The following is a 56,807-nucleotide window of genomic DNA, read 5'->3' on the forward strand; positions in this document are numbered from 1 at the left end:
GACGTACTTCTCGCGGCGGATCTGCGGGTTGCCCAGGCCCGCGGCCTTCAGCAGTTCGGCACAGGCATCGACCATGTCCGGGTTGCCGCACAGATAGGCGATGTCGGTGGCCGGGTCCGGGGTGAAGCCGGCCAGCGCCTGCTGTACGTAGCCGTGCTGCACGTCCGGGTGCGGATCAGCCGGCAGTTCGCGCGACAGGCATGGAACATAGCGGAAGTTCGGGTGTTTTTCGGCGAAGCTGTAGAAATCTTCGCTGTACAGCAGCTCGCCCGGGCTGCGCGCGCCCTGCAGCAGCACGATCTGCACGCCGCGCTCGGCCATGGCCGTTTCCAGCAGCGGCAGCATCGAGCGGTACGGGGTAACGCCAGTACCGGTGGCGATCAGCAGGTAGCGTGCGTTGTGATCACCGGGATTCAGGCAGAACCGGCCATAGGGGCCGGACGCACTGATCTGGCCGCCCTGCTCCAGCGCCTCGAACAGGGCCGTGGCGGCGCCACCGGGGACGAAACTGACCGCGATATCCACCGCCTCGCCCGGGCCCAGCGCGTGGTCGTGGATGGTCGCCAGCGAGTAACTGCGCTTGGTTTCGGTGCCGTCGGCGTAGCTGAAATGGACCTGGATGAACTGGCCGGGCTGGAAATCCAGCGGCTGTCCATCGTCACGCACGAACTGGTAGTGGCCGACGGTCGGGGCCAGCATGCGGCAGCCGACCAGCTTGAGGGGGAATTGAACAGGCACGACTTTTCGGGACAGTGTGTAGCCGGGGCAAGCCCTCGGGGTCTTCTATAATAGCCCCTCCCCGCCCCTCTCCAGCGCCAGCCCATGGGCGCGAAGGCTTCGAGCTTGGCATCCCAGAACGATACGGCGCCCGCCCTGCGCGTGCGCGACCTGCGCAAGACCTATGACAACGGCACCCAGGCCCTGAAGGGGGTTTCCCTGGAAGTGGCCCCGGGCGACTTCTTCGCCCTGCTCGGCCCCAACGGTGCCGGCAAGTCCACCCTGATCGGCATCATCAGCTCCCTGGTCAACCTCAGCGAGGGCCAGGTGGAAGTGTTCGGCAGCGACCTGGTGCGCAACCGCAGCGCCACCATGCGCCTGATCGGGCTGGTGCCGCAGGAAATCAACTTCAACCTGTTCGAAAAGCCCTTCGACATCCTGGTGAACTACGCCGGTTTCTATGGCGTGCCGCGCGAGGAAGCCGAGCAGCGTGCCGAAGAGGAACTGAAGCGGGCGCACCTGTGGGAAAAGGCACAGGTGATGAGCCGTACGCTGTCCGGTGGCATGAAGCGCCGGCTGATGATCGCCCGCGCGATGATGACCCGCCCGCGCCTGCTGATCCTGGACGAGCCGACCGCCGGCGTGGACATCGAGATCCGCCGCGACATGTGGCGCGTGCTGAAGGAGATCAACGCCGCCGGCACCACGATCATCCTCACCACGCACTACCTGGAAGAAGCCGAGTACCTGTGCCGCCACCTGGCGATCATCAACCATGGCCAGATCGTCGAGCAGGGGCCGATGCGCACCCTGCTGGCCAAGCTGGACGTGGAAGGCTTCCTGCTGGACATCGACGGTGACCTGCCGGCGCAGCTGCCGGTGATCGAGGGCGCGACGCTGACCGCGCCGGACCCGCACACGCTGGACATCGACATGCCGCGCGCAATGGACCTCAACCGCGTGTTTGCCACGCTCAACGAGTCCGGTATCAGCGTGCGTTCGATGCGTACCAAGAGCAACCGCCTGGAGGAGCTGTTCGTGCGCCTCACCGGCAACCTGGAGAAGCCTGCATGAGCACCACCGAGCTGACCGACGGCCAGCGCAACCGCGTCGCACTGATGACCATCGTGCGCCGCGAAGTCGCCCGCATCATGCGCATCTGGGGCCAGACCCTGGTGCCGCCGGCGATCACCATGACCCTGTACTTCCTGATCTTCGGCAACCTGATCGGGTCGCGCGTGGGGGACATGGGCGGCTACACCTACATGCAGTTCATCGTGCCGGGCCTGGTGATGATGAGCGTGATCCAGAACAGCTACGGCAACATCAGCTCCTCGTTCTTCGGCGCCAAGTTCGGCCGCCACGTGGAAGAGCTGCTGGTCAGCCCGATGCCGAACTGGGTGATCCTGTGGGGCTACGTGGCCGGCGCGGTGCTGCGCGGGCTGATGGTGGGCGTGATCGTGCTGATCATCGCGATGTTCTTCACCCCGGTGCGCATCCCGCACCCGCTGGTGATGCTGACCACGGTGATCCTGGGTGCGACGATCTTCTCGCTGGCCGGTTTCATCAACGCGGTGTATGCGAAGAAGTTCGATGACGTGGCGATCGTGCCGACCTTCATCCTGACCCCGCTGACCTACCTGGGTGGCGTGTTCTATTCGGTGAAGCTGCTGCCGGGCTGGGCCGAGGCCGCCACGCACGCGAATCCGATCTTCTACATGGTCAATGCATTCCGCTATGGCCTGCTGGGCAGCAGCGATGTGCCGCTGCCGGTGGCCTACGGGCTGATGATCGGATTCGTGGTGGTGCTGACGGCGCTGGCGCTGTGGCTGCTGCGCCGTGGCGTGGGCATGCGCAGCTGAGGGGTGCCTGCAGGGCCTGCGGCCCTGCACCTGCAGTGGTAGTGCCGGCCGCTGGCCGGCAACAGCAACAGCCAAGGCGGAAGCATCACGAGTTGGGCGGGACGGTGTGGGGGTGCAGGACACGCCGTAAACCCGTCCGTGGGGGCTCGATGGCGCCATCCATGGCGCCAACGGTCCTGCACCCCCACACCGCCCCACCCCTGACAGTTTCCGGTCGCTGTTGGTAGGTGTCGACCTTGGTCGACACGGTAGATCCACGCCATGCGTGGATGAAGCGTTCCCTGTAGAGCCAAGCCGATGCTTGGCTATTTTCGTTTCGGATTACGGCTAGGCTGTAGCGATGAAGATCACTTCCATTCCGTTGGACAAGGCCGTGTCGGACGGTCCCATCGATGCGTTCAGCCGAGCGTTGCTGAGCGATTCGCCCATGCTGGATGAGGTGCTGGATTGCCTGGCCTCGCTGCACGTGGCTGATCCCCTTCATCGTTATCTGTGCACGCTCGACGAAGTCGGCCAGTGCCGCTACACCAGCATGCACGCGTCCGACGACGAGCGCATCGCGCTGTACGAGGACGAAGACCCGGCGACGCCGGAAGATGCGTTGGCGGCACGCGAGCGGTTGCTGGCGCACGTCGTCGCGCAGCTTGAGCATTCCACGTATCGGCTGCAGTGGACAGCGCTGGCGGGTACGTTGATGTGCAGCGACGAGGACATCGAGGCGCTGGTCGCTGCCAATGCGACACCTGATCTCATCATCGATGACGCGGTCTGCGTGCAGCAGGTGCCCGTGACCCGTGATGACCTGCTGATCGCCGCCCTGCCCAACGGCTACTTCAGCGCGGACTGGGACATCTTCCAGAACCACGCCCTGATCCGGCATCTGCAGGAGCGCTACGACTACCGTCTGTTCGGACTCGGCGCATCGTGGCTCGGTTTCCAGCGCGACCGCGCACCGTCGCCTGCAGAGGCGGGCGCGTTGGTCGCGGACCTTCAGCGCGTCTACGCTGCCGGAACGCACGACACCTGGTCACGACTGGCTGCAACGCTGGTCTCCCGCACCACCCTGCTGCTGGGCTACACCGAAGACTTCAGCGAACAGCTGCCCTGAGCACCGCTCTACACGAGCGAGCGCAGCGAGCGACCCGCTTCCGCCTTCGCTTCTGATCTGTTTTCCGTGGTGGCCGCACCCGGAACATGTCCGTGGCCGGGCGGGTGGGTTGCGCAGGGGCGTGAGCCGCATGGATGCGGCGACCGAGCTTACATGGATGTACTTGCAGCGTCCCCTGCGCGGCCTACCCGCCCGGCCAACCCCAATGAACAGTGCATTCCGCGAACCACCACGAGGGGCTCCGCCGTTGGCCGCAATCTCCGGCACAATCGCACTCCTGATTCCCCAGAAAACGGTGAACGTGCAATGCGCATCCTGATCCTCGGCGCCGGCGGTACCGGCGGTTACTTCGGCGGTCGCCTGGCTCAGGCTGGCGTGGACGTGACCTTCCTGGTGCGCCCCGCACGCGCCGCTCAGCTGGACCGCGATGGCCTGGTCATCCGCAGCCCGCTCGGCGACGCCAGCTTCCCGGTGCAGCACGTCACCGCTGATACGCTCCCGGCATTGGCCGCGCAGAAGCCGTTCGACCTGGTCATCCTCAGCTGCAAGGCCTACGACCTGGACAGCTCGATCGATGCCATCGCTCCGGCCGTGGGCGCGAACACCACCGTGCTGCCGATCCTCAACGGCCTGCATCACTACAACGCGCTGGACCTGCGCTTCGGCCGCGACGCTGTGCTCGGTGGCCTGTGCTTCATCAGTGCCACCAAGGCCCCCGACGGCGCCGTGCTGCACTTGGGCAAGCCGGCCAAGCTCACCTTCGGCGAGCGCGACGGCGGTGCCATCTCCGAACGCGTGCGTGCCTTCGCCGCCGCCTGCGCGCGGGCCAACCTCGATCACCTGGCCAGCGAGCACATTGGCCAGGAACAGTGGATCAAGTACACGTTCCTGACCGCGCTGGCCGCCGCGACCTGCCTGCTGCGCGCGGATATCGGCAGCATCGTCGCCACCGATGATGGCGAGGCGATCGTGCGTGGCCTGTACGACGAATGCCTGGCCGTGGCCGAAGCTGCCGGTGAGCCGATTCCCGATGCTGCGCAGGACACCGCACGCGGCACCCTCACCCAGGCCGGCTCGGCACTGAAGGCGTCGATGCTGCGGGATCTGGAAGCCGGCCAGCAGGTGGAGGCAGAACAGATCGTCGGCGACATGCTTGCGCGCGCGCGCAAGGCCGACCAGGAAGCTTTGCTGCTGCAGGTCGCCTACAGCAGCCTGCAGGCCTACCAGGCGCTGCGCAGCGCGTGAGCGCCGCGTTGCAGACCAACGCGCTGCCGGCGCGGGTGCTGATCCTCGGCATGGGCTGGAGCGGGTGCGTGCTGGCCACGTATCTGCGGGCGTTGGGCGTACACGTGGCCGGCACGGTGCGCGACCCGGCGTCGGCACCGCACGATGGCCTGCCGCGCCATCAGCTGCGAGCTGACACGCCACCTTCCCCCGCCCTGCTCGATGAGATCGCGCAGGCCGAGGCCGTGCTGTGCAGCGTGCCGCCCGATGCCGAGGGTGACCCGGCACTGCGTCTGCTGCTGCCGGCACTGCAGGAAAGTCCAGCACTTCACTGGGTGGGCTATCTGTCATCCACGTCGGTCTATGCCGATCGGGCCGGCGGCTGGATCAACGCAACCAGCGTGGCCGATGCCACTGAAACGACCGGCATGCAACGCAGACGCGCCGAGGACCAGTGGCGTGCGCTGGCGGAGCAGCGCGGTATCGCCTCGGCGGTATTCCGCCTGCCCGGCCTGTACGGACCGGGGCGCAATGCGCTGTTGCAGCTGGCGCAGGGACGTGCGCGCCACGTAGTGCGTCCAGGGTTGGTGTTCAACCGCCTGCACGTGGATGACCTGGCAACGGTCGTTATCGCATCGATGCAGCGGCCGTGCGTGGATGGGCTGTATCTGCCAGCCGATGACGAGCCGGCACCATCGCAGGAGGTACTGGCCTTCGCCGCGCAGCTGGGCGGCTTTGCGATGCCACCTGCCATGCCCTGGGACGATCCGGCGCTGAGCCAGACGCTGCAGCGCTTCTACGAGAGCAACAAGCGCATCGACAGCACCGGTACGCGCGAGGCGCTAGGCTGGGAGCCGCGGTTTCCGACGTATCGGGAAGGGCTGCGCGGGCTGCTGGAAGCACTCTGACCCGCTTGTAGAGTCGAGCTTGCTCGACTGCCGTGCAGAAGCAGTCGAGCAAGCTCGACTCTACGACGCAGGGTCGCCGCGACGAAGGGAATCAACCCGCGTCGGGCAGGCGGAAGAACGCACGCGTCGCGGCAGTTGCATTCGCGGCGGTCACCGCCACGTCTTCACCACGGTCACGCGCCAGTTTTTCCACGATGTGCGAGAGGAACATCGGTTCGTTGCGGCGGTCCTTCGGCATCGGCTTCAGCGTGCGCGGCAGCAGGTACGGTGCGTCGGTCTCGATCATCAGGCGGTTGGCCGGAATGTTCTTCACCAGCTCACGCAGGTGCGCGCCACGGCGCTCGTCGCACAGCCAGCCGGTGATGCCGATGTACCAGTCCTGGTCCAGGTAGTCGAACAGCTCGTCACGCTCACCGGTGAAGCAATGCACCACCGCCGGGCCGATGCGACCTTCGAAGTTCTTCATCTGTGCCATGAAATCGGCATGCGCGTCGCGCTGGTGCAGGAACAGCGGCTTGCCGTTGTCTGCGGCCAGCTGCAGCTGGCGTTCGAACGCGCGGTGCTGGGCCGGGCGCGGCGAGAAGTCACGGAAGTAGTCCAGTCCGCACTCGCCCACTGCTACCACTTCCGGGTGCGCATGCAACGCGCGCATCTCGGCATCGCATTCCTCGGTGTACTCCACCGCATGATGCGGGTGCACGCCGGCGGTGGCATACAGGAAGCCCGGGTGCTGCTGCGCCAGCTGCAGGGCCAGTGGCGAGTGCTCGCGGCTGGCACCGGTGATGACCATCTGCACCACGCCGGCCTGCCGTGCGCGGTCCAGCACGGCATCGCGGTCACGGTCGAAGGAGTCGTGGGTCAGGTTGGCGCCGATATCGATCAGGTGCATGGTCATCGCGGGGGAAAAGTGCCCGCGCATTGTACCTGCGGCTGCCGTGGCCCTTTATCCTTTGCACATGAACGCCCCGCTCTTCCCGATTTCCCCGCTGTTGCCGCAGATCCAGCAGCACCTGGCCGTGCAGCCACGGCTGGTGCTGGAAGCCCCGCCCGGCGCCGGCAAGACCACCCAGGTACCACTGGCCCTGCTCGAAGCACCATGGCTGCAAGGCCGGAAAATCATCCTGCTGGAGCCGCGCCGGGTCGCCGCACGCAGCGCCGCGCTGTTCATGGCACGACAGCTGGGCGAAGAGGTCGGCGGCACGGTCGGCTACCGCATCCGCTTCGAGAACAAGGTCTCGGCACGCACCCGCATTGAAGTCGTCACCGAAGGCATCCTGACCCGCATGCTGCAGGACGACCCGATGCTGGAAGAATTCGGTGCGATCCTGTTCGACGAATTCCACGAGCGCCATCTCAGCGGTGACCTCGGCCTGGCGCTGGCGCTGGACGTGCAGGCGCAGCTGCGCGATGACCTGCGCCTGGTAGTGATGTCGGCCACGCTGGATGGCGAGCGCCTGGCACGCTTCCTCGATGCGCCGCGGCTGAGCAGCGAGGGCCGCAGCTACCCGGTGGCGGTCAGCCATTTCCCGGCGCGCCGCGATGAGACGCTGGAACTGCAGGTGCGCCGCGCGGTGCAGCAGGCCCTGGCCGATCACCCCGGTGACCTGCTGGTGTTCCTGCCCGGCCAGCGCGAGATCGCGCGGGTGCAGGCTGGCCTGCAGGAATCGCTGGATGCCGGCGTCGAAGTACTGGCCCTGCACGGGGAGCTGCCGGTGGAACAGCAAGCGCGCGTGCTGCAGGCCGCCAGCGATGGCCGCCGCCGCGTGGTGCTGGCCACCAACGTCGCCGAGTCCTCGGTGACCCTGCCCGGCGTGCGCGTGGTGATCGACAGCGGCCAGGCACGCGAACCGCGCTACGACCCCAACAGCGGCTTCACCCGGCTGGACGTGGTGTCCATCGCCCAGGCGTCGGCCGACCAGCGCGCCGGTCGCGCCGGTCGCGTGGCCGAAGGCGTGGCCTGGCGGCTGTGGCCGCAGTCGCAGCGATTGGAGCCGCAGCGCCGCGCCGAGATCGACCAGGTGGAACTGGCCGGACTGGCACTGGAACTGGCCGCTTGGGGCAGCAGCGACCTGCGCTTCCTCGATCCGCCACCGGCCGGCCCGATGGGTGCCGCCCGCGAACTGCTCCAGCGGCTCGGCGCGCTGTCCAGCAGCGGTGCGATCACCGCACTTGGCCGCCGTGTGCTGGCGCTGGGCACGCATCCGCGGATGGCGGCGATGCTGCTGGCCGCGCCCGATGCCCGCGCACAGGCGCTGGCCGCCGATCTGGCCGCCCTGCTGGAGGCGCGCGATCCGTTGCGCCAGGGCGGTGATGCGCTGGCCGCGCGTTGGCGTGCGCTGGCGGCATTCCGCAATGGCCGCGCACCGGGCGACGCCAACCGCAGCGGCCTGGCCGCGATCGATGCCGCCGCCAAGCAGTGGCGTCGCCGCCTGCGCTGCGAGGCCGCACCACCGGCCAGCATCGAAGCGCACGAGCTGGGTGACCTGCTCGCACACGCCTTCCCCGACCGCATCGGTGTCCAGCACCCCAGCGACCCACTGCGCTACCTGCTGGCCAACGGTCGCAGCGCACGCCTGCACGAGCTGAGCGACCTGCGTGGCGAACCGTGGCTGGTGGCCAGCGAGCTTCGCTTTGAGGCACGCGATGCGCTGCTGCTGCGTGCCGCACCGGTGGATGAAGGCCAGCTGCGCAAGGCCTGGCCGGAGCGCTTCGTCACAGAAGACGTGGTGCGCTGGGACAGCGAGCGCCGCGCCCTGGTGGCACTGCGCGAGACCCGTTTCGACCGCATCGTGCTGGACAGCCGCTCGGCCGGCCGGGTTGATCCGCAGCACGCCGCACAGGCGCTGACCGACGCGGTGGCCGAACTCGGCCTGCAGGCGCTGCCGTGGACCGAAGGCCTGCGCCAATGGCAGGCACGGGTGGAATCGCTGCGGCGCTGGATGCCCGAACTCGGCCTGCCCGACTGCAGCGACGACGCCCTGCTGGCCACGCGTGCGCAATGGCTGCAGCCCGCGTTCGCCGGCAAGAGCCGCCTGGATGCGCTGGACGAGTCCAGCTTCGGCGAAGCGCTGAAGTCGCCCCTGGAGTGGTCACAACGGCAGCTCGTCGAACGCCATGCACCCACCCGCATCACCGTGCCCTCCGGGCTCGAGCGGCCGATCACCTACGCGCTGGACAGCGAGAGCGGCGAACCGCTGCCGCCGGTGCTGGCGGTGAAGCTGCAGGAACTGTTCGGCCTGGCTGACACCCCGCGCATCGCCGACGGCCGCGTGCCCCTGACCCTGCACCTGCTCTCGCCCGGTGGCCGCCCACTGCAGGTCACCCAGGACCTACGCAACTTCTGGGAAAACACCTACGCTGAAGTGAAAAAGGAAATGAAGGGCCGTTACCCGCGCCATCCGTGGCCGGATGACCCGTGGACGGCGACGGCCACCCATCGGGCCAAGCCGCGCGGGACCTGACCGGTGGGGCTGGCTGCGGACCCTGCCTGATCCTGAATGGCTGCGGTAAAGTCACGCCACGTGTGACCTCGACTGACATACCGTTTACGGGCAACACGCGACACTGGACTTCGACCCGAGGCAAAGGACCCCCGCATGAGCAAGCTGACCGTAATCACCGACCGCGCTCTGGAGCGCGCCCTGGAGCTGGCCCACACCGCCGGCGATGGCCTGAAGAGCGCCGGTGGCAGCCTGCGCAATGCGGACTGGATCAAGACCGGCGCCGCCATCGGCGCAGTGAAGACCGGCGGCAAGGCCGCAACCAAGTTCGTGCGCCGCAATCCGGCAGTGGCCGTGGCCGCCGCTGCGGTCGGTGTAGGCCTGCTCGGCTACGCGCTGTACCGCAAGCAGCAGAAGAAGAAGGCAGCCAATGGCCACGTGGTGAATGGCCAGGCGCAGCGCATCAACGCACGTGACCGCCGCAACGACACCGTGGTGGACGAGCACAGCGATATCGGCAGCGACGCCTGAGCCTGCCGGGGTCGGATCCTTTCCACAGGAAGGGCGCTGACCCCCAAGGCACTACATGAGGGCCGGACACCGGAAGGTATCCGGCCCTTTCTGCATCAACCGATCTGCAGCCACTGTCCCGGCTGCAGGTCGTCCAGCCGGTAAGGCCCCATCGACACGCGGACCAGCCGCAGCGTCGGCAGGTTCACCGCCGCGGTCATCCGCCGCACCTGCCGGTTGCGGCCTTCCCGGATCGTGATCGCCAACCAGCTGTCAGGCACGGTCTTGCGGAAGCGCACCGGCGGATCGCGTGTCCACAGCGACGGCGCCGGATCGAGGCGCTCGATCTTCGCCGGCAGGGTCGGCCCGTCATTGAGCACCACGCCGTCGCGCAGCTGTTGCAGCTGTTCGTCGCTGGGCATGCCTTCCACCTGCACCCAGTAGGTCTTGTCAGCCTTGTGCTTCGGGTCGGTCAGCTTGTGCGCCAGCGTACCGTTGTCGGTCAGCAGCAGCAGGCCTTCGCTGTCATGGTCCAGGCGACCGGCGGCATACACGCGCGGCGGCAGGCCGAACCCGGCCAGGGTCGGCCGCGGCGGCACGCTGCGGTCGGTGAACTGGCAGAGCACGTTGAAGGGCTTGTTGAAGGCGATCAGCATTGCGGGCACGGCAGTCGGCGGGTGGGGCATTGTCCCATGCCGCGTGCGGCGGCTCGAAAGGTGCCGGTCAAGTCGGCCGGCATAGCCCATGCCCGGCTGCGCTTTCCTGCGAGCACGAACACGAAGGGCTCAGCCGAATACCTTCCACTGCAGCAGGAACGACCCCAGCACCAACACGAAACCGCATGCCGTGACGACATTGGCCCGGCGACGCAGCGCCGCGGGTGGCGGACAGGTCATGCGGGCGCGTTCGTCCAGCACCCCGCCAAAGAACAGCACCGCAAAACCCGTCGCTCCCAGCAGGTCGTAAGCATGCCCACCGTGGTACACAAAGTCATACAGCCGCGGCAGCACCAGCACCGCGATGACGATATACAGCACCTTCTTCAACGGTCCATGTCCTTGAATTCGATTGGACTCCGGCGCATGGCCGGACCTGGGGCCAGCCATACGTTGCGCTGCGCGCGGTGAGCGTGGTTGCGGCTGCGCTTTCCTGCCGCCCCAATCTCGGCCGGCTCAGCCGAAAACCTTCCATTCCAGCAGGAACGAGCCCAGCACCAGTGCGATGCCGCACGCGGCGATGACATTGGCCCGCCGCCGCAGGCCTGCGGCCGGCGGGTCGGCCTTGCGCGAACGTTCCTCCAGAAGGGCACCCGCGAACAGCACGGCAAACCCTACCGTCGCCATCAGATCGTGGGCATGACCACCGTAGAACACAAAATCGATCAACCGCCCCAGCACCAGCACCGCGACAGCGATGTAAAAGATCTTCTTCAACAATTCATGTCCTTGCATACGATCGAATTCCGGCGCATGGCCGGTCTTGGGACCAGCCATGCGCCGCGCTACGCGGGATGAGCCGAGCAGGGACGATGCCGGCCGTCCTGACCGGCACCCTTCGGGCCGTCGCACGCGACGTTGGCAGCGGCTCCTGCCGCTGCCTTCGGCTCTACAGAGACAACATGCGCCAGCCCGGCACCCCTCTTACGGCTTGATGAAGCGCAGGGTCATGCGGTCGCTTTCGCCGATCGCCTGGTACTTCGCATCATCGGCCTTGTCGTGCTGGTTGGTCGGCGGCAGCGTCCACACGCCGTTCGGGTGGTCCTTGGTGTCCCGCGGGTTGGCATTGACCTCGCTGCGCGCGTCCAGCTTGAAGCCGGCGGCCTCGGCCATCGCGATCACCTGCTGCTGGCCGACATAGCCGGTGTCATCGTCGTCGGCCACGTCGGCCTTGGCGCGATGCTCGACCACGCCCAGTACGCCGCCCGGCTTGAGCACGTTGAAGAAGCCCTGGAACATGCCCTGTGCCTGGCCGGCCTTGCGCCAGTTGTGCACGTTGCGGAAGGTCAGCACCACGTCGGCTGAACCGGCCGGGCCGAACACCGGCTTGGCCGGATCGTAGGCGACCACGGCGGTCTTGCCGAACTGTGCCGGCGCACCGGCGTACTTCTTTTCCAGGCTGTCGCGGCTGCGCTGCTGGTAGTCACGGCCGCGGCCCTCGGGCACCGCCATCGGGTCGACCACGGCGGCAACATAGTGGCCCTTGTCCTGCAGCAGCGGCGCCAGGATTTCCGAGTACCAGCCGTTGCCGGGGGTGATCTCGATGACGGTCTTTTCCGGCGTCACCTTGAAGAACGACAGCGTCTGCGCCGGATGACGGAAGCCATCGCGCTTGACGTTGTTGGCATCACGGGTCGACGCCTTCACCGCCGCATCGATGGCCGGTGACACCTGGATCTTCGCCGGTGCCACCGTGGCCGGTGCGGCGAACGCAGGAACAGCGGCAAGCAGGGCCGAAGCAAGCAGCAGGCGGCAACCACGCAGGGACGAAGCAGGCATCATCGGAGCGACTCCAGCGGAAGATGCGGCGAGACTAGCAGCCGCGGCGTCCCAGGTGTTCACAAAACGTTAGCTGCGTGCGTATCGCGGAACACTGTTTTGTGGTCACCGCCGCAGCACGGTCACACAACGCGTTTTATTCTGGAGCACTTCCCCCAAGGAGTCCGTGCCCATGACGGCAACCCGCGAACTGGGCCGTTCCGGCCTGCATGTACGTCCGCTCGCCTTCGGTGGCAACGTGTTCGGCTGGAGCGCCGATGAGAAGGCCAGCTTCGCCCTGCTCGATGCCTTCGTCGATGCCGGCTTCAACCTGGTCGACACCGCCGATGTGTATTCGGCCTGGGTGCCGGGCAATGCCGGCGGCGAATCGGAAACGCTGATCGGCAAGTGGTTCGCCCGCAGCGGCAAGCGCGACAAGGTGGTGCTGGCAACCAAGGTGGCCAAGTGGGCCGAACGCCCCGGCCTGACCCCGGACAACATCAATGCCGCGGTGGAAGATTCGCTGCGCCGCCTGCAGACCGACGTGATCGATCTGTACCAGGCCCATGAAGACGATGAATCCACGCCGCTGGAAGCGACGCTGGCCGCGTTCGGGCGCCTGATCGAAGCCGGCAAGGTGCGTGCGATCGGTGCGTCCAACTACAGCGCCACGCGCCTGGCCGATGCGCTGAAGGTATCCACCGACTACAAACTGCCACGCTACGAAACCCTGCAGCCGGAGTACAACCTGTATGACCGCGCCGGCTACGAAAAGGAACTGGAACCGCTGGTGCAGCGCGAACAGATCGGGGTGATCGGCTACTACGCGCTGGCCAGTGGCTTCCTCAGCGGCAAATACCGCACGCCGGCCGATGCGGCCAAGAGCCCGGCGCGTGGCGAGAACGTGGTGAAGCGCTATCTGAATCCGCGTGGCCTGCGCATCCTGCAGGCGCTGGATGACGTGGCCAGCAAGCACAGCGCCAGTGCCGCGCAGATCGCACTGGCATGGCAGATCGCACGGCCGTCAATCACCGCGCCGATCGTCAGCGCCACCAGCGTCGAGCAGCTGCACGATCTGTTGGCCGCAGCCAACGTGTCGCTGAGCGTGCAGGATGTCGCGCAGCTGGATGCCGCCAGCGCGGAAGCCTGAGACCCGGTAGTGCCGGCCGCTGGCCGGCATTGCACAGTCCGGTAGTGCCGGCCGCTGGCCGGCATTGCGCGGTAAAGAAGAAAATAATTGAACAAAATGGTTGCGCGCGAGTAAATCGTGGTTTATCGTGCGCACCTCGTTTCAACAACCACTGGAAACTTCCCTTGAACGCGCATTCCGTCGCCATCGCCAAACTGCTGCCATGCCTGCGCATGGACGTGCTGGCGCGCGCGTTCGGCAAGGAAGACCAGCTGACAACGGCCTGATACCCGCCCTGCGGAGATCGGCCACCCCGATCTCCGAGGCTTGACGACGCCCTCGGAACGCAAGTCCCGGGGGCGTTTTCGTTTGCGTCGGCACAAGGACCCGCGATGCCAGAACTGCACCCCGCGCGGCAACCCGCCGCTTACTAACCCAGGCTTTTTCGCCCCGCCTAAGGATTTACTTCGCGCGATTGGCGACACCTGGACATTATCTGCATCGCACCCAAACATTATCGCTCGCGATAATGTCGGTGGCCTGCACCCTCGATTCTCCAACGGTCCCGTTTCCACCACGGGCTGGTGCGCGCGGCGTTGCCGTGGCGTATGCCGGAGGTCGCGGACATGCCATCGCCTGGATCGCCTGCTGGAAGCAGGCGCCGGTTCGCCGGTACGCGGTTCGATTCCGCGCGATCCCCAACTGGATAGCTCAGCTTGGTCAGAGCAACGGATCCGTAATCCGTCTGTCGTGGGTTCGATTCCCACTCCAAACCACATGACCTGTCACGTCATGACTTGAAGCAACACCCGGGGCGCAAGCCCCAGCGGCCATCGTCGCCGTCCACAGACAACGCCTTCGGGCAGGAACGTGGAAGGCAACGGACCGCACGCCGGGCCCCGGCCCGCCGCCACTGCCAGCCACGTTCCGCACCGGTGCTGCCTGCCGGGAACGACGATGGCAGCAGTGCCGGTGCACCGAAGGCTCCGCGCGCGGACCGTCCGCCGATGGCCGCCCTCTTCCGCTGCCTGCACGTGGTGTGCAGGCGGCCTCGCCACGACCTGATCGACCCGGGTCATGGCGATTCATTCCCATCGGGTCGAACCACCAGAGCCATACAAGGAGAGACTCCCATGTTCTGGACCATCAAGGTCGTGATCGGCGACGGCGAGCGCGGCCTGGTGTATCGCAACCGTCGTTTCCAGCAGATCCTGCTGCCGGGCGTGCACCGCCTGTCGCCGTTCGGCGGCCGCCCGCACGTGGACATCCACACCGCATCGAAGGGCGCGGCCTATACCGGCAGCGACCAGGACAGCCTGATCGAAGCGCTGGGCACCGAGCTGGACACGCACTTCGTGCTGGCCAACGTCGGCGCCAGCGAGGTCGGCCTGTTGCTGCGCAACGGCCGCATCGATGAAGTCCTGCCGCCGGGCAGCCGCCGTCTGTACTGGCGGGGTTCGGTCGACACCCAGGTGCGCGTGATGGCGCTGGGTGACGAGCCGCGCATTCCGGCGGACGTGCAGCAGCGCCTGGGCCAGTTGGGCGTGCTGCCGCGTGTGGCGGTGATCAGCACCGTGCCAAGCGAGTCGGTCGGCCTGCTGTTCATCGATGGCACGCTGCGACAGACGCTGGACGCCGGCCTGCACGCGTTCTGGAACTTCAACGGCAACGTGTCGGTGGAGCGTGTGGAGCTGCGTGCGCGTTCGCTGGACGTGTCCGGCCAGGAACTGCTCAGCCGCGACAAGGTGACCCTGCGGGTGAACCTGGCCGCGACCGTGCAGGTGGTCGACCCGGTGCGTGCACACCGCACGCTCAGCAATGCCGACGAGTTCGTCTACCGGCAGCTGCAGTTCGGCCTGCGCCAGGCGATTGCCGCGCGCAGCCTGGACGAGCTGCTGGGTGACAAGGCGGCACTGGACGGCGAGATCGCCGCGCATGTGCAGGCGGCGATCGAGGGCCACGGCGTGCGGCTGCTCGGCGTGGGCATCAAGGACGTGATCCTGCCGGGTGAGATGAAGGAGATCCTCAACGGTGTGGTGCTGGCCGAGAAGCAGGCCCAGGCCAGCGTGATCCGCCGTCGCGAGGAGGCCAACGCCACGCGTTCGCAGCTCAACACCGCAAAGCTGATCGAGGACAACCCGGTGCTGATGCGCTTGAAGGAGCTGGAGGCACTGGAGAAGGTCACCGAGAAGATCGACAAGCTCACCGTGTTCGGCGGCCTGGATGGCGTGCTGAAGCAGCTGGTGACGATCAGGTAGGGGGTCGCGGCGGCGCAGGGACGCGCCGCCGGCCCATCAAGGACAAACACGAAGACATGGACACTCAACACAACTATCAATGGCTGCACGCCGAGGGCACCACGCCGATCAAGGGCTGGGTCAACGGTGTGCCGCTGGAAGCGCAGGCGCATGAGCAGCTGCGCAACATCGCCGCGATCCCGTTCGTCGGGCCGTGGGTGGCGGTGATGCCGGACGTGCACCTGGGCAAGGGCGCGACCGTGGGCTCGGTGATCCCGACCCGCGGTGCGATCATCCCGGCGGCGGTCGGCGTCGACATCGGCTGCGGCATGGCCGCCGTGCGCACCACGCTGCGTGCCAACGACCTGCCCGATGACCTGCGGCAGCTGCGCAACAGCATCGAGCGCAGCATCCCGGTCGGCAACGGACGCGGCGGCGAGCACCACCGCATGCCCGACAGCATCCACACGCGGCTGGTGCAGTCCGGGCTGGCCGCCGGTCTAGAGAAAATCAAGGACAAGCACCGCAGAATCCGCACCGACAAGCTGGACCGCCAGCTGGGTACGCTGGGCGGCGGCAACCACTTCATCGAACTGTGCCTGGACGAGACGGACACGGTGTGGGTGATGCTGCACAGCGGATCGCGCGGCACCGGCAACCTGATCGGCACCTACTTCATCGAGAAGGCGCGCGAGGAGCTGGCCCGGCGCGTGCTCGGCTTCCATCTGCCGGACAAGGACCTGGCGTTCTTCATGGAGGGCGAGCCGCTGTTCGATGACTACGTCGAGGCGGTGTCGTGGGCGCAGGACTATGCCCGGCAGAACCGCGAGGCAATGATGTCGCGGGTGCTGGCCGAGATGCGCCACCGGCTGTCGAAGTTCCAGCTGGCGGCGATGGCGGTGAACTGCCACCACAACTACGTGCAGAAGGAGACGCACCACGGCCAGGAGCTGCTCGTTACGCGCAAGGGTGCAGTGAGTGCCCGCGAGGGCGAGCTGGGCATCATTCCCGGCAGCATGGGCACGCGCAGCTACATCGTGCGTGGCAAGGGCAACGCGGACAGCTTCCACAGCTGCAGCCACGGTGCCGGCCGGGTAATGAGCCGTGGCGCTGCGCGCCAGCAGATCACGCTGGCCCAGCACCGCGAGGCCACCGCGCACGTGGAATGCCGCAAGGACAGCGGCGTGCTGGACGAGTCGCCGGCCGCGTACAAGTCGATCGACGATGTGATGGCCGCGCAGCTGGACCTGGTCGACGTGGTGCACACGCTGCGGCAGGTGCTGTGCGTGAAGGGATGATGGAACGGTGCCGGCCTCGGCCGGCACCTGCTCGACGGGCACGGGCGAATGGATGCCCGGGATCCGTAGAGTCGAGCTTGCTCGACTGCTCTTCCACGCCATGCGTGGATGAAACGGCGCCGACCAAGGTCGGCATCTACCAGAGCAGCACGTCGCGTCGGGGGTCAGCGCGGCGCGCTGTCCTCGGCCACCAGCGCATGATGCACGCCGATCCCCGCACGCACGCCCTCGGCGGTGGCCAGGGTGATGTTGCCGACCGTGGTCGCATCGCCTGCGGCGTACACGTTCGGCACCGAGGTCTGCTTCATCATGTCGACCTCGATCAGCACCCCCAGCGGGCTCTCGACCAAGGTGCACCCCAGCTGCTGCACCAGCGGCGTGGCCATCGCCTGGGTGGCCGGCACGAACAGCGCACGCTGTGCGATGCGGCGGCCATCGGCCAGCTCCACTTCCAGCCAGGTCGGCTGGTCGCCCTGCACACCCAGCACGGGTGACGTCTCGATGCGCACGCCACGCTGCTGCATGGCGGCGCGTTCCTCATCGGTGATCTCCAGACCCATGCTGAAGAACGTGACATTGCCCCAGTCGGCGAACAGCGGCGCCTTGCTGGCGGACATCGGATGGCCGCCGAGCAGGCCGATGGCACCACCACCGACTTCATAGCCGTGGCAGTAGGGGCAGTGCAGCACGGTGCTGCCCCAGCGCTCGACCAGTCCGGGCAGTTCCGGCAGCTGGTCGGCGATGCCGCTGGCCAGCAGCAGCTTGCGCGCGGCCAGCACCTGGCCATCGGCGGTACGCACTTCCACACCTTCGGCGGTGGTGCGGGCGTGCTCCACTTCGGCATGCACCCAACGCACCGTGGGGTAGTCCAGCAGCTGCTGACGCGCGGTCTTCAGCAGCTCGGCGCCGCTGATGCCATCCAGCCCCAGCACCCCGTGCGAATGACTGGCGAAGCGATTGCGCGGTGAACCGGCATCGATGACGGTGACCGGGCGACGGGCACGGGCCAGGATCAGGCCGGCGGCAATGCCGGCGTAGCTGCCGCCGACGATGAGCACATCAGGATTCATGGTGACCTTCCAGGGAACGGTGATGGGCAAGATGGCGGGCGAAGTCGGCGCCGAGCTGGTCCAGCGTGGTCGCCTGCAGGCGCTGCTCAAGCAGCCGCTGCGCCTCGCGCGCGCCTTCGAGCAGGGCGCTGTTGACCAGCTGCTGGATCGGGCAGCCACCGCCGGAATCGCGAGCGCCGACCTGCACCAGCGGCGGTGCTCCCACCGCCAGATAGATGTCATGCAGGGTGATCGCCGCGGCGTCGCGGGCCAGCACGCTGCCGCCGCCGTGACCACGGGTGCTGCGCACCAGGCCGGCCTTGTGCAGCTGTGCCAGCAGACGACGGATCACCACCGGATGGGTCGGCAGGCAGGACGCCAGCTGTTCGGACGTGCGCGGGGCGGTAGGGCCGACCAGGTGCGCCATCACGTGCAGGGCGTCGGAGAGGGGGTTCGCGGATTTCATGTAACAACATTAGTTACATTTAATTCCTCTGTCGAGGGTCTGCTTTCGTTCCATATGGACACATCTGTCCTATGAAACATCTCCTTCACATCACTAAACGAAACGCGAATGTGATCAACATCCCACTTCAGGGCGTGCGCAGCGGGTCGATACCGCAGTGCCCCTTCCCGAGAGTTCTTCCACATGAATGCGTCTGTCCGTGCTCCGCGCCTGCAGTCCAAGCTGCTCGGCGCGGTTTCTGTTGGTCTGGCTGTGGTCCTGCTGTGCGCTCTGGCCGGCCTGGCCTCCGCCTGGTTGAAGTTGTCCACCGAGGTTCCACCCGAAGTCGCGCACAGCCGCGATGCCGAACGCCTGCAGCGCGAGTTCCGCGGCCAGGTGCAGGAATGGAAGAACGTGCTGCTGCGCGGCCACGACGACGCGTTGCGCCAACGCCACCTGGACGCCTTCGACAGCGAGGGTCGTCTGGTCGAGCAGCTGGCCAAGGGCCTGGTCAGCAGCCCGGATGCACGCACGCGCGAACTGGCGCAGGCCTTCATCGGCCTGCATGCGCAGCTGCAGCAGGACTATCACGCGGCGCTGCAGGCGTTCGCCGAGGCCAGCTACGATCCCGCCGCCGGCGACAACCTCGTGCGCGGCAAGGACCGCCCGGTGGCAACCGCGCTGGATGCGTTGAGTACGCACGCCACGCAGGTGGCCGAAGCGGCGGTAGCGGCCCGTTCGCAGCAGGCGCGGCAGACGCTGCTGCTGTGCGCGGCGCTGACCGTGCTGGCCGCCGTGCTGCTGCTGATGGGCCTGGGCTGGTGGCTGCGGCGTGCGGTGGTGCAGCCGGTGCTGGCGGTGGAAGCCGCTGCGCGTGCAGTGGCTGCCGGTGATCTGCAGCACGTTGTGCAGGTGCGCAGCCGCGATGAGATCGGTCGCCTCGCGCAGGCCATGCAGGCGGTGCAGTCCACGCTGCGCGGTGTGCTCGATGCACAGGCCACGATGGCACAGGCGCATGACGCCGGCACCATCAGCCACCGCATGGATGCCAGTGCCTTCCCCGGCGCGTTCGGCACGATGGTGGCCGACAGCAACGCGCTGGTCGATGCGCACATCCAGGTAAAGCTGCGCGCGATCGCGATCATGGGGCGCTACGCCATCGGCGACCTCAGCCAGGACATGGAACGCCTGCCCGGCGAGAAGGCAGTGATCACCGACGCACTGGATACCGCCAAGGTCAATCTCGGCATGATCAATGGCGAGATCCGCCGCCTGGCCGAAGCCGCTGCCAGGGGTGACTTCAGCCAGCGTGGCGACAGCGCGCGCTTCGAGCATGACTTCCGCGCGATGGTCGACGGCTTGAACCGATTGATGCAGACGACCGAACTGAACCTCGGCGAGGTCTCCAGCATGCTGCGTGCGATCGCCGATGGCCGCCTCGGCGCGCGCATGCACGGTGATTTCCAGGGTGTGTTCGCACGCATCGCCGGCGATGCCAACACCACTGCCGCGCAGCTGGCCACCATCGTCACCGACATCAAGCACGCCTCCGGCAACATCCACACGGCTGCGGCGGAGATCGCCGCCGGCAACAATGATCTGTCGCGCCGCACCGAACAGCAGGCCGCCAACCTGGAAGAAACCGCTGCATCGATGGAGGAACTGACCTCCACCGTGCGCCAGAATGCCGAGCACGCCCGCCAGGCCAACCAGCTGGCGATCGGCGCGCACAACGTCGCCTCGCACGGCGGCAACGTGGTCGGCCAGGTGGTGACAACGATGAGCGCGATCGAAACCTCGTCGCGGCAGATCGCCGAGATCATCAGCGTGATCGATGGCATCGCATTCCAGACCAACATCCTGGCGCTGAACGCGGCAGTGGAAGCCGCGCGGGCCGGCGAACAGGGCCGCGGCTTCGCGGTGGTCGCCAGTGAAGTACGCACGCTGGCGCAGCGCTCGGCCGCGGCCGCGAAGGAGATCAAGGCGTTGATCGAAGCCTCGGTTGAGCAGGTCGGGCACGGTGCGCAGCGCGTGCGCGAGGCCGGTGACACCATGGCCGAGATCGTGGCGTCGGTGCAACGCGTGACCGACATCATGGCCGAGATTTCCGCGGCCTCGCAGGAGCAGAGCGCGGGTATCGAGCAGGTCAGCCAGACCGTGATCCAGATGGATGGCACCACCCAGCAGAACGCCGCGCTGGTGGAGGAAGCCAGTGCCGCCGCACGCAGCCTGGAACAACAGGCGAACCGGTTGATCGATGCGGTGGATGTGTTCGATCTGTCGACCACGGCGGCAGCGAAGGACGCGTTGGCACGCGCGGCCTGATTGATCCGGTTGCCGGCCAGCGGCCGGCACTACCCGTGCGATGTGCCGGCCGCAGGCCGGCAGCGTCCGCCGCCACATGGGTAGCGCCCGACCGTTGGTCGGGCGACGGCAGGATCAGTGCGGGCCAACGGTCCGCACCCACCAGAACGGCCGCGCCCACCGGCGCGTGCGGTAGTGCCGGCCGCTGGCCGGCAACCTCAGCGCACGTAATCGCTCTGCGCCATCGCGTCGGCCAGGTAATCCACGAACGAGCTGATCCGCGACGATACGGCGGTGTTGCGGTAATACACCGCATGGATCGGCTGGTACACATCCAGCGTCTGCGCCGCCAGCACCTGCACCAGGGTGCCGGCGCTGCGGTCGCGATCGGTGACGAAGTCAGACAGGCAGGTGATGCCCACACCTTCCACCGCCAGCCGGCGCAACGTCTCGCCACTGGACACGGCGATATCCGGCCGCACCAGCAGCAGCCCATCCGACTCTCCGGGCAGCGGCCAACGGTTGAGTGATTCCGGCTCGTTGAAGCTGAGCAGCGTGTGCTGGCCCAGCGCGGCGACGCTGGCCGGTTCGCCGTGCCTGGCCAGGTAGGCCGGGCTGGCCACCAGCCGCAGCTGGCAGCGGCCCAGCAGCCGCGCATGCAGGGTGGAGTCGGCCAGCGGGCCGATCCGGATCGCCAGATCGGTGCGCCGTTCGAGCAGGTCGATGTAGCGGTCGGAACTGTTCAACTCCAGCTGCACGTCCGGGTAACGTGCGCGATAGCCGGCCACCAGCGGCGCGATCACGTGCAGCACGAACGGCATCGCCGCATCCACGCGCAGGCGCCCCGCCGGGCGTTCGCGGCGCGCCGCCATCTGTTCCTCGGCCGATTCCACCGCATCGATGATCGCGCGCGCATGGCGCAGGAACGCCTCGCCCTCGGCAGTCAGGTGCAGGCGGCGGGTGGTGCGGGTCAGCAGGGTGATCCCCAGCTTGTCCTCCAGCCGCCCCAGGGCGCGGCTCACACCCGAGGGCGTCTGCCCCAGCTGCTCGGCGGCAGCACTGATCGAACCGCTGTCGATCACCGAAAGGAACGCCTGCATTTCATCGAGAGTGGTCTTCATGCCCCTATTATTGACTGCACGGCAATAGTGATTGGCGTGAAGACCGGTTTTTCAGCAAAGGTCGGCGGCGCAGACTGCGCAGCCTCTTCCTCCTGCTGGACCCTGTCATGATCCGTGGCATTCCCCTCGCCCTGCTGGCGTTGACCCTCGGTGCCTTCGCCATCGGCACCACCGAATTCGTCATCGTCGGCCTGATCCCGACCATCGCCGGCGACCTGCAGGTCAGCCTGCCCTCGGCCGGCCTGCTGGTCTCGCTGTACGCGCTGGGTGTGGCCATCGGTGCGCCGGTGCTGACTGCGCTGACCGGACGCGTACCGCGCAAGCAACTGCTGGTGGCGCTGATGGTGTTGTTCACGCTCGGCAATGTCGTCGCCTGGATGGCACCCGGGTATACCTCGCTGATCATCGCCCGCATCCTCACCGGCCTGGCGCACGGCGTGTTCTTCTCGATCGGCGCGATCATCGCCACCGCCGTGGTGCCGAAGGAGAAGGCGGCCAGCGCGATCGCCATCATGTTCACCGGCCTGACCGTGGCGCTGGTGACCGGCGTGCCGCTGGGCACCTTCATCGGCCAGCATCTGGGCTGGCGCGCGACCTTCCTGGCGGTGGCCGGCCTCGGCGTGGTCGCCCTGATCGGCGCGCTGCTGTTCGTACCGCGCAACCTGCCGCAGAGTGCGCCGGCCAGCCTCCGCCAGCAGCTTGCCGTGCTCGGCCAGCCACGCCTGCTGCTGGTCTATGCGATGACCGCGCTGGGCTACGGTGGCACCTTCCTGGCCTTCACCTATCTGGCGCCGATCCTGCAGGACATCACCGGCCTTCCGGCCAACGCCGTGAGCCTGGTGCTGCTGGTGTACGGCGTGTCGGTGGCGATCGGCAACCTGTGGGGCGGGCGCATGGCCGACCGCTTGGGTCCGGTGCCCGCGCTGAAGCGCATCTTCGGACTTCTGGCACTGGTGCTGTTCGTCCTCACGTTCACTGCCTACAACACCTGGTTGATGCTGCTGACGGTGCTGGCGCTGGGTGCGGTGGCATTCGGCAACGTGCCGGCGCTGCAGGTGTATGTGGTCAAGCAGGCGCAGCGCTACGCGCCGCAGGCGGCCGACGTGGCCTCGGGCCTGAACATCGCCGCGTTCAACGTCGGCATCGCCATGGGCGCCTCGCTGGGTGGCCTGGTGGTGGAGCACATCGGCCTGATGCATACCCCATGGCTGGGCGCGCTGGTGGTCGTACTGGCCTACGCGCTGACCGTGCTCAGTGGCCGCCTCGACCGCCGCGATGGCGTCGACCACCGCGCCGACGGCATTGCCGCCACCGCGCATTGATCCATGCAATGCACCGTTGCCGGCATGCATACGGTGCCTGTCCTACCCTCTTCCCTCTGCTACTCCCTTCCCCCCGTTGGAGCTTCCCATGACTGTCCCCGCTTTCGGTCTCGGCACCTTCCGCCTCAAAGACCAGACCGTGATCGACTCGGTGCGCAATGCGCTGGAGGTCGGCTACCGCGCCATCGATACCGCGCAGATCTACGGCAATGAAGCCGAAGTCGGCCAGGCCATCGCCGAGTCGGGCGTGCCGCGTGATGATCTGTACCTGACCACCAAGGTGTGGATCACCGAGTTCAAGCGCGATGCGCTGCTGGCCAGTCTGCGTACCAGCCTCGAGAAGCTGCGCACCGACCGCGTCGACCTGGCGCTGATCCACTGGCCGTCACCGAATGACAAGGTCGATGTGCCGATGGAGGAATACCTGCCGGCACTGGCCGAGGCCAAGGCGCAAGGGCTGACCAAGGCGATCGGCATCTCCAACTTCACCATCGCGCAGACCCGCAAGGCGATCGAGATCCTCGGCGCCGAGGCCATCGCCACCAACCAGATCGAGATCCACCCGTACCTGCAGAACCGCCTGCTGGTGAAGTTCCTGCAGGACAACGGCATCCACATCACCGCCTACATGAGTCTGGCTTATGGCGAAGTGCTGAAGGACCCGGTGATCCAGGCCATTGCCGGCCGTCACCAGGCTACGCCGGCGCAGGTTGCGCTGGCGTGGGCGCTGCAGCAGGGCTTCTCGGTCATTCCGTCGTCGACCAAGCGCGAAAACCTGGCAGCCAACCTGGAAGCAGCGGCCGTACGCCTGACCGACGAAGACATGGCGCAGATCGCCAAGCTGGATCGCGGCCATCGCCTCGCGAATCCGGAAGGGCTTGCCCCGGCCTGGGATTGATCCCAACTGGGGTTACGTATCGGAATCGTAGGTGCCGACCATGGTCGGCACTGGCCTCTGGTCAGTCGATGACACATCGTGCCGACCAAGGTCGGCACCTACCAAAGGCAGAGCTATCCCTCGCCTTGCAGCAACCACCCACGCATGGCCGCACTGACCTCGTCCGGTTTCTCCATTGGTGCCAGGTGCCCGCAATCGGGCACCACCACCAGCTGCGAGTGCGGCACCAGGGCGTGCATCTCCTCGCTCACCGCCAGCGGCGTGATGCGGTCGTTTGCGCCGCAGACGATCAGCAGCGGATCGCGGTACCCGGCCAGCACATCGTGGCCATCGCGGCGCTCCAGCGCGCTCTGGCGCAGGAACACTTCGGCGCCCAACCGCGCGGTCATGTCGCGCACACGCTGCACCAGCACGTAGTCATCCAGCCGAGAAGCATCGATGTAGCTGCGCATCAGCACGTCACCGAAGCCGTGGAATTTTCCCGGCAAGCGCACGCTGGCACGTTGGCTGCGGCGCTGCTCGGCACGTTCCGGCGAATCGGCATGGATCGAGGTATCGATCAGCGCCAGCTGCAGCACGCGCTCGGGCGCGATGCGCAGGATCTGCTGAGCGACGAAGCCGCCCAGCGAGAAACCTGCCAGCGCAAAGCGCTCCGGCGCCTGCGCCAGCACGTCCTCGGCTACGCCCTGCAGGGTTTCGCCGCGAGTCTGGTCGCCCACCGTGCAATCGGCGATGTCGGCAAGATCAGCCAACTGTGAGCGCCACAGCTCGGCATCGTTGAGCAGGCCGGGTAGCAGCAACAGGGGGATACGGTCGGTCATGGGGGTATTGTCGCGCCATCACGGTGACGGAGCCATGCCGCAACGGGCGGTTGCGTTGTAGAGTCGAGCCATGCTCGACTGCGCCACAGCCAGTCGAGCATGGCTCGACTCTACAGAAAGCAACGACACGGACGCGACCATGGCAGACCCCTACAACAGCGGCTCCCCTTCCCCGCCCGCGCTGCGCTTCGACGATGCGCTGGTCACCACCGCCTTCGAGCTGCCCGGCCATCGCGTCGTGCGCAATCTGGGTGTGGTCCGCGGCATCACCGTGCGCTCGCGCTCGATCGTCGGCAATTTCCTTGGTGGTATCCAGACGATCTTCGGCGGCAACATCACCATCTACACCGAGCTGTGCGAGCAGGCCCGCGAGGAAACCTACCGCGACATGGTCAAGCACGCGCGCCAGCTCGGTGCCAACGCCATCATCGGCATGCGCTACGACGCCACCGACGTGATGACCGGGCTGACCGAGGTGCTGTGCTATGGCACGGCGGTGGTGGTGGAGCCCTTCCGTTAGCCTGGCCGTAGAGTCGAGCTTGCTCGACTGCTTCCCGATGGCGACAGTCGAGCAAGCTCGACTCTACAAGTCCGGTGCCGGCACCTCGACCTGCTGCACCGGCAGGGTCACCATCATCACCGTCGGATCGTCTGGATCCAGCCTGGTCTTGAAGCCCAGGCTCTGGCACATCGCCAGCATGGTGCTGTTCTCGCGCAGCACCTGGCCTTCGACCACGTCCAGGCCCAGCCACTTGGCGTACTCGATCATGATCGCCATCAGGCGCCAGCCGATGCCGTGGCCCTTCAGGTCCGAGCGGATCAGGATGCCGTACTCCCCGCGATGGTAGTCGGCGTCTGCGTGCAGGCGCACCGCGCCCAGCATTTCGCCGCTGCGCGGTTCGATCGCCACCAGCGCGATCGAGCGTGCGTAATCGAGCTGGGTCAGGCGCGCGATGAACTCGTGGCTGAAGTGCTTCACCGACTGGAAGAAACGCAGGCGCAGATCCTCGTCGCTGACGCGGGCGAAGAACGCACGGAACAGTGCGTCGTCCTCCGGCCGCACCGGGCGCACGAAGGCACGGCCGCCATCGGACAGCTCGATGGTGCGCTCCCACTCCTTCGGGTACGGGAACACCGAGAAACGCGGATGGCCGCGGCCCTTGTGCAGGATGCGCGACGGCGCCACCGCTACGCGGGCATCGAGGGCGAGGATGCCCTTGCCGTCGACCAGCAACGGGTTGATGTCCAGCGTGCGCACCTCGGGGATATCGGCAGCCAGTTGTGCCAGCTTCACCAGCGCCAGCGCCAGTGCGCGCTCGTCAGCCGCCGGCACGTCACCGTAAGCCTTGAGGATGCGCGAGGCGCGGGTCTGGCCGATCAGCTCATGGGCCAGGCGCAGGTCCAGCGGCGGCAGCGCCAGCGCCTTGTCATTGATCACTTCGACGGCAGTGCCGCCGCGACCGACCACGATCACCGGACCGAACGTCGCGTCATCGGCGATGCCGACGATCATTTCGCGCGCCTTCGGGCGGACGATGGTCGGCTGTACCAGCAGGCCATCGATGCGTGCATCCGGCCGCAGCTGGCGTGCGCGCGACAGGATCGCGTTGGCCGCGCTCTGCACCGCCGGCAGCGTGGACAGGTTGAGGCGCACGCCATCCACTTCCGACTTGTGCGGAATATCCGGCGAGAGAACCTTCAGTGCGACCGTGGCACCGCGCTCCAGCAGCGGCTGCGCCAGGTCCATCGCCTCGTGCGCATCGCGCGCATGCATCACCGGCGCGGACGGAATGCCATAGGCCTTGAGCAGTTCATGCGTGGCCAGCGGGTCCAGCCACTGCTGGCCGTTGGCCAGCGCGGCATCGACCAGTGCGCGCGCGGCGGCCGTGTCGACGCTGAAGTCCTGCGGCAGGCTGGGCGGCGTTTCCATCAACGCGTTCTGCGCTTCGCGGTAGCGCACCAGGTGCTGGAAGCCACGTACGGCTTCGGCCTCGGTCGGATAGGTCGGCACCCGTGCCGCGTTGAGCGTGGCGGTAGCCTGGTCGTCGTTGCCCAGCCACACCGCGAACACCGGCTTGTCGCGATGATGGCGCGGGCGCAGGCCGAGCGTGCGGGTGAGCGCTTGCGCGGCGTCCGCCGATGAGGTGAACGCGGTCGGCACGTTCACCACCATCACCGCGTCATTCTCGTTGTCGGCCAGCAGCGCTTCGATGGCCGCGGCATAGCGATCACCATCGGCGTCGACCACGATGTCGACCGGATTGCTGCGCGACCAGCCCTGCGGCAGCACCGCGTCGAGCTTCTCGACGGTGCTGTCGGACAGGTTGGCCAGCGTGCCGCGCAGCGCGATCAACTGGTCCACCGCAAGGCGACCCACGCCACCACCGTTGCTGAGGATGGCCAAGCGGCGACCGGGGAACGTCCCCAACCGACCCAGCGACTCGGCGGCGGTAAACAGTTCGTCCAGCGCCCCCACGCGCAGCAGGCCGGCGCGGTTGAAGGCCGCGCCGTACACATCATCGGCGCGGGCCAGGGCCTGCACATGGGTATCGCGGCTGCCCGGCTGCACGCGCTCGGCGCGGCCGGACTTCACCACCACCACCGGCTTGGCGCGGGCCGCGGCACGCGCGGCCGACATGAACTTGCGCGCATCCTTGATCTGCTCGACGTAGAGCAGGATGGCGCGGGTACGGTAGTCGGTGGCGAAGTAGTCGAGCAGGTCGCCGAAGTCGACGTCCATGGTGTCGCCCAGCGAGACCACGGCGGAGAAGCCAACCGAGCGCGCCACGCCCCATTCCACCAGCGCAGCGGCAATGGCCGAGGATTCGGAGATCAGGGCGAGGTCGCCGGCCTGCGGGAAGTGCGCGGCGATGCTGGCATTGAGCCGCGCATGCGGTGCGATCACACCCAGGCAGTGCGGGCCCAGGATGCGCAGGCCATGCTTGCGCGCCACCGTTTCCACCTGTTCCGACAACGAGCCCGGGCCTTCGCCCAGGTGCGCGGTGAGGATGATCGCGGCCTGCACGCCGCGTTCGGCGGCGGTACGCACTACCTGCGGCACGATCGCCGCCGGTGCGGTGATGACGACCAGGTCCGGTACCCAGTCCAGATCCTTCAACCGCTTGATCGTGCGGATGCCGTCGATCTCGGCATGCCGCGGGTTGATCCAGGCCACCTTGCCGGGGAAGCCGGTGCCGCGCAGGTTGCGCATCACCGCGCGGCCGGCCGAACGCTCACGTGGACTGCCGCCGATCACCGCGACCGACTGCGGACGGAACACGGACTGCAGGTGGTAGGTACTCATGCGCCTACGGTACCCAAAAAAGGGGACGGAGGGGATTAAGTCGTTTGTGCCTCATGTGCCTTGAACGACTTAATCCCCTCCGTCCCCTTTTGTTCTGCGTGCCGACCAAGGTCGGCACCTACCGGAGCACGGTGGCTCCGGCTTACAGCAGCGTGCCGTGCAGGATCATCGCGGCGATGCTGAAGTAGATCACCAGGCCGGTCACGTCCACCAGGGTGGCCACGAACGGGGCCGAAGCGCTGGCCGGGTCGAAGCCGAGCCGTTTCAGGATGAAGGGCAGCATCGAGCCGGACAGCGAGCCGAAGGTGACGATGCCGACCAGCGCGGCGCCGATGGTGATCGCCAGCAGGATCCAGTGCTCGCCGTAGTCGTGCAGGCCACCCAGCTGCCAGATCACGATGCGCACGATGGCCAGGCAGCCAAGGATCGCGCCCAGCACCATGCCGGTGGGCACTTCGCGCAAGGCCACCTTCCACCAGTCACGCAGGCGCAGTTCGCGCAGTGCCAGGCTGCGGATCAGCAGCGAGGTAGCCTGCGAGCCGGAGTTGCCGCCCGAACTCATGATCAGCGGAATGAACAGGGTCAGCACCACGGCGCGCGCCAGTTCATCCTCGTAGTGCTGCATCGCGCTGGCGGTCAGCATCTCACCCAGGAACAGCACGCTCAACCAGCCGGCGCGCTTGCGCAGCATCTCGAAGAAGCCGATCTGCATATAGGGCTTGTCCAGTGCCTCCATGCCGCCGAACTTGTGCGCGTCCTCGGTGGATTCCTCGATCAGCGCATCGAGCACGTCGTCGACGGTGACGATGCCAAGCATCTGCTGCTGCGCGTCGACCACCGGAATTGCCAGCAGATCGTGGCGGCGGATCAGCCGTGCTACTTCCTCCTGGTCCATCAGCGCATCCACCGTCACCGGCGGATTGACCTGGGCCACGTCCAGGATCGACTCCTCGGGCAGGCCGGTGATCAGCCGGCGCATGGTCACTACCTGCTGCAGCTGCTGGCTGGCTGGGTCCAGCACGTAGATCGCGTACACCGTCTCGCGGGTGCGCTCGACCTGGCGGATGTGCTGCAGGGTCTGCGCCACCGTCCAGCTGGCAGGCACCGCCACGTACTCGGTGGTCATCAGCGCACCGGCAGTGTTCGGTGGGTAGCTGAGCAGCTTCTGGATGGCCTGGCGGGCGTCGGTGCCCAGCAGCGGGATCAGCCGCGCGCGTTCTTCCTCATCCAGCTCGTGGACGATGTCGGTGGCGCGGTCATCGGCCATCAGGCCCAGCAGCGCCGCAGCCCGTGCCGGCGGCAGCGCGGCCACCAGTTCGCCACTGCGGTGCAGCTCCGGCGCTTCGAGCATCTTCACGGCACGCGGCAACGGCAGCGCCGCCAGCGTTTCCGCGGCGCGGGTCAGTTCCAGCGTGTTGAGGAATTCCACCGCGTCGGCGGTGTTGTAGTTCGCCAGCGGTGCGGCCAGTGCGGCGGCATCGGCCACCGGGCGCAGCAATTGCTTCTGGTTCATCGGTTTTGCCTTGTGGGGGTGCGACCTCGCGCAACACCAAGGCAGGCAAACCGTCCCGATGTCAGGCGGTGGCCATCGCTGGCGTCGAACGAGGTCGACTTCTACTGTCGCTGGACATGGGTTGGGGACTCCGGGATGCGTATGCCGACGGACGCGCCGCCAGCGGCGGGCAGTCTGGACCCGTGGGCCATGCAGGTCAACCCGGCAGCCTTGCGCAGGGCGCCTGCCCGGCAGGTTGTTCTCGTGCATACACAGGCCGGCGCGCATAATGACGCGGTGGCACTCGCCTCCCCTTCCCCCACCCGAACGGACGCACTGCGGGCTTCCCCGATGACCAGGTATTCCCATGCATAGCGGTGGTCTGGAACTGGCCCTGGTGCTGCTGCTGGCGGCGGTCATCGCCGTGCCGGTGTTCAAGAAGTTCGGCTTCGGCGCGGTGCTGGGCTATCTGGCGGCCGGTGTGGTGCTGGGCCCGGACGGGCTGGGCTTTGTGCAGGACGCCGACCGCATCCTCGGGGCCGCCGAGATCGGCGTGGTGATGCTGCTGTTCGTGATCGGTCTGGAACTGTCGCCGGCCCGCCTGAAGGTGATGCGGCGCTCGGTGTTTGGTGCCGGTGCGGCACAGGTGGCGCTGTCCGGGCTGGTGCTGGGCGGCCTGCTGCTGCTCGACCATTTCCAATGGAAGAGCGCACTGGTGGTGGGCGTGGCACTGGCGCTGTCGTCCACCGCGGTCGGCCTGCAGCTGCTGTCAGAACACAAGTCGATCAACAGCGACCATGGCCGGCTCGGGTTCGCCATCCTGCTGTTCCAGGACCTGATCGCGATTCCGCTGCTGGCGGCCATCCCGCTGCTGGGCGGGGTAAAGAACGAGACCCTGCGCTGGGAAGACGCCGCCGTGGCCCTCGGCGCGCTGGCGGTGGTGATCCTGTGCGGGCGGCCGGTGCTGCGCAGGGTATTCGGCATCATCGCGCGCACCCGCAGCCCGGAAGTGTTCACCGCCACCGCGCTGCTGGTGGTGCTGGGCACCGCCTGGTTCATGCAGGAGGCCGGCCTCAGCCCCAGCCTGGGCGCGTTCCTGGCCGGCGTGCTGCTGTCCGATTCGGAGTTCCGGCACGAACTGGAAGCGCAGATCGAGCCGTTCAAGGGGCTGCTGCTGGGCCTGTTCTTCATCGCGGTGGGCATGGGCATCGACCTCGACCGCATCGTTGCCGAGCCGTGGCTGATCGCCGCCGGCGTGGCGATCCTGCTGGTGGTCAAATTCAGCCTGCTGTACGTGATCGGGCGCATCGCAAAGCTCAGTTCACGGCACTCGCTGCTACTGGGCAGCGTGCTGTGGCTGGGCGGCGAGTTCGCCTTCGTGGTGTTCAACGAAGCGCAGCGCGCGCACCTGCTGGGCAACGCCAACCATGACCGTCTGGTGGCGATCGTCGGCCTGTCGATGGCGATCACGCCACTGCTGATGATCGCGCTGCTCAAGCTGCTCGGCCAGGAGAAGGCAACGCCGCGCGAGGCAGCCGAGGCCGACAAGGTGGCGCCGGACAACCGGCCGAAGGTGCTGATTGCCGGCATGGGCCGCTTCGGCCAGGTCATCGCGCGCCTGCTGACCGCGCAGAAGGTGCCGTTCGTGGCACTGGAAGCGAACCCCGATACCGTGGCCGACCTGCGCCGCTTCGGCAACCAGCTGTACTACGGCGACCCGACCCGGCCGGAGATGCTGCGCGCGGCCGGCGGCGAGCACATCGATGTGTTCGTGATCACCGTGGACGACCCGGAGACCAACCTGCGTGCAGTGCGCATGGTGCGCCGGCTGTACCCGGACGCGAAGGTGCTGGCGCGCGCACGCAACCGCCAGCATGCGTGGCGCCTGATGGACATGTCGGCCGAGCCGTTCCGCGAAGTGTTCGGCACCAGCCTGGAAATGAGCGGGCGCGTGCTGACTGCATTGGGTGTTGCACCTGAAGTGGCTGAACGCCACGTGCAGCGCTTCCGTGAGCACGACGAGCAGCTGCTGCGCGACCAGTACCTGGTGTACGACGACGAGGCTGCAGTGATCCAGACCTCGCGCGATGCACGCAACGACCTGATGCACCTGTTCGAGGCCGACGCGGAAAGCGACGGCAAGTAGGCGTGCCGACCAACGGTCGGCACCCACCACAGATTGCGGTAGTGCCGGCCGCTGGCCGGCAGCCTCGAAATTCCGGTGGTTTCATGAGGTTGCCGGCCAGCGGCCGGCACTACCCACTGCGGATTCCGGCAGTAGATCCACGCCATGCGTGGATGCTTTGGATTCCGGACACGATCATCCACGCATGGCGTGGATCTACTGGGTCCCGATCAGCCGTTGTCGCGCAGGAACCGCGCCATCGACGAAACGCCCGGCACGCGCGGTTCGAACTCGCCGGCAACGTCGATGAAGCCACGCATCACCGCGATCTCGCGCGGGCTGCGGTTGAGGCTGTCGCGCACTTCCGGATCGGCACCGGCGCGCAGCAGGCGCTGCACCAGCAGTGGCAGGCCGTGCAGGGCGGCCAGATGCAGCGGGCCGAAACCGCGCGGATCACGCACGTCCAGGCTCACGTCCTCGTCCAGCAGGCGCTCTACCGCCGCCATCACCACCTGCTCGTCGCAGGCGGTACCCGGCTCGGCACGCGCACCCAGCAGCAGCAGCAGCGGCGTGACCGAACCGGCGGCGGCCTGGTCCGGTTCGGCACCGGCCAGCAGCAGGGTGTCGAGCAGGGCCAGCAGGCGCGAGCGGTCGCGGGCACTGAAACCGTACAGCGCGGCACAGTGCAGCGGGCCCAGCTGCTGCGCGTCACCGGCATGCACGTCGGCACCGGCGGTGAGCAGGCGCGCGACGATGTCCGGCAGGCCCAGCGCCGAGGCCAGCATCAGCACGGTCACGCCGCCCGGCAGGCGGTGTTCCAGCTTGGCGCCGGCGTCGAGCAGGGCCGAAACGATGTCCACCTGGCGCATGCTGACCGCCGCCGACAGCGGCGTCGCGCCACTGGCAGCGGCGTGCTGCGGATCGGCGCCGCGTGCCAGCAGCAGGTCGGTTACTGCCAGATGGCCACCACCGGCCGCACGCAGCAGCGCGGTGCAGCCCTGTGCGTCGACTGCGTCGACGGCAAATCCCAAATCGATCAGGCGGCGCACCGCATCGACGTCACCGGCCATCGCAGCGGCCGGCAGATCGGCCTCGCGCAGGGTGCGGCGCGGCAACGGCCACACCCGCCAGTCGAGCCAGTCGGCCAGGTCACGGCGACCGATCGACAGCGCCACGCCCAGCGGCGTCTGCCCATCGGCGGCACGTGCTTCCGGCGAGGCACCGTGCTGCACCAGCAGCTTCAGCGCGCCTTCGCGGGCCAATGCGGTGGCCAGGTGCAATGCGGTCATGCCATGGCTGTCACGCGCTTCACGATCGACACCGGCCTTGAGCAGGGCCTGCTGCAGGCGCAGCCAGCCCAGGCGCACTGCCAGCGACAACGGCGGGTCACCCGCCGGCGAGGCCGCGAACGGATCGGCACCACGTTCCAGCAGTTCCAGCGCCAGCTGCTCCAGGCCGCGGGCGGCCTGATCGTGCTGTGCGCAGGCGGCAAGGAAGCGCGCCAGGCCACCGCGTCCGGCCGGCGACAGGCCGCGCTGCAGCATGACCTGCAGCGCCGGCACCGCATCGATGCCGCGCGACAGCAGCGCGAACATAGGCGTGTCGGAGCAGGCGTCACGCACGTAGGGATCGGCGCCGTGGCCCAGCAGCCAATCGACCGCACGCGGCTCCAGTGCCAGCTCCGGATCGAGCAGCAGGCCACCCAGTTCTTCCGGCTGGCACAGCTTGGCCAGCGCGGCCATGCCATCGGTGTTGCCGAAGCCCAGCGCTTCGCGCAGCAGGGTCAGCGGCGGACGGTCCGGCAGCAGGCCACTGGCGCTGGCGGCTTCGCCGCGCTCGGCCAGGCCATCACTGACGGCGGCCGGCAACGGATAGGACGGGTCCAGCAGGGCCACAATCGCCCAGCGACCGGCTTCGGCGGCGTAGTCCACCGCACGGCGGCCAACCGGATCGGTGGCATCGGCGGCGATGCCCAGCTCGACCAGGCGCTTGATCAGCAATGGCGAGACATCCTCGGCCATCGCCGCCAGCTGCACCGCATTGCGGCCTTCGCCGTCCACCGCAACCAGATCCGGCTTGTGCGGCAGCAGATGCTCGACCACGGCAGCGCGGCCGGCACGGGCCGCTTCCAGCCACGGCGTACGGCCCAGCGCATCGCGCGCTTCCAGATTGGCACCGGCACCCAGCAGCACGCCGATGATCTCGACGTGGCCAGCCAGTGCGGCCTCATGCAGCGCGCTGCGGCGCTGGCGATCACGCGCGTCAGCCCGCGCCTTGTGCTTGAGCAGCAGCTGCACGCCGGCCGGATCGTCGTCTTCGGTGGCGGCCGCGGCCAGCAACACCGGGGTGCCTTCGGCCGGTTCGCTGCGCGCACCACGCTCCAGCAGGAAGCGGGCCAGGCGCCAGTTGCCGACCTGGCAGGCCACGGCCAGCGGCGACCAGCCCTCGTTGTTCAGCGCGTCGACTTCGGCGGCGGCATCGCGCAGCAGCGCGGCCACGCCCGGGTCGGAACTGCGCGCCGCATGGTGCAGCGGGGTGTTGCCATCGCTGTCGATGGCACGCGAATCGGCACCGTTGGCGAGCAGGGTCATCACCGCTTCGGGACGGCCGTGCCAGCTGTCGCGGGTGGCGGCCAGCAGCGGGGTCATGCCCCGGTGCGGCGCATTCACATCGACGCCGCGGGCGATCAGTTCGCGCAGCAGGCGCAGGTCCGGCAGCACCGCGGCCAGCACCGCCAGGCTGCGCTGGTCGCGCCAGTTCGGGTCCGGCAGCGCATACGGATCGGCACCGGCCTGCAGCAGCTGCAGGCCCCGGTCGATGCGACCCTGGCGGGCGGCTTCATACAGGGCCGGGGTCAGCTCCTGCGGCGCCATCGCCTCCAGCGGCGCGGTTTCGGCCGCAGCGGCGAACATCGGTTCGTGCTCGTTGCCGGCGCTGGCCAACGGGCTCGCGCGCAGCGACACCAAGGGTGCCGGCGCCACCCGCTGCAGCAGCAGGTGCAGTACGGGAGACAGCAGCACCACCGCCAGCGTGGCGGGCCAGCGCGCGCCTTCCGGCAACAGGCCCGGCCAGGCCGGCAGCACCACCAGCGCGGCCAGCGCGATCACCAGCGCGGCGACACCAAGACCGCGCCAGGCGGTCAGGTCGCGTCCGGCCAGCGCCTGCCAATGCTGGGCGAGATTGCCATCCAGGCGTTCGACATCGTTCCACAGCGGCCAGGTGCGCCAGGCCGCCAGCAGGCCGGCACTGACCAGCACGCTCAGGCCCAGCACCGCGGCCAGGCTGCCGCTGTCACGCAGCGCCGCCAGCGGCCAGGCCAGCAGCAGCGCCAGCAACAGCGGCGCTGCCGTCCACAATGCCAGCAGCGCCGGCAGGTCCTGGCGCGCGACGATCTTCAGCGGCAGCAGCGCGCGGCTGCGACGCCACCACGACACACCCAGCGCGAACGCCGGCTGCGCCAGTGCAGCAAGGATGGCACCCGGAACGCCGCCCACGGCGGCGCCAAGCGCCAGCACGGCACCCACGGCGAAGGCGATCGACAGGGCGCGCGGACGGGACGTGTCAGTCATAGTGGCGCGGCATCAGGCTGGCCACCGATGGCGGCACCTGCAGGTAGAACCCGCGCTCGCTCATTTCGCTGCGGACCTTGTCCGGATCGGCCTGGGCCAGGCGGCGCTGGGCATCCAGGGCCACGTCCAGGACGAAGGCGAGCGTCCCCAGCGAGGTGAGCAGCGGCGCAGGCAGCGCGCTGAAATCATCGCGACGGGGAACGTAGACGTAGGTGTCCGGCTTGAGTTGGCTTTTATAGACGTAGGCGTGCATGTCCGCGGGACGATAACCCGGGAAGAGCCATGATTGTGTCGGAAAGCCGACACCGGGGAAAGCCGTCAGCCGACGATGGCGGCGTGATCGGCGGCGTTTCCGCGGCAGGATTCAGCAATGTGGCGGCGGCGTTCAGCCAACGCCGCCGCCACACGGGCGCTTACTTGACCTTGGCGTAGGTGCCCTTCAGCGCGACACCGGCGAGGATCGCACCGGCATAGCATTCGTAGTTGGTGCTGCTCTTGAACTCGTTCTTCTTGTAGTAGCTGACGATGTCGACCACGGCGTTGGCGCCGCGCGACCTGGCACCGTCCTGCAGCGCGCGCAGCGCCGACAGCGCGACCCAGCGGCAGGCCTCGGCATCGCTCTTGTTGGCGGCGTTGGTCTTCTTGTTGGTCACGTCTTCGCCCAGGCGCTGCTGCACGCTGACCGGCTGGCCGGCCAGGTAGAAGCGGACGCTGCCGTCGATGCCGGCGTCCTTGGCAGCCTGCGAACTGACCAGTTCCTGCAGGGACTGCTCCACGCGGGTATCGCGGGCAGAAGCGGTGGAGGCCAGGGCCAGCAATGCGGTGGCCGTGGCGATCATCAGGGTGCGGCGCATCGGAACATCTCCTTGTCGAGGGTGCGGGTAGGTTGCGGGAACAGCGGCGGTGGGGCGGTGGATCACTCGCGCCAGCGGCGGAACACCAGCGAGGTGTTGATGCCACCGAAGGCGAAGTTGTTGCTCATCACGTACTCAGCCTGCAATTCGCGACCTTGGCCGGTGATGAAGTCGAGCTGGCCGCAGCGTGGATCGACCTCGGCCAGGTTCAGGGTGGGCGCGAACCAGCCGGCGCGCATCATCTCGATGCTCATCCAGGCCTCGAACGCACCACAGGCGCCCAGCATGTGGCCGACGTAGCTCTTCAGCGAGCTGATCGGCATGCGGCTGCCGAACACCTGCGCGGTGGCCTGGGTCTCGGCGATGTCACCGTGGTCGGTGGCGGTGCCGTGGGCGTTGACGTAGTCGATCTGCGCCGCGTCCAGCCCGGCATCCTCCAGCGCCAGGCGCATGGCCTGGGCCATGGTGTCGGCACTGGGCTGGGTGACGTGCTGGCCATCGCTGTTGGTGCCGTAGCCGACCACCTCGGCAAGGATGGTGGCGCCACGTGCCTGCGCGTGCTCCAGGTCTTCCAGGATCAGCGTACAGGCACCCTCGCCCAGCACCAGGCCATCGCGGCCGGCATCGAACGGGCGCGGCGTGGTCTGCGGCGCATCATTGCGCACGCTGGTGGCGAACAGGGTGTCGAACACTGCCGCGGCAGTGGCATCGAGCTGCTCGGCACCGCCGGCCACCATCACCGTCTGCTTGCCGCTGCGGATCGCTTCGTAGGCCGCGCCCACGCCTTGGCTGCCCGAGGTGCAGGCACTGGAGGTGGTGTAGACGCGCCCGGACAAACCAAAGAACACACCGATGTTGACCGGCGCGGTGTGGCTCATCATCTTCAGGTAGGTGGTGGCACTGATGCCGTCGGTGGTGAACTCGTTGAGCATGCGGCCGAATTCACCGGTGGCCTCGTGGCTGCCCGAGGACGAACCGTAGGCCACGCCGGTACGGCCACTGCGCAGCACCGGGTGCTCGTGCAGGCCAGCCTCGCGCAGTGCCACCTCGGTGGCGCGCACCGACATGATCGCGACCTTGCCCATCGAGCGGGTGGTCTTGCGGTTGTAGTTCGGCGGCAGCTCGAAGTCCTGCGCCGGCGCGGCCAGCTTGGTGTTCAGGCCGGCATAGACATCCCATTCGGGCATCGTGCGCACGGCATTGCGGCAGCTGCGCAGGTGCGCTTCGATGGTGGGCCAGTCGTGGCCGAGCGGACTGATGGCGGCCGCACCGGTGACCACCACGCGACGATCGGCAGCCATCAGAGCATGCCTCCGTTCACCGAGATCACCTGGCGGGTGATGTAGCCGGCCGGCTCGGACAGCAGGAACGCCACCGTGGCCGCCACTTCGTCGGGACGACCGACGCGGCCGGCGGGAATCAGCTTGAGCGCGTGTTCGATCACTTCATCGTTGAGCATTTCGGTCTCGATCAGGCCCGGGGCCACGCAGTTGACGGTGATCTGGCGGCTGGCCAGTTCCAGCGCCAGCGCCTTGGTGGCACCGATGATGCCGGCCTTGGCGGCACTGTAATTGACCTGGCCGCGGTTGCCGGCCAGCCCGGACACCGACGACAGGGTGACGATGCGGCCCGGCTTGCGCCGCCGCACCATCGGCATGATCAGCGGATGCAGCACGTTGTAGAAGCCATCCAGGTTGGTGTGGATGACCTGGTCCCAATCCTCCGCCGACAGCGCCGGGAAGGCGCCATCACGGGCAATACCGGCATTGCAGACCACGCCGTAGTACGCGCCGTGCGCTTCGACATCGGCCTCCAGCGCGGCGCGTGCGGCCTCGCGGTCGGCTACGTCGAACGCCAGCACGCGGGCCTGCTGGCCCAAGGCCTGGATCTCGGCCATCACGGCCTGTGCCTCTTCCAGGCGGCTGCGGCAATGCACCACCACGTCGAAGCCATCGCGCGCGATGCGCAGCGCGATGGCCCGGCCGATGCCCCGGCTGGCGCCGGTCACCAGCACGCTTCGATTCCCTGTCATGCCTGTCCACTCTCCAGATAGGCCATCGCGTCGGCCGGTTCGAACACCGACACGTTGGCTGTCGCCCATTCGTCCTCGCCCGCCAGGATGCGGCAGGCGAACATCCCCAATCCATTGTCACCCAACAGCTCGCAGCGCGCCTGTACGCGCAGCCGCGAACCGCTGGGGAAGCTGCTGCGCGCGCTGCTGTAGCGGCGGCTGCCGAGCAGGAAGCCCAGCTGCGGCGGCTTGCCGGCCGCACGCGCGCGGCAGCCGGCCCAGGCCGCGATGGCCTGCGCCATGTATTCGATGCCGACCCACGCCGGCACTTCGCCGTTCTCCACGAACAGGCCGGATTCGGGCACCACCAGTTCAGCCTCGAGAGTGTCCTGGTCCCACTGCGTGATGCGCTCCAGCAGGCACATGTCCTGGCGGTGCGGCACCACGTCCTCGATCGCGTACAGCGTGTTCATCGACGCTCCAGTGCCAGCACGGCATTGCTGCCGCCGAAGGCGAACGAATTGCTCAGCACCCGCCGCGGCGCCTGCGCCAGGCGGGAGCCCGGCGCGACCAGCGGCAGCACCGGCAGTGCGGGGTCGGGCACGCCGTCCCACCAGTGCGGTGGCAGCTGCTGCTGCGGGTTCTCGGCCAGCAGGATCCAGCACAGCGCCGCCTCGATCGCGCCCGAGGCACCCAGCGTATGGCCGGTCAGCGGCTTGGTCGAACTGGCCGGCACGCCATTGCCCAGCACCTGCGAGACCGCCAGGCTTTCCATCGCATCGTTGTGCCCGGTGGCGGTGCCATGCAGGTTCACGTAATCCACTTCGTCGGCGCCCCAGCCGGCGCGCAGCAGCGCCTGCTGCAGGGCGTCGATGGCCCCCATCCCCTGCGGATCGGGGGCGGACATGTGATGGGCATCGGCCGATTCGCCCCACCCGGCCAGGCACACCGGACCCGGCTCGCGGGTAAGCAGGAACAGCGCGGCGCCCTCGCCGATGTTGATGCCGGAGCGGTGCTGCGAGAACGGATTGCAGCGCAGGGCCGACACCGATTCCAACGCGCTGAAGCCGGCCACGGTGAAGCGGCACAGCGAATCGGCACCGCCGGCAATCACCGCATCGACGATGCCGGCGCGCAGCATGCGCGCGGCCGACATCAGCGCCTTGGCGCTGGACGAGCAGGCGGTGGACAGGGTCCATGCCGGCCCCTGTGCACCACTGCGCTGGCGCACGAACTGCGCGGCGGTGCCCATTTCCTGCTGGGCGTAATCGAAGCCCTGCGGCCACTGGCCCTGTTCGGCGTGGGTGCGCAGGGCCTGCTCGGATTCACCAATGCCCGAGGTGCTGGTGCCCAGCACCACCGCCACACGCTCGGCACCATGGCGGGCGATCGCGGCGGCCACCGCTGGTGCGATCTGCGCCAGTGCCACGTCCAGCAGGGCGTTGTTGCGCCCGCGCAGGGCCACCGGCAGGTCCTCCAGCGCCGGCAGCGGCGTGCGCACCTCTCCCAGCGCCAGGGTGCGCCCCGGCAGCAGGCTGTCGTTGTCGCTGAGCCCGCCCGGCACATCGGCGAACATCGCCGACGCGACCGCGGCGCGGCCATCGCCGAGCGCGCAGACCACGCCCAGGTCGTTCAGGTAGATCGGTGCACTCATCGGTCCTGCCCGGCCATGTCGATCGATTCGATGCGCAGCGCATAGCCTTCGGCGCGGTTGTCCAGCTGCACGCTGCCATCGTCCAGGCGCTGCAGCTGCAGCCACACCGTGCCGTCGCGCGACAGGCTGCGCTGCCGGCCGTCATCGCTGACCTGCCAACCTGCCGGCAACGCGGCGGCAATGGCCGCGGTCGGCCACAGCGCGAACTGCAGGTCATCCAGCACGCGCTCGGCACGCACCTGCGGCGGCAGCCACGGTGCGCGCTGCTGGGTCAGCTGCTGGCCGTCCCACTGCAGGCGCACGCCGGTCTGGCCCATCGCCTGCACCGCCAGCTGCACCTGCTGCGCATCGGCTTCCAGCAGAGCATCCAGGTCGCGCTCATGCGTACCGAAACGGAAATGCAGCTGCTGCTGCAATGCCAGCGGCGCCGGCAGGCTGGCCGGCGACAGGCGCAGCGGCGGCAGTTCCACCAATGGCTTGGGCATGCGGCCGGCACAGGCGGCCAGCACCAGGCACAGCAGCACGGCCGCGGTACGGGCGATCAGGCGCTGCACAGCTGCTCCAGCACGCGCATGCGGCGGCCGCTTTCGTCGGCCACATACGGGTTGTTGGTGTCCCAGGCGTAGCCGGCCAGGATGGAACTGATCATGTCGCGCACTTCGGGCTGCTGCTGCGGGTGGTAGATGATCTTCTGGAAGCCGCCCTCGTACCAGCTTTCAACGAAGCGGCGGAAGGTCTTCACGCCGGCACGCAGCGGGATCGAGAATTCAGCTTCCCAGTCGACGGTTTCACCGGCATAGCGGCGCGCCAGGCATTCGCTGGCCAGCTGCGCGGACTTGAAGGCAATGGTCACCCCGGACGAGAACACCGGGTCGAGGAACTCGCCGGCGTTGCCCAACAACGCGTAGCCCGGGCCCCACAGCGAGCTGACATTGGCCGAGTAACCCGTGATGCGGCGCACCGGCAGCACCGCCCATTCGGCATTGGCCAGCAGGCGGGTCAGGTTGGGGTCCTCGCCGACGATGGCCTGCAGCTTCTGCAGGTCGTCTCCTTCGTAGCGTTCGAAGAACGACGGCTCGGCGACCACGCCCAGCGAGCAGCAGCCGTTGGAGAACGGGATCGTCCAGTACCAGACGTCGATGTGCTCGGGATGGGTGGTGATCAGGATCTTGTTGCGATCGAAGTCCGCTTCGGCCGGAATGTTGTCGCGCACGTGGCAGAAGATCGCCCCGCGCACCGGGAAGTTGGACGGCGATTCCAGCTGCAGCAGGCGTGGCAGCAGGCGCGCGAAGCCGGATGCATCGAGGATGAAATCGGCCTCGATGCGGTACTCGCTGCCGTCCGGACGACGCACGGTCACCGCTGGCTGCTCGCCCGGCTCGACCGCAAGTACTTCATCACCGAAGCGCAGCGTGGTGCCCATGCGCTCGGCACCGCGCGCCAGCACGTTGTCGAAGTCGGCGCGCTGCACCTGGTAGGTGGTGCCCCAGCCTGGCGAGAACTTCTTCCTGAAGTCGAACGCGGTGCGCGCCTCGCCATGCACGAAGGCGGCGCCGTTCTTGTGCTGGAAGCCCGCTTCGACCACGTCCTGCAGCAGGCCTGCCGCTTCGATGTACTCCATGCTCTGCGGCAGCAGGCTTTCACCGATCGAGAAGCGCGGGAACTGCTGACGCTCCAGCATCAGCACCTGGCGACCCTGCTGGCGCAGCATCGCGGCGGCCACCGAGCCGGCCGGGCCCGCACCGATGATCAGGATTTCAGTACGTTCGACAGCATCCACAGCAGTATTCATCGGTGCGTCCTTGTTGCTCGATCAAGTGGAAAGAAGGAAGTCGGGAAACAGGCTCAGGCCGACGGCAGGTCGTGCGGCGGCGGCCTGAACAGCGGCGAGATCAGCCAGACCAGGCCGATGCCGAACAGCAGGGTCAGGCCGAACGCGCGCAGCGCCGGGGTCTGCGACAGGCCCAGCAGGCCGAACGACAACCAGGTGCTGGCCGCGCCCACGCACACCGCCAGCCAGGCGCTGGCATCGCCACGGTGCTCGATCAGGAAGATGCCGTAGTCGATGCCCATGCCCAGCAGCAGCATCAAAGCCAGTACGTTGAACAGCTGCAGCGGCTGGCCGAACAGGCCCAGCAGGCCCAGGGTCAGCGCACCGGCAATCAGGGTCGGCGCGAACACGCGCCAGGCCTGGCGGCGGTAGCGCAACCACAGCGCGCCGAACACCAGCGCGATGCCGACCAGCAGCAGCCCACCCATCAGCTTGCGGTAGTGGCCCAGCAGCGTGGAGAAGTCGGCAGTACGGTCCACCCAGCGCACGCCCGGCAGGCCTTCGACCGCACCTTGCAGGGTGGCCAGCGCATCGGCGCGCGACAGGTCATCGACCATCACCACGCTGATCATCTGCCCACCGACCTCACCCACCCACAGGTGACGGAACGGCTGCGAGGCCGGCGAGGCCAGGAAGGCTTCGGCGCTGAGCGGCGCTGCCGCGAACTGCGGCCGCTGCAGCGGCTCGCCCACGGCCTCGGACACGGCCGACAGCACGCCCGGTTCCACCTTCGCGGTCAGCGCGGCATCGGCCTGCTGGCGCGACGGCGACGGCAGCCAATCGCTGATCGCGCGATAGCCACCAATGCGCTTGTCGTTGGCCAGTACACGCAGGCGTTCGGTCAGCGCTTCTTCGCGCTGCAGCAGCTGCGCGGCATCGGCACCCTGCACCAGGTAGAACTGCGCCGGGCTGGGCATGCCCAGCAACTGGCTCAGGCGGATCTGCTGCGCCATCAATGCCGGCGGCGACGACTGCAGGCTGCGCAGGTCGTCGTTGCTCTGCAGGCGCGCGATGCCGATGGCAGACAGTGCCAGCGTGATCACCACGAACATCGTCACCGCGCGGCGGCCATGCAGGCGCGGGAAACGCTCCAGCGTGTTGCCCAGCCACTGCGAGAAACGGGTCTGGCGGATCTCGCCACCATCCAGCCACGGGAACCAGAAGATCACCGTGAGGAAGGCGGCAGCCAGGCCGACCACCGAGAACAGCGCCATCTGGCGCAGGCCCGGGAACGGGGCCAGGCCCAGGGCCAGGTAGGCCAGTGCGCTGGTCAGCAACGCCAGCCACAGGCCCGGCAACAGGTGCCGCAGCAGCTTCCAGCGACGATCGGCCGGCTCGGCCTGGCGCGAAGCGAACCAGTGGATGCCGTAATCCTCGGCCACGCCCACCAGCGATGCACCGAACACCAGGGTCAGCACGTGCACCTTGCCAAACACCAGCACGGTCACTGCCAGCGCCACGCCACAGCCGATCAGCAGTGAGGCCGCCACCAGCAGGATCGGCCGCAGCGAGCGGAATGCCAGCCACACCAGCAGCAGCACCGCCGCCAGCGACCCCCAACCGATGGTGTTGATCTCCTGGTTGGCCTGCACCGCGGCGGCCTCGGCATGCAGCGGCACGCCGGCGTGCAGGATTTCCAGCTCCGGCGCCGCTGCCGTGGCGGCCTGCCCGGCGCGTTCCAACAGGCCATCGAGATGGCGCTCGCCATCCAGCTGGAACGCCGAACCCGGCGTATCGAACTGCAGCACGGCCCAGTGCCTGCCCTCGGCTTCAAGCAGGCCGTCATCGCCCAACCGCAGCCCCGACCCCTGCGCCTGCTGCTGCCACCACTGCGGCCACAGCGACAACGGGTCCTGCCGCCAGTCGGTCAGGCGCGGCGCGCCCATCGGGCCGTACAGCGCGGCCAACGCCTGTTCGGCCAGCGCGCCCGGCTCGCTGCCCTGCAGCTGCTCGCGCTGGGCCGGGGTCAACAGGCGGTCACGGTACGGCGCGTAGAACGCGCGCGCCTCATCGAACCAGCCTTCGATCGAGCCGCTGGGTACCAGCAGGGCGTGATCGGCGTCCTTGGCCATGGCCGCGGCAAAAGCCGCCTGCGCACGCTTGGCGGCGGCGCCGTCCTTGCTGCCCAGCAGCACCACCACCTGCCGCGAGCTGCCGTCGGCGATGCGCCGGGTGACATCGCTCAACAGGCGGTCGTGCGCATCCTGCGGCAGCAGGGCGAGGATGTCGGTGTCGATCCGCGATTGCTGGCTCCACAGCTGCCACTGCTGTGCGCCCAGCGCCAGCAGCACCAGCAGCCAGGCAATGCCCAGCCAGTGCCACCAGCGCCGCAACCGGTCCGGTGCGTTCGATGCCACGGCCTCACTCAAAGCGGCGGGCCTCGTCGGCATTGAGCGTGGCCGGCGCCTCGCTCAACGCGCTGAACTGGATCTGCGTGCGGTCCTTGTTGGCCTCGACGATCTCGACCTGGCGCACGTAGCGGTCGCCCTGCAGGGTCAGCGATTCGAAGGCCTTGGCCAGCATCGCCGACTTCGGCGTCAGGCGCAGCCGCCAGCCCTGCCCTTCACGGCTGGCCGCCACGTTGAACTGGCTGGACAGTGCCTGCACGTCGCCACTCATCAACGCGAACATGATCGCATTCACTGAACGCATCGCCGGCTGCTGCCGCGCGTCCAGTTCGACGCGGGTGCTGCCATCACGCTGCCGGCTGAGGATGCGGTCGGCGGTGACCACTACTTCCGAGGGGAACGGCTTGAGCGTGGTCCAGATCACGCCGTGCTGGCGCGCGACCACGAACCGGCCCTGCGAGCGCAGCGGGTTCCTGAAGCCACTCACCTGCTTTTCCTGGCTGAACTGGCCACGCAGCACATCCGGCCGCGCCACCGCTTGGGTAATCGCATCGATGGCAGGGTCGGCCGCCTGCACCAGTGGTGCGGCCACCAGCAGCAGCGCGCACAGCAGCGCATGCGCGAAACGGTTCGCTCGGTTCATGGCGCAGGCACTCCCAGACGTTCCCACAGTACCGGCGGGCACTGGTACAGCTTTTCCTTGCTGGCCGCGTCCACCGCGACCTGGATGGTCATCGCCCGGGTCAGCACCTGACCGCTTTCCGCATCGAGGATTTCGTACTCGATCTTCAGCCGGTTCTCCCATTCCACGATGCGCGCGACCACGCGCAGCGCCTGGTTGAACAGCAGCGGGCGCACGTACTTCACCCGCGCATCGACCACCGGCCACAGGTAGCCTGATTCGAGCATCTGCGGGTAGTCGTAGTCGTAGCGACCGAGCAGCGCGCAGCGCGCGATCTCAAAGTACTTGAAGTAGTTGCCATGCCAGACCACGTTCATCGGATCGCAGTCATGGAAGGCGGGGGTCAACGCAATCTCGCCAACCCGTTCGATAGCCTCATTCACCGGCATACAGCTCCCAACGTTGCGCGCGGATCTCCACCAGCAGTTCCCGCAGTTCGCGATCCAGCGCGCGGTCTTCTTCAACCAGGGCAATGCGCTGCCCCAGGTCGGCGTACATGTCGGCCAGACTGCCATGCAGCTGCGCGTTCATGCCAACCCGTTCGCGCAGCGCCAGGCCCTGGCGGGCGGCGACCAGCATCGCGGCCACCACCTGTTCAGTCAGCTCGATCACGCGCAGGCAATCGCGCGCGGCAATGGTGCCCATGCTGACCTTGTCCTGGTTGTGGCATTCGGTGGAGCGCGAGAACACGCTGGCCGGCATGGTCTGCTTCAGCGCTTCGGCGGTCCACGCCGAAACGCTGATCTGCAGCGCCTTCAGGCCATGGTTGATGGCCGCGCGCGGGCCGGTGGCCGCCGACAGGTTGGCCGGCAGGCCGTGGTTGTAGCGGGCGTCGACCACCAGCGCCAGCTGCCGGTCGAGCAGATCGGCGACGTTGGCCACGGTGTTCTTCAGGGTGTCCATCGCCAGCGCGATGTGGCCGCCGTAGAAGTGGCCGCCGTGCAGGATGCGCTCGCCGTCGGCATCGATCAGCGGGTTGTCGTTGGCGCTGTTCAGCTCAGTTTCGATCAGCTGGCGCAGGAACGGCAGGCTGTCTTCCAGCACGCCGATCACATGCGGTGCGCAGCGCAGCGAATAGCGGTCCTGCAGGCGCTGTTCATTGCGCGGCGGGCGTTCGCTGTGCAGGTCGCTGCGCAGGCGCGCGGCGATGCGGCCCTGGCCCGGGTGCGGCTTGGCCGCGAACAGGGTTTCGTCGAAGTGATGCGCGTTGCCGTCGCTGGCCAGCACGTTGAACGCGGTCAGCCGCGTGGCCATGCGCGCCAGGTAATCGGCGCGCTGCCAGGCCAGGCAGGCCAGGCCGGTCATCACGGCGGTACCGTTCATGATCGCCAGGCCTTCCTTCGGCCGCAGCTTCAGCGGGGTCATGCCGATCTTCGCCAGCACATCCGCCGCCGGCTGCACGCGGCCGTCGTGCAGCACCTCGCGCTCGCCGCACAGTACCGCGGCCACGTACGACAGCGGGGTCAGGTCACCGCTGGCACCCACCGAGCCTTCGGCCGGAATCATCGGCAGCACGTCGTGCTGCAGCAGCGTGGCCAGGCCCTCCAGCAGCGGCACGCTGACACCGGACATGCCGCGCACCAGCGAGGCCAGGCGCGCGGCCAGCACCGCACGGGTCTCGACCGGGTCCAGGTAACGGCCCAGGCCACAGCCGTGGTACGTGTACAGATGGTGCGGCAGCTCAGCCACCAGCGCCGGCGGGATGTTCACCGTGCACGAGTCGCCGTAGCCGGTGGTCACGCCGTAGATCACGCCGTCCTCGCGCAGCAGGCGGTCGAGGAAGTCGGCACCGCGCTGGATGTGCGCGCGGAACGCCGGCGCCTCGCTCAGTGCGGCCTCGCACTGGCGCTGGGCCAGGGCAACCACGTCTTCAATGGTCAACGGTGCATCGCCAAAGCGGCACACGGGTACGGCGTCAGTCGTCATGCGGAGCCTGATCCCAGAAGGGGAAGAAGTTGAACCAGTCCAACGGGGACTGGATGACCTGGAGTTCCAGCCAGCGCGCGAAGCGCTGTGCCTGTTCGGCCAGTGCGGCATCGCGCGAGCCACGTGGCAGCGCGATGCGTTCGGCGAACTGTTCGAATGCCACGCGGTAGCCCTCGCCCTGGTGCAGGCAGGCCATCGTGTAGACCGGGCAGCCCAGCGCGGCAGCGAGCACGTAGGCGCCGATCGGGAACGGCGCGCGGTGGCCAAGGAAATCGGCGGTGACGCTGCGGCCGCCCTGCACCGGCGTGCGGTCGCCGACGATGGCGACGAAGCCACCGGCCGCCACGCGCTCGGCCAGCATCATTGCCGTGGCCGGGCCCATTTCGGTTACCTGCACCAGCTCCACCGCCGCCAGCGGGTCCAACCGCTGCAGCAGGCGGTTGAAGCGCTGCGCATGCGCGGTGTGCACCAGCACAGTGATGCGGAACCCAGGCACCTGTTCGGCCAGCACCTGGCACAGTTCCAGGCAGCCGATGTGCGCGGTCAGGATCAGCCCGCCTTCGCGGCGCGCGATCTTTTCCAGCACCAGGTCGCGATGCAGGTGGATGCGTTCGGCCGGATAGCGTCCGCCCAGGCCGAGGATCTTGTCCAGCATCGTGTCGGCAAACGCGAAGAAGTGGCGCAGGCTGTCACCCCGGGTCGGCGCGCGACCCAGCGCACCGCTGTGCGCCTGCAGGCGCTGCAGGTACTGCATCGAGGCCTGGCGGCCAACGCGGTTGCCCAGCCAGTGGCAGGCCACCACCGGCCACACGCACAGGCGGAACGGCCAGCGCCCGAACCAGCGGTGCACCCAGCACAGGAACAGCACGCCGGCCACCGAGGTGGATTCGCCGATGTCGGCCCAGTGCGGGGCCCCCTGCGCGGCCGCCATCTCAGCCCTGCCCCCGCAGGCGGCGCCACAGCAGGCGCGGTGCGCGCCAGAGCATGCCGAAGAACAAGCGGGTGTGCATGCGGCTGATGCGCACGTTGTCGCGCCACACATCGAAGTGCGAGACGCCATCGGATGGATAGGTCACGCGCGTGGCCAGGTGCTCGACCGGCAGGTGCCGCCAGTACAGGCGCACCATCACTTCGGTATCGAAATCCATGCGCCGGCCGATGGTTTCTTCACCGATCAGGCGCAGCACCGGCGGCAGCGGATACACGCGGAAGCCGCACATGGTGTCGCGCAGATGCAGCGACAGCGTGTTGATCCAGACCCAGATGTGGGTCGCGTAGCGGCCATACAGGCGCGCCTTGGGAACGCTGGCGTCGTAGGCCGGAATGCCACAGATCACCGCCTCGGGATGGGCGCGCGCCGCTTCGATGAAGCGTGGCAGGTCAGCGGTGTCGTGCTGGCCGTCGGCATCGATCTGCAGCACGTGGCTGTAGCCTCGCGCGCCGGCTTCGGCGAAACCGGCCAGCATCGCCCCGCCCTTGCCCTGGTTAACGTCCAGGCGCAGCAGGTCGACGCCCTGGCGCTGTGCCAGCGAACGCAATGCTGCCGCGCACGCCTCATGCGAGCCATCGTCGATCAGCAGGCATGGCAGGCCGGCGGCCTGCACGCCGTTGACCACCGCCGCGATGGCGTGCTCGTGGTCGTAGACGGGAATCACCACCAGTGGCGCGAACGCGGCACCGGCAACGGCCGGATCAGTCCGCATCGGCGAAGACCACTTTGCCGCTGGCATGCACACCGTGGCTGGAGGTGTAACGGAAGGCCATCACGTTGCGTGCGGCATCCCAGCCCAGCTGCAGGGTCAGCTCATCGCCCGGGCGGGCCACGTGCTGGAACTTCACCGCATCCATGCGCAGGAACACTGCCGGCATGGCGAACACCTGGCGGCCAAACCGCACCGCCCAGTCCAGCTGCGCCACGCCGGGCAGGATCGCCGCCTGCGGGAAGTGGCCCTGGAACGGCCGCAGCGCCGGGTCCAGGGTCATCCGCAGCGTGGCGCTGGCCGCATCGCGGTGATCCCAGACCGGCACCGGCATCAGCGGCTGGAACAACGCTGCCAGTGCCGCCTGGGTGACCTTGCCCTGTGCGTTGATCGGCAGCGCCGGCACCAGCCGCCAGCGGCGCGGCCGGGTGACCGCGTCATGAGCCTGTGCCAGGCGTGTGCCAAGGCGCTGGCCCAGCGCGCGGCGCGCGGCCTCACCGCCCTCCAGCAGCGTCGGGTCGGCCGGTACCACCACCGCGGCCAGCTGCTCGCGCTGCCCGGGCAGCACCAGCACGCGCACGTCATCCACTTCGGCGTCTTCGCGCAACGCACGTTCCAGTGCATCCAGCGAAACGCGGCGCTCTTCAATCTTGACGATGCGGTCGGCGCGGCCCAGCAGGCGGAAGCGGCCATCGGCCAACGCTTCAACGCGGTCCTGGGTACGCCACCAATCCGGGGTTTCCAGATGTGCGGAGGCCACCGCCAGGCAGCCCTCCTCGATGCGCCACTGCACGCCGGGCAGCGGCTGCCACGGCGGCAGGTCGGTGTCCCAGCGGCGCCAGGCGATGCCGCCGGTCTCGCTGCTGCCATAGACCTCGGTCGGTGCCACGCCGAGCCACTGCCGCACCTGGCGTGCGGCTTCTTCCGGCAGCGGGCCGCCAGAGGAGAATACCGCGCGCAGGCGGCCATGCAGGCTGGCCCAGTCGAGCTGCTCGGGCAGGCGCTTGAGGTGGGCCGGGGTCGCGACCAGCACCGTATCGGTACCGGCCAGCGCACCCACCAGATCTTCGTGGAAGAACCGGCGTGGATGGATCAGGCGGCCGGCAGCCAGCGGCCACAGCACGCGGAACAGCAGGCCATAGATGTGCTGGTGCGACACCGTGCCATGCACCTGCACGCCTTCCAGCTGTGTGCCGAACGCAGCCTGCAGTGCGTCCACCTCGCGCGTCAGCTGGTCCATGCGCTTGTTGATCGCACTGGGCTGTCCGGTGCTGCCGGAGGTGAACACGCACAGCTCGCAGGCGCGCTCGTCCAGCGCCTGAAGACCCTCGTCCGGTGCGGCGTCCAGCGCCGCCAACGGACGATAATCGGCGGACACGTCGCCTGCGAAACCACTCACCTGCGGCTGCAGCGCCTGCAGCGTGGCCGGCAGATTGTCGGCAGCCAGGAACACCCGCTTGCCGGCATGCCAGGCACCGAACAACGCAGCGGCAAAGGCCACCGCATCATCGAAATACAGGGCCCAGTCACGGCCTGCGGCCGCCGCAAACGCGGCGCGCCAGGCCAGTACGCGCTGGCGGAAGCGGGCGTGGTCGATCACCTCGCCATCGCAGACGCCAACACTTCGATGCGGCCGCGCCTCCAGCAGCAGTCGGTCCAGGGCAATCCACTCAGCCATGCGCGTGCGCCGCCTTCACCCGCCGCCGCACCAGCCACTCACCTGCGAACAACACGCCCATCATCACGTACGCCAACAATCCGTTGTAGAGCATCCAGACCCGGTCCGACGCGTACAGCGCGGTCAGCAGGGCCAGGCTGCCGTTGAGAACGAAGAAGCCGCACCACACCTGGGTGACGCGGCGGGTATAGGCCACCGCGAACGGGGGCAGGTCCGGTTCCTGCAGCCGAGCCAGGCGTTCCACCAGCGGCGGGCCGAAACGCAGGCTGGTGCCGAATACCGCCAGCATCACTGCGTTGACCAGCGCCGGGTACAGCTTCAGCGGCAGGGCCTGGTTGAGCACAGTGGCCAGCACCGCCAGCAGGCCGGTGCCGGCGGCCGCGGCCCACCACAGCGGCTGGCGCGTACTCAGCGCGCGCAGCAGGGCCAGGGTGAACAGCAGCAGCGACAACCAGCGTGGCTCGAAGCGGCCCATCGCCAGGTACACCAGCACCGGGTAGGCCAGCGAGATCGCAGCCACCACGACCGTGCGTGCGCGTGCCATGGTGGAGCCGCCGGCGCTGCGGTCAGGCGGCTGCCTGGTCCGGCAGCAGCCTGTGCACCACATCGACGATGTCCTGCACGGTGCGCACGGCCTTGAACGCTTCCGGCTGCAGGTTGCGGCCGAGCAACGGCTTCAGCTGAACGATCAGGTCGACCGCGTCGATGCTGTCGATGTCCAGGTCGTCGTACAGGCGGGCCTCGGGGGTGATCCGGGCGGTTTCGATCTCGAAGCTGTCGGTCAGGATGCTGACGATGCGTTCGAACAGTTCATTCTTGGTCATGGCAGGTCCTGGCACCGTTACGACTGGCGGGCGGCGACGAACTCGCCGAGCGCGCGCACGCTGGAGAAATGGCGACGGGTTTCTTCCGAATCGGCCGAGAGGCTCACACCGTACTTCTTCTGCAGCGCCAGGCCCAGCTCCAGCGCGTCGATCGAATCCAGGCCAAGGCCCTCGACGAACAGTGGGGCGGTCGGATCGATGTCCTCCGGCGTGATGTCCTCCAGCGAAAGGGAGGAAATGATCAATTCCTTGATCTCGTGCTCAAGTGCTTGCACGGTTCGGATCTCCAGACAGGTCGAAATAACGAGAAAGGTGCTCGGTGACGCGACGGGCTGCCAAGGCATCCCCCCTTGGCGAGTCGTCTTCGGCCAGAAATGGCGCGATCGGGATATCTTCGCCGATCTGCAGCCGAACGTGAAAGCGACGTGAGGGGACACGATACCACTTCTGCCCCTTGGTCAGCGTTGGCGGGCTGCAGGTGATCCGCACCGGGGTGACGTCCAGGCGGCCGCGGACGGCGATGTTGGCGGCCCCACGCTGCAGCCGCGGCGGCTGCCCGGGCACGCTGCGGGTGCCCTCCGGGAAGATCACCAGGGTGCCGCCGGCATGCACCGCGGCCACGCAGTCATCGACCAGGCCGGCGCCATCGTCATTGGAGATGTAGCCGGCGGCCCGTACCGGACCGCGCATGAACGGGTTGCAGGCCACGGCCCGCTTGACCACGCAGTCGGCGTTGGGCAGCAGCGAGATCAGGCAGACCACGTCGATCAGGGTCGGGTGATTGGCCAGTACCAGCAGGCCGTCGCGCTGCAGGCGTTCGCCGCCCTCGATCTCGTAGGTCATCACCCCCAGCCCGCGCATCAGCCGCAGATGGCTGGCGAAGGCGGCCTGGACCACGCGCCGGGCCCGGCGGCGGCGGACCACCGGGTCGCGCATCAGCAACAGCACCGGCATCACCAGCACGCCCAGCAGCAGGCCGCCCAGGCCAAATGCGACAAAGCTCAGGCCGGTGCCAAACACCCGCCAGGCATGGTCGAGGCGGCGCAGCAGCTCAGCCACGGCGGCTCCAGCGCCAGCGCTGGCCGTGGGCCACGTGTTCCAGCGCCGGCGCGCCGGACAACAGGAACCGGTGCAGGTCCAGCGCATGCGGCAGCAGGCCGGGCGCAGTGCTGGCCTGGGCGTCGGCCGGCTGCCACTGCAGCGACAGCGTCGGTCGGCCCTCTGCCGGGGCGGTCAGGCGCCAGCACCAGGCAAAGAACGGGTCGGGTTCGTCGGCGAACGTCGCGTAAATATCCGGAAGTGGCGACTCATAGACCACCACCCGCACCTCGCGGGCACCGTCGGCCAGCAGGCCGACGGCCTCCAGGCAGGCCGTCTCCACCGTGGCCTGGCCCGCCGCCAGCGCCAGGTAGTTGCCGCGGTGGCCGCGGGCGATGGAATACAGCGCGGCAATCGCGTTGTGCACGGACAGGCCGAATCCGGTCGGCGACAACGGCTGGTCGCCGACCAGCGCGCCCAGCAGGTCCATCGAACGGGCCACGTCGCCGTGGCGGCTGGCGAACACCAGCGGCACGTCACTGTCGGCGCCCTGCCCGTCCTCGCACCAGCACGCGGCCTGGATCGCCATCCGGCCCAGCCGCTCGATGCGGCGGCGCTGCATCGCCGGCACCTCGGCCAGCGCCGGCGTGTCCGCGCCGTGCGGCAGGTACGGCGCATCGGCCCAGCCCAGCCACTGGCTACGCTCACTCAGGCCGGGCGCCCAGGCGGCCCAGTCGACGATGGAGAATTCGATCATTTAGCGATGGTGCTTCAACGGGAGAACGATAGGCACGAGCCATTACGGCGACGCGCGGCGGCCCCCCGTTCCTGCAGCCGTGCGTCCGTCCAGGACGTCGCCGGCTGCCCCCCTGGCCGCCGGAAAGGAGCGCACGCTAGCACGTCCCGCGCAGGGTGTGCAGGTTTCACATTTCCCAACACGGGGCCCAGCACCGGCAGGCGCCGTCTTCAATCGATCAGTGGTAACCGGTGTCGGCGTGCACCTTGCCGCGGAATACCCGGTAGGACCACGCCGTATAGCCGAGGATGACCGGCAGCAATATGACCAGTCCGACCAGCGTGAAGCCCAGCGACGACGCCGGCGCGGCGGCCTGCCACAAGGTCATCGACGGTGGCAGCAGATAAGGCCACATGCCCAGCACCAGGCCGAGGAAGCCGAGCACGAACAGGGCCAGGCTGAGCAGGAACGGCGGCAGGTCACGGCGCGGGTGGGTGGCACTGCGCCACAGCGCGGCGGCCACCGCCAGGGTCAGCAGCGGCACCGGCGACAGCCACCAGAAGTTGCCGTCGCTGAACCAGCGCGCCATCAGGCGCGAATCGAGGAACGGCAGCCAACTGCTGACCAGGCCCATCGCCGCGATCACCGCCACCACCAGCGGCCGGGTCATCTGCCGCGCCAACGCCTGCACGCGGCCTTCGGTCTTCAGGATCAGCCAGGTGCTGCCCAGCAGCGCATAGCCGGCCACCAGCGCGGCACCGGTCAGCATCGCGAACGGGCTGAACCAAGCAAACGGCCCGCCCTGATAGACACCATCCACCAGCGGGATGCCCTGCACCAGGGTGCCGAGGATCACGCCCTGGGCAAACGTGGCCAACAACGAACCGAGGCCGAACGCCACGCTCCACAACCGGCGCGATCGATGCGCCTTGAAGCGAAACTCGAAGGCCACGCCGCGGAACACCAGCGCCACCACCAGCAGCAGCACCGGCAGATACAGCGCCGACAGCAGCACCGCATACGCCTTCGGGAAGGCCGCCAGCAGGCCAGCACCACCGAGCACCAGCCAGGTCTCGTTGCCGTCCCAGATCGGCGCGGCGGTGTTCATCATCAGGTCCAGTTGTTCCTCGTCCTCGGCGAACGGGGCAAGGATGCCGATGCCGAGCACGAAGCCGTCCAGCACCACGTACATCAGCACGCCGAAGCCGATCACCGCGAACCACGCCACCGGCAGCCAGGTCATCAGGTCCATGTCAGCGCTCCTCCAGCGGTTCATCGGCGGCCGACAACGGACGTGCCGGGGTATGGCTGCCATGGTCCAGCGACGGCCCCTCGGCATACGGCTGCGGCCCGTGGCGCAGGATCTTCACCAGGTACCAGATGCCCCAGCCGAACACGAAGGCATAGCCAACCACATAGACGCCCAGCGACAGCGCGGTCATCCACGCACTCTGCGGCCCCACCGCATCGGCGGTGCGCAGCACGCCATACACCACCCACGGCTGGCGCCCCATCTCGGTGACGAACCAACCGGACAGCAGTGCGATGAAACCGCTGGGCAGCATCCAGTTCCATCCGCGCAGCAGCCACGGCGAATCCAGCAGCTTCCTGCGCCACAGCTGAAAAGCCGACACCCAGGCCAGCAGCAGCATCAGCGTGCCCAGCCCAACCATGATGCGGAAGGCGAAGAACACCGGCGTCACCGGCGGCCGTTCGCTGGCCGGCACCGAGGTGAGCGGATCGAAGGTGCCGTCCAGGCTGTGGGTGAGGATCACGCTGCCCAGCTTCGGAATCGCCACTTCGAAGTCGTTGCGCTCTTCCTTCTCGTTCGGCAGCGCGAACACCACCAGCGGCACGCCCTCGCCTTCCTGGGTTTCATGCCAGTGCGCTTCCATCGCCGCGATCTTCATCGGCTGATGCTTGAGCGTGTTCAGGCCATGCATGTCGCCGACGAAGATCTGTACCGGCACCGTCAGCGCCGCGAACGCCACCGCCGCGATCAGCATGCGCCGGCCGGCCTCGACATGTGTGCCCTTGCGCAGGTACCACGCGCCGACGCCACCGATCACGAAACAGGTGGTGATGAACGAGCCCAGCGCCATGTGGGCCAGGCGATAGGGGAACGAGGGGTTGAACACCACCTGCCACCAGTCCACCGGATGCACGATGCCGTTGACCATCTCGTAGCCGGCCGGTGTATGCAGCCAGCTGTTGGACGACAGGATCCAGAACGTGGAGAACAGCGTGCCCAGCGCCACCATGCAGGTGGAGAAGAAATGCAGGCGCGGCGAAACCCGGCCCCAGCCGAACATCATCACGCCGAGGAAGCTGGCTTCCAGGAAGAACGCGGTCAGCACCTCATAGGTCAGCAACGGACCGATGACCGTGCCGGCCACCTCGCTCAGCCGCGGCCAGTTGGTGCCGAACTGGAAGGCCATGACGATGCCGCTGACCACGCCCATGCCGAACGACACGGCGAAGATCTTCTGCCAGAAGAAATACAGCTCGCGCCACACGGGCAACTTCGTGCGCAGCCACCGCCATTCGATGAAGGCCAGCCAGCTGGCCGTACCGATGGTGAAGGCGGGGAACAGCACGTGGAAACTGATGACGAATCCGAACTGGATCCGGGACAACAACAACGCGTCCAAGGGACGCCTCCTGCCTGTGACCGGTGGGATACCGGACCACTTTAGGAGGATTTCGTTAAGGTGGGATGCGACCGGGTGACGCGCTGCTTCACTTTGTCGCAGGGAAGCTGGATGACAGGATGAACGGGCTACAGGGGCTTCAGCAGGGTCAAGGGCGGCTCCTTGGCGATTCGCCGGGCCCGGGGTGCCAATGCAGTCAAGCAGGCCGCCATCACCAGCACGACAGCGCTCGATATCGAGAACCACAGTGAACCTGTGATGCCATCCTGTGGCGGCCCTAGCCACTGCAACGACAACGCGCCGAGCAGGGCGCCCAGTGTGGTGAACAGTGAAACTTCGAACATGATTTCGGCAAAGATCACTGAGCCGCGAGCACCGAGTGTCCGTCGAACCCCAATGGAGTGCCGGCGCCGATCAAGCCAGGCGCCTACGACTCCGGAAACCCCGGCCATCAGCACACCGAGAACGATGGCCGTCATGACCGCGAGCACGGTCGTAGCGAAGCGATCAGCTTTGACGTAGGCGTCGCGATATCCCGCCAGCGTCTCGACACCGGTCGAATTCACGATCCGATAGGGCCGCTGCAGCGCATCGACAGTGCGATCAAGCGATGAACGATCAACCTCCGACTTCCACTTCGCCAGATAATAGCGACTGGCGCCCGTGGGAAGGCCCGGAAGCAGCGCCCACTGCAAGTCTCGCTCATTGCCTCCTGGTGCCGGTCCAGCAACAGACGCAAATACGCCCACGATGACCCGGCTGCTGCCGGGGCCGAAATACAGGTGGCGGCCAACAGCACTCTCCATTCCGAACAGACGGGCTGCCAGCGCTTCACTGATCAGCACTACCGGAGCACCTTCAGCCATGTCGTCCTCTGTGGCATCCCGTCCCAGGACGATTCCCGCGCCCAGCATCGCCAGCAAGCCAGAGCTGGCAGTTGCCACGGGAATGCGATCACATCCAGCAACGTCTGTCGTACCCGCGTTCATCGAGTACGCCATGGCCGACTCGCTGGTGCACACGCCGTATCGATGGGCTCTTCCCCCGAACGGAACAGCGTCGCTCACAACCGTGCCCTGAACACCGGGCAGCCGGATCGCGGACAGGTCTGCCCGCAGCACTGCAGCATCAGCGCCTTCTTCGACATCCGAGACCCTGACCACACCAATCGATACTGCGTCCCGGATGCTGCGGGTGTTCAATCTGGCGAAGCTGTCCAGCACAGATTGCAGTGCGAACGCACATGCCAGGCTTGCAAGCGCAGCCTGCACTGCAAGCAGTGCGGCGCTTCCCAGATGTCGTCGAGTCTCCCTCATTGATTCGAACATTTCAGGCAGCCCCCTTCGCGAAGGCACTCGACAGTGAGCTGACCCTGCAGATTTCAAACGATGAGACCAATGAACAGAGCAACGTCGTGACGACTCCCAGACCAGCCGCCATCAGCATTGCTCCGGCATGCATCGCTGTTATCGCGCTGGGCAGAACGTCTCCCGCAGCAACCACCCGGATTCCCAGCG

The 56,807-nt window shown here is 67.8% G+C and carries 52 protein-coding genes and 1 tRNA gene (1 of these 53 running past the window's edge); 16 read left to right on the forward strand and 37 right to left on the reverse strand.

Features of this window, described 5'->3' with window-relative positions:
- Positions 1–738: ferredoxin--NADP reductase (locus N7573_RS06645; RefSeq protein ID WP_279943107.1), on the reverse strand; the 738-nt coding region annotated here is incomplete at its 3' end.
- Positions 739–822: 84 nt separating this feature from the next.
- Between N7573_RS06645 and N7573_RS06650 the strand changes: the two genes are divergently transcribed.
- The 5 genes from N7573_RS06650 to N7573_RS06670 all read left to right on the forward strand — a co-directional run bounded on the left by N7573_RS06650 (position 823) and on the right by N7573_RS06670 (position 5,819).
- On the forward strand, positions 823–1,791 hold the full coding sequence (locus N7573_RS06650) for an ABC transporter ATP-binding protein (RefSeq protein ID WP_279914013.1): 969 nt from the start codon (positions 823–825) through the stop codon (positions 1,789–1,791).
- On the forward strand, positions 1,788–2,579 hold the full coding sequence (locus N7573_RS06655) for an ABC transporter permease (RefSeq protein ID WP_010482250.1): 792 nt from the start codon (positions 1,788–1,790) through the stop codon (positions 2,577–2,579). The genes N7573_RS06650 and N7573_RS06655 overlap by 4 nt, the downstream gene beginning before the upstream one ends.
- A gap of 340 nt (positions 2,580–2,919) precedes the next feature.
- Positions 2,920–3,687 carry a hypothetical protein gene (locus N7573_RS06660; RefSeq protein ID WP_279913124.1) on the forward strand — a complete coding sequence of 256 codons (768 nt, stop codon included), beginning with the start codon at positions 2,920–2,922 and terminating at the stop codon, positions 3,685–3,687.
- A gap of 306 nt (positions 3,688–3,993) precedes the next feature.
- Positions 3,994–4,932, forward strand: coding sequence for a 2-dehydropantoate 2-reductase (panE, locus tag N7573_RS06665; protein WP_279913125.1), 939 nt, complete (start codon positions 3,994–3,996; stop codon positions 4,930–4,932).
- Positions 4,933–4,982: 50 nt separating this feature from the next.
- The gene (locus tag N7573_RS06670) at positions 4,983–5,819 is read left to right on the forward strand and encodes an epimerase (protein ID WP_279913135.1); all 837 of its coding nucleotides are present in this window, start codon (positions 4,983–4,985) and stop codon (positions 5,817–5,819) included.
- A 91-nt stretch (positions 5,820–5,910) separates the two neighbouring features.
- Here the strand turns inward: N7573_RS06670 and N7573_RS06675 are convergent, their stop codons facing one another.
- Positions 5,911–6,708, reverse strand: coding sequence for a TatD family hydrolase (locus N7573_RS06675; RefSeq protein ID WP_279913126.1), 798 nt, complete (start codon positions 6,706–6,708; stop codon positions 5,911–5,913).
- 67 nt (positions 6,709–6,775) lie between these two features.
- On the opposite strand from N7573_RS06675, the gene hrpB reads away from it, so the two are divergent.
- Positions 6,776–9,280, forward strand: a complete 2,505-nt coding sequence (gene hrpB / locus N7573_RS06680) for an ATP-dependent helicase HrpB (RefSeq protein ID WP_279913127.1) — start codon at positions 6,776–6,778, stop codon at positions 9,278–9,280.
- Positions 9,281–9,415: 135 nt separating this feature from the next.
- Entirely contained in the window at positions 9,416–9,790 is a 375-nt protein-coding gene (locus tag N7573_RS06685) for a hypothetical protein (RefSeq protein ID WP_019336760.1), read from the forward strand.
- A gap of 95 nt (positions 9,791–9,885) precedes the next feature.
- On the opposite strand, the gene N7573_RS06690 is transcribed toward N7573_RS06685, so the two are convergent.
- The 4 genes from N7573_RS06690 to N7573_RS06705 form a co-directional block, all read right to left on the reverse strand.
- Entirely contained in the window at positions 9,886–10,425 is a 540-nt protein-coding gene (locus N7573_RS06690; RefSeq protein WP_049398657.1) for a pseudouridine synthase, read from the reverse strand.
- 129 nt (positions 10,426–10,554) lie between these two features.
- Positions 10,555–10,806: a hypothetical protein gene (locus N7573_RS06695; RefSeq protein ID WP_223224685.1), complete on the reverse strand. Its 252-nt coding sequence runs from the start codon at positions 10,804–10,806 to the stop codon at positions 10,555–10,557.
- Between the two features lie 135 nt (positions 10,807–10,941).
- Entirely contained in the window at positions 10,942–11,262 is a 321-nt protein-coding gene (locus N7573_RS06700; protein ID WP_279913128.1) for a hypothetical protein, read from the reverse strand.
- A 147-nt stretch (positions 11,263–11,409) separates the two neighbouring features.
- Entirely contained in the window at positions 11,410–12,267 is an 858-nt protein-coding gene (locus N7573_RS06705) for a class I SAM-dependent methyltransferase (protein ID WP_032129149.1), read from the reverse strand.
- Positions 12,268–12,436: 169 nt separating this feature from the next.
- Between N7573_RS06705 and N7573_RS06710 the strand changes: the two genes are divergently transcribed.
- From N7573_RS06710 to N7573_RS06725, 4 genes are all read left to right on the forward strand, one after another.
- Entirely contained in the window at positions 12,437–13,393 is a 957-nt protein-coding gene (locus N7573_RS06710) for an aldo/keto reductase (protein ID WP_279913129.1), read from the forward strand.
- 681 nt (positions 13,394–14,074) lie between these two features.
- Positions 14,075–14,148, forward strand: a tRNA-Thr gene (locus N7573_RS06715).
- Between the two features lie 357 nt (positions 14,149–14,505).
- Positions 14,506–15,630, forward strand: a complete 1,125-nt coding sequence (locus N7573_RS06720) for a slipin family protein (protein ID WP_049398660.1) — start codon at positions 14,506–14,508, stop codon at positions 15,628–15,630.
- A gap of 56 nt (positions 15,631–15,686) precedes the next feature.
- A complete protein-coding gene (locus N7573_RS06725; RefSeq protein WP_279913131.1) occupies positions 15,687–16,907 on the forward strand; it encodes an RtcB family protein in 1,221 nt (406 codons plus the stop codon).
- Positions 16,908–17,071: 164 nt separating this feature from the next.
- Here the strand turns inward: N7573_RS06725 and N7573_RS06730 are convergent, their stop codons facing one another.
- Positions 17,072–17,977: an NAD(P)/FAD-dependent oxidoreductase gene (locus tag N7573_RS06730; RefSeq protein WP_279913132.1), complete on the reverse strand. Its 906-nt coding sequence runs from the start codon at positions 17,975–17,977 to the stop codon at positions 17,072–17,074.
- Complete coding sequence (locus N7573_RS06735; RefSeq protein ID WP_279913133.1) at positions 17,967–18,422, reverse strand: Rrf2 family transcriptional regulator; 456 nt, start codon at positions 18,420–18,422, stop codon at positions 17,967–17,969. Before N7573_RS06735 ends, N7573_RS06730 begins: the two co-directional genes overlap by 11 nt.
- A 183-nt stretch (positions 18,423–18,605) precedes the next feature.
- Here N7573_RS06735 and N7573_RS06740 point away from each other — a divergent pair, with 183 nt between their 5' ends.
- Complete coding sequence (locus N7573_RS06740) at positions 18,606–20,726, forward strand: methyl-accepting chemotaxis protein (RefSeq protein WP_279943108.1); 2,121 nt, start codon at positions 18,606–18,608, stop codon at positions 20,724–20,726.
- Between the two features lie 197 nt (positions 20,727–20,923).
- On the opposite strand, the gene N7573_RS06745 is transcribed toward N7573_RS06740, so the two are convergent.
- Entirely contained in the window at positions 20,924–21,826 is a 903-nt protein-coding gene (locus N7573_RS06745) for a LysR family transcriptional regulator (protein WP_279913486.1), read from the reverse strand.
- Positions 21,827–21,933: 107 nt separating this feature from the next.
- Between N7573_RS06745 and N7573_RS06750 the strand changes: the two genes are divergently transcribed.
- Positions 21,934–23,148 (forward strand): MFS transporter, encoded by a 1,215-nt coding sequence (locus tag N7573_RS06750; protein WP_279913487.1) that lies wholly within the window; start codon positions 21,934–21,936, stop codon positions 23,146–23,148.
- An 88-nt stretch (positions 23,149–23,236) separates the two neighbouring features.
- The gene (gene dkgB, locus N7573_RS06755) at positions 23,237–24,046 is read left to right on the forward strand and encodes a 2,5-didehydrogluconate reductase DkgB (RefSeq protein ID WP_279913488.1); all 810 of its coding nucleotides are present in this window, start codon (positions 23,237–23,239) and stop codon (positions 24,044–24,046) included.
- Positions 24,047–24,159: 113 nt separating this feature from the next.
- Here the strand turns inward: dkgB and N7573_RS06760 are convergent, their stop codons facing one another.
- Positions 24,160–24,867, reverse strand: a complete 708-nt coding sequence (locus N7573_RS06760) for an alpha/beta hydrolase (protein ID WP_049462125.1) — start codon at positions 24,865–24,867, stop codon at positions 24,160–24,162.
- Between the two features lie 139 nt (positions 24,868–25,006).
- Between N7573_RS06760 and N7573_RS06765 the strand changes: the two genes are divergently transcribed.
- Complete coding sequence (locus N7573_RS06765) at positions 25,007–25,387, forward strand: YbjQ family protein (RefSeq protein ID WP_049398669.1); 381 nt, start codon at positions 25,007–25,009, stop codon at positions 25,385–25,387.
- 63 nt (positions 25,388–25,450) lie between these two features.
- Here N7573_RS06765 and N7573_RS06770 read toward each other — a convergent pair whose 3' ends face one another.
- Positions 25,451–28,171, reverse strand: coding sequence for a bifunctional acetate--CoA ligase family protein/GNAT family N-acetyltransferase (locus tag N7573_RS06770; protein ID WP_279913489.1), 2,721 nt, complete (start codon positions 28,169–28,171; stop codon positions 25,451–25,453).
- Between the two features lie 142 nt (positions 28,172–28,313).
- A complete protein-coding gene (mgtE, locus tag N7573_RS06775) occupies positions 28,314–29,684 on the reverse strand; it encodes a magnesium transporter (protein ID WP_125893373.1) in 1,371 nt (456 codons plus the stop codon).
- Positions 29,685–30,030: 346 nt separating this feature from the next.
- On the opposite strand from mgtE, the gene N7573_RS06780 reads away from it, so the two are divergent.
- Entirely contained in the window at positions 30,031–31,809 is a 1,779-nt protein-coding gene (locus N7573_RS06780; RefSeq protein WP_049462129.1) for a monovalent cation:proton antiporter-2 (CPA2) family protein, read from the forward strand.
- Between the two features lie 209 nt (positions 31,810–32,018).
- Here N7573_RS06780 and N7573_RS06785 read toward each other — a convergent pair whose 3' ends face one another.
- From N7573_RS06785 to N7573_RS06905, 25 genes are all read right to left on the reverse strand, one after another.
- Positions 32,019–35,357, reverse strand: coding sequence for an ankyrin repeat domain-containing protein (locus N7573_RS06785; RefSeq protein WP_279913961.1), 3,339 nt, complete (start codon positions 35,355–35,357; stop codon positions 32,019–32,021).
- Positions 35,350–35,610, reverse strand: a complete 261-nt coding sequence (locus N7573_RS06790) for a YcgL domain-containing protein (protein ID WP_107431495.1) — start codon at positions 35,608–35,610, stop codon at positions 35,350–35,352. The genes N7573_RS06785 and N7573_RS06790 overlap by 8 nt, the downstream gene beginning before the upstream one ends.
- 160 nt (positions 35,611–35,770) lie before the next feature.
- Positions 35,771–36,211, reverse strand: coding sequence for an excinuclease ATPase subunit (locus tag N7573_RS06795; protein WP_279943109.1), 441 nt, complete (start codon positions 36,209–36,211; stop codon positions 35,771–35,773).
- A 62-nt stretch (positions 36,212–36,273) separates the two neighbouring features.
- Positions 36,274–37,512 (reverse strand): beta-ketoacyl-ACP synthase, encoded by a 1,239-nt coding sequence (locus N7573_RS06800; protein WP_032129167.1) that lies wholly within the window; start codon positions 37,510–37,512, stop codon positions 36,274–36,276.
- The gene (locus tag N7573_RS06805; protein ID WP_049398676.1) at positions 37,512–38,243 is read right to left on the reverse strand and encodes a 3-ketoacyl-ACP reductase FabG2; all 732 of its coding nucleotides are present in this window, start codon (positions 38,241–38,243) and stop codon (positions 37,512–37,514) included. The genes N7573_RS06800 and N7573_RS06805 overlap by 1 nt, the downstream gene beginning before the upstream one ends.
- Positions 38,240–38,695, reverse strand: a complete 456-nt coding sequence (locus tag N7573_RS06810; RefSeq protein ID WP_032129169.1) for a dehydratase — start codon at positions 38,693–38,695, stop codon at positions 38,240–38,242. Before N7573_RS06810 ends, N7573_RS06805 begins: the two co-directional genes overlap by 4 nt.
- Positions 38,692–39,876 (reverse strand): beta-ketoacyl-[acyl-carrier-protein] synthase family protein, encoded by a 1,185-nt coding sequence (locus N7573_RS06815; RefSeq protein ID WP_277778833.1) that lies wholly within the window; start codon positions 39,874–39,876, stop codon positions 38,692–38,694. Before N7573_RS06815 ends, N7573_RS06810 begins: the two co-directional genes overlap by 4 nt.
- Entirely contained in the window at positions 39,873–40,430 is a 558-nt protein-coding gene (locus N7573_RS06820; protein ID WP_012512464.1) for a DUF3261 domain-containing protein, read from the reverse strand. Before N7573_RS06820 ends, N7573_RS06815 begins: the two co-directional genes overlap by 4 nt.
- Entirely contained in the window at positions 40,418–41,668 is a 1,251-nt protein-coding gene (locus tag N7573_RS06825; RefSeq protein WP_032129172.1) for an NAD(P)/FAD-dependent oxidoreductase, read from the reverse strand. Before N7573_RS06825 ends, N7573_RS06820 begins: the two co-directional genes overlap by 13 nt.
- A gap of 53 nt (positions 41,669–41,721) precedes the next feature.
- Positions 41,722–44,097: a hypothetical protein gene (locus N7573_RS06830; RefSeq protein ID WP_279912242.1), complete on the reverse strand. Its 2,376-nt coding sequence runs from the start codon at positions 44,095–44,097 to the stop codon at positions 41,722–41,724.
- Positions 44,069–44,698, reverse strand: coding sequence for an outer membrane lipoprotein carrier protein LolA (locus N7573_RS06835; protein ID WP_279912243.1), 630 nt, complete (start codon positions 44,696–44,698; stop codon positions 44,069–44,071). The genes N7573_RS06830 and N7573_RS06835 overlap by 29 nt, the downstream gene beginning before the upstream one ends.
- Positions 44,695–45,126 carry an acyl-CoA thioesterase gene (locus N7573_RS06840; RefSeq protein WP_279912244.1) on the reverse strand — a complete coding sequence of 144 codons (432 nt, stop codon included), beginning with the start codon at positions 45,124–45,126 and terminating at the stop codon, positions 44,695–44,697. The genes N7573_RS06835 and N7573_RS06840 overlap by 4 nt, the downstream gene beginning before the upstream one ends.
- Positions 45,113–46,663, reverse strand: coding sequence for an aromatic amino acid ammonia-lyase (locus N7573_RS06845; protein ID WP_279912245.1), 1,551 nt, complete (start codon positions 46,661–46,663; stop codon positions 45,113–45,115). Before N7573_RS06845 ends, N7573_RS06840 begins: the two co-directional genes overlap by 14 nt.
- Entirely contained in the window at positions 46,653–47,594 is a 942-nt protein-coding gene (locus tag N7573_RS06850) for an acyltransferase (RefSeq protein ID WP_164080047.1), read from the reverse strand. The genes N7573_RS06845 and N7573_RS06850 overlap by 11 nt, the downstream gene beginning before the upstream one ends.
- Before the next feature lies 1 nt (position 47,595).
- Complete coding sequence (locus tag N7573_RS06855) at positions 47,596–48,366, reverse strand: glycosyltransferase family 2 protein (RefSeq protein WP_279912246.1); 771 nt, start codon at positions 48,364–48,366, stop codon at positions 47,596–47,598.
- Positions 48,356–50,041 carry an AMP-binding protein gene (locus tag N7573_RS06860; RefSeq protein WP_279912247.1) on the reverse strand — a complete coding sequence of 562 codons (1,686 nt, stop codon included), beginning with the start codon at positions 50,039–50,041 and terminating at the stop codon, positions 48,356–48,358. Before N7573_RS06860 ends, N7573_RS06855 begins: the two co-directional genes overlap by 11 nt.
- Positions 50,034–50,585: a membrane protein gene (locus N7573_RS06865; protein ID WP_012512473.1), complete on the reverse strand. Its 552-nt coding sequence runs from the start codon at positions 50,583–50,585 to the stop codon at positions 50,034–50,036. Before N7573_RS06865 ends, N7573_RS06860 begins: the two co-directional genes overlap by 8 nt.
- Positions 50,586–50,607: 22 nt before the next feature.
- Complete coding sequence (locus N7573_RS06870) at positions 50,608–50,865, reverse strand: acyl carrier protein (RefSeq protein ID WP_006402206.1); 258 nt, start codon at positions 50,863–50,865, stop codon at positions 50,608–50,610.
- Between the two features lie 17 nt (positions 50,866–50,882).
- A complete protein-coding gene (locus tag N7573_RS06875) occupies positions 50,883–51,140 on the reverse strand; it encodes a phosphopantetheine-binding protein (protein WP_005411610.1) in 258 nt (85 codons plus the stop codon).
- Positions 51,127–51,924 (reverse strand): lysophospholipid acyltransferase family protein, encoded by a 798-nt coding sequence (locus tag N7573_RS06880; RefSeq protein WP_006402207.1) that lies wholly within the window; start codon positions 51,922–51,924, stop codon positions 51,127–51,129. The genes N7573_RS06875 and N7573_RS06880 overlap by 14 nt, the downstream gene beginning before the upstream one ends.
- On the reverse strand, positions 51,917–52,660 hold the full coding sequence (locus N7573_RS06885) for a beta-ketoacyl synthase chain length factor (protein WP_279912248.1): 744 nt from the start codon (positions 52,658–52,660) through the stop codon (positions 51,917–51,919). The genes N7573_RS06880 and N7573_RS06885 overlap by 8 nt, the downstream gene beginning before the upstream one ends.
- 217 nt (positions 52,661–52,877) lie before the next feature.
- Positions 52,878–53,891 (reverse strand): cytochrome d ubiquinol oxidase subunit II, encoded by a 1,014-nt coding sequence (gene cydB, locus N7573_RS06890; protein WP_005414876.1) that lies wholly within the window; start codon positions 53,889–53,891, stop codon positions 52,878–52,880.
- A 1-nt stretch (position 53,892) separates the two neighbouring features.
- Entirely contained in the window at positions 53,893–55,290 is a 1,398-nt protein-coding gene (locus tag N7573_RS06895; RefSeq protein WP_049462287.1) for a cytochrome ubiquinol oxidase subunit I, read from the reverse strand.
- Positions 55,291–55,418: 128 nt separating this feature from the next.
- A complete protein-coding gene (locus N7573_RS06900) occupies positions 55,419–56,618 on the reverse strand; it encodes an ABC transporter permease (protein ID WP_279912249.1) in 1,200 nt (399 codons plus the stop codon).
- A gap of 1 nt (position 56,619) precedes the next feature.
- Positions 56,620–56,807 carry the final stretch of an ABC transporter permease gene (locus N7573_RS06905; protein ID WP_279912250.1) on the reverse strand. The gene runs 1,111 nt beyond the window's last position, so the window shows 188 of its 1,299 coding nt (coding positions 1,112–1,299); the start codon falls outside the window, past its right edge; the stop codon is at positions 56,620–56,622.

This window comes from Stenotrophomonas sp. GD04054 (assembly GCF_029836955.1).
Lineage (GTDB): Bacteria > Pseudomonadota > Gammaproteobacteria > Xanthomonadales > Xanthomonadaceae > Stenotrophomonas > Stenotrophomonas maltophilia_A.

What these genes read in the sequence shown, in the direction of transcription:
- N7573_RS06650 (WP_279914013.1), top strand. Translation starts at nt 823, where the DNA reads ATGGGCGCGAAGGCTTCGAGCTTGGCATCCCAGAACGATACGGCGCCC.
- N7573_RS06655 (WP_010482250.1), top strand. Translation starts at nt 1,788, where the DNA reads ATGAGCACCACCGAGCTGACCGACGGCCAGCGCAACCGCGTCGCACTG.
- N7573_RS06660 (WP_279913124.1), top strand. Translation starts at nt 2,920, where the DNA reads ATGAAGATCACTTCCATTCCGTTGGACAAGGCCGTGTCGGACGGTCCC.
- panE (WP_279913125.1), top strand. Translation starts at nt 3,994, where the DNA reads ATGCGCATCCTGATCCTCGGCGCCGGCGGTACCGGCGGTTACTTCGGC.
- N7573_RS06670 (WP_279913135.1), top strand. Translation starts at nt 4,983, where the DNA reads ATGGGCTGGAGCGGGTGCGTGCTGGCCACGTATCTGCGGGCGTTGGGC.
- N7573_RS06675 (WP_279913126.1), bottom strand. Translation starts at nt 6,708, where the DNA reads ATGCACCTGATCGATATCGGCGCCAACCTGACCCACGACTCCTTCGAC.
- hrpB (WP_279913127.1), top strand. Translation starts at nt 6,776, where the DNA reads ATGAACGCCCCGCTCTTCCCGATTTCCCCGCTGTTGCCGCAGATCCAG.
- N7573_RS06685 (WP_019336760.1), top strand. Translation starts at nt 9,416, where the DNA reads ATGAGCAAGCTGACCGTAATCACCGACCGCGCTCTGGAGCGCGCCCTG.
- N7573_RS06690 (WP_049398657.1), bottom strand. Translation starts at nt 10,425, where the DNA reads ATGCTGATCGCCTTCAACAAGCCCTTCAACGTGCTCTGCCAGTTCACC.
- N7573_RS06700 (WP_279913128.1), bottom strand. Translation starts at nt 11,262, where the DNA reads ATGGCTGGTCCCAAGACCGGCCATGCGCCGGAATTCGATCGTATGCAA.
- N7573_RS06705 (WP_032129149.1), bottom strand. Translation starts at nt 12,267, where the DNA reads ATGATGCCTGCTTCGTCCCTGCGTGGTTGCCGCCTGCTGCTTGCTTCG.
- N7573_RS06710 (WP_279913129.1), top strand. Translation starts at nt 12,437, where the DNA reads ATGACGGCAACCCGCGAACTGGGCCGTTCCGGCCTGCATGTACGTCCG.
- N7573_RS06720 (WP_049398660.1), top strand. Translation starts at nt 14,506, where the DNA reads ATGTTCTGGACCATCAAGGTCGTGATCGGCGACGGCGAGCGCGGCCTG.
- N7573_RS06725 (WP_279913131.1), top strand. Translation starts at nt 15,687, where the DNA reads ATGGACACTCAACACAACTATCAATGGCTGCACGCCGAGGGCACCACG.
- N7573_RS06730 (WP_279913132.1), bottom strand. Translation starts at nt 17,977, where the DNA reads ATGAATCCTGATGTGCTCATCGTCGGCGGCAGCTACGCCGGCATTGCC.
- N7573_RS06735 (WP_279913133.1), bottom strand. Translation starts at nt 18,422, where the DNA reads ATGAAATCCGCGAACCCCCTCTCCGACGCCCTGCACGTGATGGCGCAC.
- N7573_RS06740 (WP_279943108.1), top strand. Translation starts at nt 18,606, where the DNA reads ATGAATGCGTCTGTCCGTGCTCCGCGCCTGCAGTCCAAGCTGCTCGGC.
- N7573_RS06745 (WP_279913486.1), bottom strand. Translation starts at nt 21,826, where the DNA reads ATGAAGACCACTCTCGATGAAATGCAGGCGTTCCTTTCGGTGATCGAC.
- N7573_RS06750 (WP_279913487.1), top strand. Translation starts at nt 21,934, where the DNA reads ATGATCCGTGGCATTCCCCTCGCCCTGCTGGCGTTGACCCTCGGTGCC.
- dkgB (WP_279913488.1), top strand. Translation starts at nt 23,237, where the DNA reads ATGACTGTCCCCGCTTTCGGTCTCGGCACCTTCCGCCTCAAAGACCAG.
- N7573_RS06760 (WP_049462125.1), bottom strand. Translation starts at nt 24,867, where the DNA reads ATGACCGACCGTATCCCCCTGTTGCTGCTACCCGGCCTGCTCAACGAT.
- N7573_RS06765 (WP_049398669.1), top strand. Translation starts at nt 25,007, where the DNA reads ATGGCAGACCCCTACAACAGCGGCTCCCCTTCCCCGCCCGCGCTGCGC.
- N7573_RS06770 (WP_279913489.1), bottom strand. Translation starts at nt 28,171, where the DNA reads ATGAGTACCTACCACCTGCAGTCCGTGTTCCGTCCGCAGTCGGTCGCG.
- mgtE (WP_125893373.1), bottom strand. Translation starts at nt 29,684, where the DNA reads ATGAACCAGAAGCAATTGCTGCGCCCGGTGGCCGATGCCGCCGCACTG.
- N7573_RS06780 (WP_049462129.1), top strand. Translation starts at nt 30,031, where the DNA reads ATGCATAGCGGTGGTCTGGAACTGGCCCTGGTGCTGCTGCTGGCGGCG.
- N7573_RS06785 (WP_279913961.1), bottom strand. Translation starts at nt 35,357, where the DNA reads ATGACTGACACGTCCCGTCCGCGCGCCCTGTCGATCGCCTTCGCCGTG.
- N7573_RS06790 (WP_107431495.1), bottom strand. Translation starts at nt 35,610, where the DNA reads ATGCACGCCTACGTCTATAAAAGCCAACTCAAGCCGGACACCTACGTC.
- N7573_RS06795 (WP_279943109.1), bottom strand. Translation starts at nt 36,211, where the DNA reads ATGCGCCGCACCCTGATGATCGCCACGGCCACCGCATTGCTGGCCCTG.
- N7573_RS06800 (WP_032129167.1), bottom strand. Translation starts at nt 37,512, where the DNA reads ATGGCTGCCGATCGTCGCGTGGTGGTCACCGGTGCGGCCGCCATCAGT.
- N7573_RS06805 (WP_049398676.1), bottom strand. Translation starts at nt 38,243, where the DNA reads ATGACAGGGAATCGAAGCGTGCTGGTGACCGGCGCCAGCCGGGGCATC.
- N7573_RS06810 (WP_032129169.1), bottom strand. Translation starts at nt 38,695, where the DNA reads ATGAACACGCTGTACGCGATCGAGGACGTGGTGCCGCACCGCCAGGAC.
- N7573_RS06815 (WP_277778833.1), bottom strand. Translation starts at nt 39,876, where the DNA reads ATGAGTGCACCGATCTACCTGAACGACCTGGGCGTGGTCTGCGCGCTC.
- N7573_RS06825 (WP_032129172.1), bottom strand. Translation starts at nt 41,668, where the DNA reads ATGAATACTGCTGTGGATGCTGTCGAACGTACTGAAATCCTGATCATC.
- N7573_RS06830 (WP_279912242.1), bottom strand. Translation starts at nt 44,097, where the DNA reads ATGCCGACGAGGCCCGCCGCTTTGAGTGAGGCCGTGGCATCGAACGCA.
- N7573_RS06835 (WP_279912243.1), bottom strand. Translation starts at nt 44,698, where the DNA reads ATGAACCGAGCGAACCGTTTCGCGCATGCGCTGCTGTGCGCGCTGCTG.
- N7573_RS06840 (WP_279912244.1), bottom strand. Translation starts at nt 45,126, where the DNA reads ATGCCGGTGAATGAGGCTATCGAACGGGTTGGCGAGATTGCGTTGACC.
- N7573_RS06845 (WP_279912245.1), bottom strand. Translation starts at nt 46,663, where the DNA reads ATGACGACTGACGCCGTACCCGTGTGCCGCTTTGGCGATGCACCGTTG.
- N7573_RS06850 (WP_164080047.1), bottom strand. Translation starts at nt 47,594, where the DNA reads ATGGCGGCCGCGCAGGGGGCCCCGCACTGGGCCGACATCGGCGAATCC.
- N7573_RS06855 (WP_279912246.1), bottom strand. Translation starts at nt 48,366, where the DNA reads ATGCGGACTGATCCGGCCGTTGCCGGTGCCGCGTTCGCGCCACTGGTG.
- N7573_RS06860 (WP_279912247.1), bottom strand. Translation starts at nt 50,041, where the DNA reads ATGGCTGAGTGGATTGCCCTGGACCGACTGCTGCTGGAGGCGCGGCCG.
- N7573_RS06865 (WP_012512473.1), bottom strand. Translation starts at nt 50,585, where the DNA reads ATGGCACGCGCACGCACGGTCGTGGTGGCTGCGATCTCGCTGGCCTAC.
- N7573_RS06870 (WP_006402206.1), bottom strand. Translation starts at nt 50,865, where the DNA reads ATGACCAAGAATGAACTGTTCGAACGCATCGTCAGCATCCTGACCGAC.
- N7573_RS06885 (WP_279912248.1), bottom strand. Translation starts at nt 52,660, where the DNA reads ATGATCGAATTCTCCATCGTCGACTGGGCCGCCTGGGCGCCCGGCCTG.
- cydB (WP_005414876.1), bottom strand. Translation starts at nt 53,891, where the DNA reads ATGGACCTGATGACCTGGCTGCCGGTGGCGTGGTTCGCGGTGATCGGC.
- N7573_RS06900 (WP_279912249.1), bottom strand. Translation starts at nt 56,618, where the DNA reads ATGTTCGAATCAATGAGGGAGACTCGACGACATCTGGGAAGCGCCGCA.